Genomic DNA, 57,671 nt, shown 5'->3' on the forward strand with positions numbered 1-57,671 from the left:
CCTGAGATTGAGAATACATCTTCGATTGGCATTAGGAATGCTTTGTCGATGTCACGCTCTGGCTCTGGGATGTAGGTGTCTAGTACGTTTAGTAGCTCTACAACAGCTGGTTGGCCGTATTTTTCTTCTGAGCCTTTTAGGGCTTCAGTAGCAGAACCTTTAACGATAGGAGTGTCGTCGCCTGGGAAGTCATAGTCGTTCAATAATTCACGAACTTCCATTTCTACTAGCTCTAACAATTCTTCGTCATCTACCATGTCACATTTGTTCATGAATACGATGATGTACGGTACGCCAACCTGACGTGAAAGCAAGATGTGCTCACGAGTCTGTGGCATTGGGCCGTCAGTTGCAGATACGACTAGGATTGCGCCGTCCATCTGGGCAGCACCAGTGATCATGTTTTTAACATAATCGGCGTGACCTGGGCAATCTACGTGTGCGTAGTGACGGCTGTCTGTGTCATATTCTACGTGTGAGGTGTTGATGGTGATACCACGTGCTTTTTCTTCTGGTGCTGAGTCAATAGACGCGTAGTCTTTGGCTTCGCCACCAGAGGTGATTGCAGCTACGGTTGCGATTGCAGCGGTAAGGGTTGTTTTACCATGGTCAACGTGTCCGATTGTACCGACGTTGACGTGTGGCTTGTTACGTTCAAACTTGGCCTTTGCCATGGGTATTTCCTCTTTTTTTGGGGTTCAATACTTAACTCATATAAATATGATTATTAAGACGATTTTGACCACATTAAGATAATTGTTAAAAGGTTGCACATACTAATGTGCAGATATTATAAGAAAATCGCGGCCAATAACAAGTCTTTTAACAAGTTATTGGCGTATTCTTTAGTGACAATACACAGACGTACTCTATATTGTCACTTTCAGTAAGTTTTATTTACTCGTCATCATCTTTAGAGTTGAACTTAGAGATGATTTCAGCAGCAACTGATTTTGGAATTTCAGCGTACTTTTGGAATTCCATTGAGTAAGTTGCACGGCCTTGTGACATAGAGCGCATTTGAGTGGCATAACCAAACATTTCCGCTAATGGTACTTCAGCACGAATCTGTTTAGTACCGCCAGGTAGATCTTCCATACCCTGTACCAAACCACGACGACGGTTAAGATCGCCCATGATGTCGCCCATGTAGTCTTCAGGTGTTTCAACTTCTACTTTCATTACTGGCTCAAGTAGCGCTGGATCAGCTGCTAAGAAACCTTTTCTGAAGGCCATAGAACCAGCCATCTTAAATGACAATTCATCAGAGTCAACGTCATGATAAGAACCATCATACAAGGTCGCTTTCACGCCAACTACTGGGTAGCCTGCAAGTACGCCGTTTTTCATGCGCTCTTGGATACCTTTGTCAACAGCACCGTGGAATTCTTTTGGTACAGTACCACCAACAACTTCTTCAGCAAATTCATACTCAGTGTCGCCAGCTGGATCAAGTGGCTCAAGACGTAACCAAACGTGACCAAACTTACCACGACCACCTGTTTGACGTACGAATTTGCCTTCTTGTTCAACAGTGTTACGAATCGTCTCACGATAAGCAACCTGAGGTGCACCGATGTTTGCTTCAACGTTGAATTCACGTTTCATACGGTCAACAAGAATCTCTAGGTGTAGCTCACCCATACCACTGATGATCGTCTGGCCAGATTCTTCGTCAGTGTGTACACGGAACGATGGATCTTCTTTTGCCAAACGGCCAAGAGCGATTGACATTTTTTCTTGGTCAGCTTTGGTCTTTGGCTCAACAGCTAGAGAGATAACTGGATCTGGGAATTCCATACGCTCAAGAGTAATCACGTTGTCTTCATCACATAGCGTATCACCAGTAGTCACATCTTTCATGCCGACTAGAGCTGCGATATCACCAGTACGAATCTCTGCAAGCTCTTCTTGAGAGTTTGCCATCATCTGTACGATACGGCCAACACGCTCACGCTTCATCTTAACTGGGTTATAAACACTGCTACCCTGCTTCATTACACCAGAATAAACACGTACGAAGGTTAAGTTACCAACGAATTTGTCATTCATGATTTTGAACGCTAGTGCTGAGAAAGGTGCTTCATCTGATGCTTCACGGCTGCCTTCGCTTTCGTCTTTGTCATCAAGAATACCTTTAATAGCAGGTACGTCGATTGGTGCAGGTAGATACTGAATAACGGCATCTAGCATCTTCTGTACACCTTTGTTCTTAAAGGCAGTACCACAAAGAAGCGGGATGATTTCGTTATCGATAGTTAACTGACGAATAGCACCGTGAATTTGTTCTACAGTCAATTCACCGTTTTCCAGGTATTCGTTCATCAACTCTTCGTTGGCTTCAGCAGCACTTTCTACAAGGTGCTCGCGGTATTCTGCTGCTTTTTCTTGTAGTTCGGTTGGGATTTCGCGCTCATCATATTGCATACCTTGAGACGCTTCGTCCCAATAGATAGCTTTCATGGTTACTAGATCAACAACGCCTTCGAAGTCATCTTCTTTACCAATTGGAATAACCAATGGTACAGGGTTACCACCCAAACGAGTTTTGATCTGTTCGATAACACGATAGAAATCAGCACCAACACGATCCATTTTGTTTACAAATGCAAGACGTGGTACTTTATATTTGTTCGCCTGACGCCATACGGTCTCAGACTGTGGCTGAACGCCGCCTACTGCACAGTAAACCATGCAAGCGCCATCAAGTACACGCATAGAACGTTCAACTTCGATCGTGAAGTCAACGTGACCTGGGGTATCGATGATGTTGATACGGTGTTCGTCAAACTGTTTAGCCATACCTGACCAAAAACAAGTTGTTGCCGCTGAGGTAATAGTAATACCACGCTCTTGTTCTTGCTCCATCCAGTCCATAGTGGCTGCGCCATCATGTACTTCGCCAATTTTGTGGCTAACACCGGTATAGAATAAAACACGCTCTGTAGTGGTTGTCTTACCAGCATCGATGTGCGCTGAGATACCAATATTGCGATAGCGTTTTAGGGGAGTTTTACGAGCCATAGTGTTTTCCTAGGAAAAGTCGTGTATATAATAATGTATTGTGTCTCTACCTCATACTCTATGACAAAGCGTTCAGCTTCGTAATATTACTTACTGATTATTGAGCCTAATACGGACAAAAAAAGAGCAAATACTAAGAATAGTGCGGCATCAAATTTGGGATGCTCTCCAGCAAAAACTGTATTTGTTAAGAGAGACATCTGGATAGATGTCCGCCACCTCAGTCATCAATAAATAACATTTATATATGACCGAATGATGATGGCGGCAATCAATAGAATAAACAACAATGTAAGATTAAATGGCATGAGCCTCTAATCTCAAGCTACTATTAAAAAGTAGCTTAGAAACGGTAATGAGAGAATGCTTTGTTAGCATCTGCCATGCGGTGAACTTCGTCACGCTTTTTCATAGCAGCGCCTTTGCCATCAGCAGCATCGTTCAATTCGCCAGCTAAACGCAAAGCCATTGATTTTTCAGAACGCTTAGCAGCAGCTTCAGCTAACCAACGCATAGCCAATGCAGTACGACGGGAGGGGCGTACTTCCATTGGTACTTGATAGGTTGCACCACCAACGCGGCGAGCTTTTACTTCTACCATTGGGCGTACATTTTCTAGCACTTCTTCGAAGAAAGATACTGGATCTTCAACTTTACGCTTCTCACTTACTGTCTCAAGTGCACCGTAAACGATACGCTCAGCAGTAGATTTCTTACCATCACTCATTACATGGTTGATGAATTTTGCAACAGTTTGGCTACCAAACTTAGGATCCGGTAGGATCTCACGGGCAGCAACGACGCGACGTCTTGGCATAATAAATTTCCTTATCTTCAGGAGTGTCTAACATTCACAACATCGACTACTTACCATTAGGATATAGCAGTGAGTTATCAGTTAGCCTTACTGCATGGTGGTATGTTTTAATAGCAAATCACAGATATATATTTATATAAAAGCGATACTACTGACACCAAACCCATGCACAGTTATTGGGTAGTGCAAAAAGCTTATCTAATAACGTTTAGTTATTAAACTTTAGGCTTCTTAGCACCGTACTTAGAGCGACCTTGCTTACGGTCTTTAACGCCTGCGCAATCTAATGCACCGCGAACAGTGTGATAACGTACACCTGGTAGATCTTTTACACGACCACCACGGATTAGAACAACACTGTGCTCTTGTAGGTTATGACCTTCGCCGCCGATGTAGCTTGATACTTCATAGCCTGAAGTCAAACGTACACGACATACTTTACGCATGGCAGAGTTAGGTTTTTTTGGCGTGGTAGTATATACACGAGTACATACACCGCGACGCTGTGGGCACGCTTCCAACGCAGGAACTTTTGACTTTTCCTTGATGGTTTTACGACCTTTACGAATCAATTGGTTAGTTGTTGCCATAAGGCATCCTTCTCCCGTTTGGTATAAAACAAAAAAATGGGCCAATGCACCATCTATCTGACAATAATTGCAGATTTCGGGGCACCCATTTTTAGGACAGTGTATTATAAAGAGTTGTTGCTGCTATTTCAACCACTTATGAATGGTTTCGCTTTACAACATTTGATAGATATGCATTCAGCCTCTCATTGTATCACTTTATAGATTTTTCGCCGAAAAATAGCATAAGAAATAAAGTAAACAAAGTGAGCTCAAGCATCATTAAGAAAAGATGTTTAACATTGAAATGGTACTTGATAGTAACTAAGTGGTGGTATTTATCCTAATTTTCAAGTCATGTTGCTCAATCAAACTAAGATAAATACCATCGTACTTATAAATATATAACCCAACTAGCAAATAATATGTCTATTACTTGGCTTTTTTATCAGACGTTTGCTTGTCTGAATCTTTTTTACTGCTAGTTTCTTCTGCTGAATCATTGCTTTTTTCTTTGCGCTCTGTGTCTTTTTTCGCCTCATCAGTATCAGCCTTTTCTACTTTAGCCTCACTACTGCTGTCATCAGTAATAGCACGATTGGCTAATTTTGCTTCTGGTGCAAAAGTCGCTTGAGCAACACCAATCACTTCGTCAATCAACTGGCTGTTATAGTGCATACCGATCGCTACTGCGGTGACAGGAATAAAACGACGAACCCATGATAAGTTGATCTGATCTAAATCAATACCTACTTGACTGGCGACTTTGTCTATTTGCTCAGCATAGAAATTTACATTTTTATTCTTCAAACCGAGATTTTTAAGTTCACTATGTAGTCCATTGCTTTGAGCATTATCAAGCAAACCTTTGCCAATACCTAGACCAGCTAGTAGGGCTTGTTTTTCTTGCATTTTGCTCAGATCAGCGTTTGATAGTAGTTCGTACGCCATCTTGACGCCTTGCTTACCTGTCAGCGGCTTATTGTATACAGCAGCAATCTGATAAACCGTACGTAATGAAACCAGTAATAGCCATAATGTATCAGCGAGCAGACCTGGTAGACCTGCCAGACCCGTCAAACCACCCATCATTGCAAGCGCGCGGTTTTGATTAGCAATATCAGTGGCTAGCGCATAACGCTCTTCGTCATCTAAAGTAGCAATATTGGCAAAACGATGCTCATTAGGTAAGTCTAGTTGACTCCAGTTCGCAGCGAGGTTGGCAACTTGGGCAAATGCGCCGTCAACTGTCGATTGAAAGAAGCTATTTGGCACGACTTTTTTGGCGTATTTACCATAAGTAGCAAAGCGTGGTCCTAAAAGTTGCTGCGTAGCCTTTAATGTTTGCTCACGAAACAAATCTTGTTGGTAGTCTTCATCGCCTAGGTCTACGGCTTTATATTGACGCGGTTTGCCTGTTTTGGCGTTTACGCTATCAATCATAGCCCCTACGCGCTCTAAATTGTTTCGAGTGAAAGAGCCAATGGTATTGATGCTTTTAGAAAGAGTACTACGCTTTGCCATCGTGATGTCCTTAATATGATGAGTTGTTTTTTAATGTAATTGTATTTTAATATAATAGTTAATTATTAATAATAATGAATCTATTATTTTAGCCAGTTATCGTAACTGGTGTCAGTGCGAACAATGTTATTAGAATCACAAATTTTGTATCTAAAGTATAATTCCGTCCATAGTCAGTAGCTAGTCTTACTTCTCATCTCTTTACTCAAAACTCAGTCATAAGTGTTATTTTGTCGTTATTTTACACTTGTCCAAAGATTTTCAGTGCTTGATACGTTATCATGTGCCGTAACTGAGAGCATAATTGTACACTGAGTTTATATTGCCTCTGATAGACCGTTAACAGAATTTCGTTACCTAAATTCATGCTATCGTTATCTACATAGACTATTTTTTCATTATAATGCTCGAATTAACTCATAGTTAAACATCATATATAGATTTACCACGATTATTGCAACCAACTGCTAGCAAGTCGTTACTTATAAGGAATAGCATATGCGCCGCGTCGTTATTACTGGAGCAGGGATTGTCTCTTGTATTGGACATGATTTAGATACTGTCACCACTGCCTTAAAAGAAGGTCAGTCTGGCATCACATTTAATGATTCTTATGCTGAGCACGAGTTTAAATCACACGTGAGCGGTAGTATCAATCAATCAGAACTTGATACCAGTGGTATCGATCGTAAGCTGAAACGGTTCTTTAGTGACGCCAGTCTCTATGCTTATGTTAGTGCGCTAAATGCGATTGAGCACTCAGGCCTGTCACTTGATACTATCAATAACAACCCACGAGTGGGTGTAGTGGCAAGTTCGGGCGGCGCATCAACAGAAAACATCGTTAATGCTATCGACGCTATGCGCGAAAAAGGTCTACGCGGTGTCGGCGCAATGGCAGTACCAAAGACAATGGGTAGCTCGGTATCAGCCGCTTTAGCAACCGGTCTCAAAATCCAAGGCGTCTCCTACTCGCTCGCCTCCGCTTGTGCGACTTCGACACACTGTATCGGTCATGCTGCTGAGCTTATCCAATTGGGTAAAGCCGATGTGATATTGGCTGGTGGTAGTGAAGCTGAACACTGGACACAGTCTTGTATGTTTGATGCCATGGGTGCAGTCAGTACTCAGTATAACGACACACCAAAACTTGCCTCAAGAGCCTATGACAAAGACCGTGACGGTTTTGTAATTGCTGCTGGTGGCGCGATGGTTGTTGTAGAGAGTCTGGAGCATGCTCAAGCACGCGGTGCCAATATTTTGGCTGAAATCGTTGGCTACGGTGCCAGCTCTGATGGTGCAGAAATGGTTGCGCCAAGCGGTGAAGGTGCAGTTCGCTGTATGCAACAAGCCTTGGCTGAAGCGGGGCTAGAAAGTGTCGATTACATCAACAGCCATGGTACTAGTACACCACTGGGCGATATTACTGAGCTTAAAGCGATCGCTAAAGTATTTGATAATGACGTCAGTAAAGTACCTGCTATCAGCTCAACCAAATCAATGACAGGCCATAGCTTAGGTGCTGTTGGTGCACAAGAGCTGATTTATTGTCTGCTGATGCTACAGGACGGCTTTATCGCTCCAAGTATCAATGTTGACAACTTAGATCCTGCTGCTGAAGGTTTCGATATCGTCACTGAAATGCGTGAAGCAAATCTTGAGACCTTGATGAGTAATAGCTTTGGCTTTGGTGGTACTAACGCTACGCTAATTATCAAAAAGTTTGACGCTTAACCCATGCTTGTATCAAATCACAATACAACTGAGCAGACAGATTCTGCGCCATCGCCAGCTAGCAAACCTAGCTGGCGTTTTGGTGATTTGTCTGCTGCAGAGCTGATGCCTGAACTACAGCGTCATTTGCTCGCTCAAGATATTAAAGCAAACTGGCAACTTGTTTGGCTTAATAACGATGGTCGACCCGTGATTGGTTTACTCCCAAAAGTCAGCTGGTCTGTATATTCCAATGATAAGCAAGCTCTTAATAGTTCACCCAATATTTATAAGGTGATTAAAAATTGTCGCAGTACTGACGTGCGCCGCGATACTGATGTAAATAGCGCTGATAATAGTTATGCTAGCACGACAGCTTATATGAGCTATCTAGAGTGGCAAGAGGAGCTAATCGCTTATAGCAATGCTCAAGAAGTCAATCACGACACCTCGTATATCAATAACGAAGAAAGCCCAAAACCCAGTTATCATCATGGGCTAATCGGTTTTATTGGTTATGATATTACAGCTCTCGAACTAAGTCCTGCCGATAGAATTGAATTGGCAATGCAGCCGTGTGCTTCGTTGGCACATTATGATATTTATCTAACACCTACGGCACATGCTGATATAGGTTGGACGTTAAAAACTCATCTAACTAACGATGATGCTTCTGAGAATACCGATCATGAGACAAACGATATTCTTATAAATACTCTTACCTCTTACCTAGATGAACTGGATCAAAAACTGTCTGATAAACATCTCAATCAACCACAGTTTAAAGATGTATCAAACATCACTCCTCTAGTTTTAAGTCCGCGATGGAGTAAGCTTGATTATCAACAAGCATTTAATCGCACACAAGACTATCTACAGCAAGGTGACTGCTATCAGATAAACCTGACACAGAAATGGTCTGGCAGTTTAGCGTGTAAAAATAACGATGTTCAATCAATTTTTTCGCTTATTGACTATTTGCCTGCGCTATATCGCAATACAAAAGCGCCTTTTGCAGGATATATGAGCGTTGATAGCAATGATGGTGATTACCTAAATAGAAGCAGCAGCTTTAACGCAGATAGCAATCATTTTGAATTGTTAAGCTGCTCACCTGAGTTGTTTTTTACATTCACTAGAGAAATTGATACTGGCAGACATTCTATTCGCACCAAGCCTATCAAGGGAACCATGCCGCGAGGTGGTACTAACGAGCAAGATGAGCACTATAAACAGCAATTGGTCAATAGCGAAAAAGACCGTGCCGAAAATGTCATGATTGTAGATTTACTGCGTAATGATTTGGGCAAATACGCCAAAATTGGTAGTGTAAAAGTACCACAATTATTTGCGATTGAGAGCTTTAGCAACGTGCATCACATGGTCAGTACTATTACCGCTGAGCTAAAAGCTAATACTCATCCATTAGCTGTATTGTTTGGTAGTCTGCCTGCTGGTTCTATCACTGGCACACCAAAAAAACGTGCCGTTGAGATCATTGCTGAACTGGAATCTACGCCACGCGGTGCTTATTGCGGCACTATGGGTTATATGAACTTTGATGGTAGTGGTCAATGGAACGTGCTCATTCGTACATTGCAAGCCAATGCTTCGTCAGATAACAGCCTTGATAAAGAAAGACACATCAACCTGTGGGCAGGTGGTGGTATTACGGTCGCGTCTGATTGTGATGCTGAATACCAAGAATGCTTAGATAAAGTAGGTAACTTGTTATCAGTCTTGGCTCAAAAAACCTAAGATAGCGAACTCAAATATTATTGCTAATTTGAAATTAAAAAAGCCTGCCAACATAACGTTAGCAGGCTTTTTTTAAGACTTATTGATAGTGGTGCGTGTTGTGAATAAAGAGACTCACCTATCAATATTCTATATTAAGCTATCAATCTAATACTATTCAGCAGCAACGCTAGCATCCACTTGCAGTGCTTTTAGAGCATCAATCAAGCGGTTATTCTGCTCTGCTGTACCGATAGTAATACGCAAGTACTCTGCAATACGCGGCTTATCAAAATGGCGAACGATAATGCCTTGCTCGCGTAATGCACTCGCGACAGCACTTGCATTGCCATCTTTTGGACGAGCGAATACGAAGTTGGCATGTGACGGTAGGACCTTATAGCCCAATGTCGTCAACTCTGCTGTTAGCGACGTACGTAAATCAATGACTTGCTGACGGATGTGCTCAAAATACTCAGTGTCTAACACACTCGCAGTCGCCCCAGCTTGAGCCAACTTATCCAGCGGATAGCTGTTAAAGCTGTTTTTCATCCGTGTCAGTGCTTCAATCAACGATGCATTGCCAAAGGCCATACCAACCCGCAATCCAGCAAGCGAACGTGATTTTGAGAAGGTCTGGGTCACGATAACGTTATCACATTCATTGATTAGGCTAACTGCTGAGACTGGAGCGTCTGCATTGCTTTCATCTATCTGAGCAAAATCGATATACGCTTCGTCAATAACAATGACCGCATTAGAATGCTCACTCGCAAGTTTACGAATATCAGCAAGTGATAATAGCAAGCCCGTTGGCGCATTAGGGTTGGCGATGATAATACCGCTACAAGGCTGACGATAAGCATCAGGGTCAATGCTAAAGTCTTCCTCTAGAGGAATCTGTACGAGCTCTACACCAAACGTCTGTGCATATACAGGATAAAAACTGTAACCAATATCAGGTGATAGCAGCGGACGCTCTTTTAAAAAGAAACTCGCAAAGACTAAAGCCAAGACTTCATCTGAACCATTACCGACAAATACTTGATTCATATCGAGGTTGTATGACTGTGCCAATGCAGCACGCAAGTCATTAGATTCAGGAGCAGGATACAAACGTAACTCATCAGCTTGCTGCTCTAAAACCTTAGCAATAGCCTCCCCTACTTTTGGCGAGGGTGGAAATGGGTTTTCATTGGTATTTAGTTTGCATAGATTGTCGTGTTGCGGCTGCTCACCTGGAATATAAGGTGACAAGTTGCGCGCTTTAGACGACCACAGTCTGGTGTCTATCTTTGACTCACTCATAAATTATCCTACTATTAGCCACAAAGACTATTAAAAATAAATATCAAAAGTAAAAGCTAAAAATTCAAAATCAATTACTGATAACGATAACGAGCTGAACGCGCATGGGCTTCTAAGTCCTCACGCTGCGCTAAAATATCAGCTGTCTCAGCCAAAGGCTTACTGCCGGATTCACTACAATAAATGATGGATGATTTCTTTTGAAAATCGTAAACACCTAACGGAGAAGAGAATCGCGCCGTACCTGATGTTGGCAGTACATGGTTCGGTCCTGCACAGTAATCCCCAATAGCTTCAGGCGTATGACGACCCATAAAGATAGCGCCCGCATGACGAATATCGTTTAACAGTGCGTCAGGATTATCAACAGATAACTCTAAATGCTCAGGAGCAATACGATTGATAAGTGCCATACCTTCGCTACGATCTTTTACCAAAATCAGTGCGCCGCGGTTCTGCAGTGAGTCACGCGCGATATCTGCTTTTGGCAGCTCAATCAGTGCTTTTTCTATCTCAAGTGCTACTTCGTTGAGCTGCTCTTCGCTAGTCGTCACAAAGATAGCTTGTGCAATACGGTCATGCTCAGCTTGAGACAATAGATCCATCGCGAGCCAGTCCGCTCTATCTTGTGCTTCGCCTTCTGCATACACCAATACTTCTGAAGGTCCGGCAATCATATCGATACCAACTTGACCAAATACCGCGCGTTTGGCTGCAGCGACATATTTATTGCCTGGTCCTGTGATTTTGTCCACGGCTGGAATCGTCTCAGTACCGTAAGCTAAAGCTGCTACTGCTTGAGCGCCACCAATGGTAAAAACGCGATCGACTTGGGCCAGATGGGCCGCTGCTAATACTAACGGATTGAGCACGCCTTTAGGCGCTGGTACGACCATGATAACTTCAGTGACGCCAGCTACCTTAGCAGGAATAGCATTCATCAATACTGACGATGGATAAGAAGCCAAACCGCCTGGTACATAAATCCCAACGCGATCAAGTGGCGTGACTTTCTGACCCAATCGGTTGCCTAGCTCATCCTCATACTGCCAGGTTTCTTGTACTTGGCGCTCATGGAATGTCTGTACCCGAGTCGCTGCTGTGGTCAACGCTGTCTTCACTTTTTCATCAAGATTGGCAAACGCTTCAGCAAGCGCTTCTTTAGACAACTCTAACTCTTGCATCGACGTTGCTGGATGCTGGTCAAACTGCTGAGTCAATGCCAATACAACGCTATCACCATCAGCACGTACTTGGGCGATGATATTATCGACGGTATGTAATAGTTCAGCATCATTGACTGTTTCAAAGGCAAGCAACTGTGTCAATTGACTATCAAAATCGGCATCTTGGGTACTTAACTGGCGCATGACCTAATCCTATATCTGAGCATAAAGTAGTGCTAAAAATGAACGGTTTGGAACTAAGTAAAGTAGGTTTATCTTTCAAAGTATTGCGACTTATTCAATGTCTTCTTGTCTGAATTTTACGGTGATTTTATGTTTTCTCAAGCTAAGACAACAAAACCAGTTTAGCACGCTACGTCACTCATAGCCTGCTAAACTGGTTTAAAAATTTGTATAACCATGCTTTATATTACCAATGACTTGCACTGGATAATTAGCTATTGGCGATACTATTTTTAAAGCTATCTAAGATTGGTTCTAGTAGTGCAAATTTGCGCTTATAGCTGACTTGATTGACGATCAGACGTGATGAAACATCACAAATGTGATCGCGGGCTTCAAGTCCATTGGCGCGTAATGTATTACCTGTGTCGACCACATCGACAATTAAATCACCTAGACCGACCAATGGCGCAAGCTCCATCGAACCGTAAAGCTTGATGACATCAACCTGCTGACCTTGACTTGCAAAATAAGCACGAGCGACATTGACATATTTGGTCGCGATACGCAGACGACGATTTGGCAGCGGTGCATCTTTCACACCCGCAGTCATCAGTTTGCACTGGGCAATCTGCAAATCGAGCAATTCATAAACATGATTGGCACCATGCTCAAGCAGCACATCTTTACCCGCCACCCCAAAGTCAGCAGCGCCATGTTCGACATAGGTCGGCACATCGCTGGCACGCAAAATCAATACACGCACATTTGGATTTGAGGTTGGAAAAATAAGTTTACGTGAGGCTTCAGGATCTTCTAAAAGATCAACGCCAGCTGCACGTAGCAGTGGCATGGTCTCTTCTAGAATGCGGCCTTTTGATAAAGCCAAGGTTAGACCTGAAAACTCATCGTTTACTTCGTTTAATAAACCGCTGGCTGGTAAAGATTTGCTTGTCTCAGTCATAATGACATCGTGTCCATGTGCAGTCCCCTATTGAAAGGGGAGTTTTTAATTTATAACGTAATATGGGTAACAGTCGATATTGAGTCAATCAATACTAAGCGTTGGTATTAATACGCTCGATGTTCACGCCTAAGCTACGCAGCTTGTCTTCAACATGCTCATAACCACGGTCAATGTGGTAAATACGGTCGATTAAGCTCTCGCCTTCAGCGGTCGCCGCTGCCATTACCAATGACATAGACGCGCGTAAATCCGTCGCCATCACTGGTGCTGCAGTAAAGTTTTCGACACCTCGTACTACGGCAGTGTGACCATCGACCTGAATAGAAGCACCTAATCGATTGAGCTCTGGTACATGCATATAGCGGTTTTCGAAAATATTTTCAATAAAAGTACTTGTACCGTCCGCTAAGCAAGCAATCGCCATTAGCTGAGCTTGCATATCCGTTGGGAAACCAGGATGTGGCTGAGTACGGATATCAACCGCCTTTGGACGGCCTTTCATTTGCGCGCGAATCCAGTCATCACCTGTAGTAATAACCGCACCCATGTCTTCGAACTTCTCTAGCACTGGCGTCAATAATAGAGCAGATGTTTTTTTGGTCAATACATCGCCGCGTGTCATCAAGGCACCAGCTAGGTATGAGCCTGTTTCAATACGATCAGGGACAACTGAGTACTCACAGCCATGTAGACGCTCTACCCCTTCGATGGTCATCGTTGATGTACCGATACCGCTTATTTTGGCACCCATTGCAACCAACATATTGGCCAAATCAACCACTTCTGGCTCTAACGCACAGTTGCCTAAGACAGTTGTGCCTTTGGCCAATGCTGCTGCCATGATGACGTTTTCAGTACCGCCAACGGTAATCATATCAAATGAGAAATTACAGCCTAATAGCTTGCCACCTTTTGGTGCTTGGGCTTTTACATAGCCATTCTCTACACTGATTTCGGCACCCATCGCTTCAAACGCTTTTAGATGCTGATCAACAGGACGTGAACCAATCGCACAACCACCTGGCAATGAGACTTCGGCTTCACCAAAACGTGCCAGTAACGGCCCTAGCACCAATATTGACGCGCGCATGGTTTTTACCAAATCATACGGGGCATAAAAGTTATCGATACTCTTGGTATCGCAAGTGACCGTATCATCTTGCTTTTGGATTTTGATACCCATGCCACCGATCAATTCAATCAACGTTCGCACGTCTTGTAGTGACGGCACGTTATGCAGTGTCGTTGGAGTCTCAGCCAATATCATAGCTGCGAGTAACGGCAAAGCGGCATTTTTGGCGCCTGAGATGGTGACTTCCCCTGCGATACGACTACTACCAGTGATTAAAAATTGATCCATAAAGGTGACAACCTAGCGATGAGTATAGAAAATTATGAAAACCAGAACTACAACTCTCAACCATGCATATGGCCGATTCAGTAATATCTAGTCATATAGACAGCTATTTGATTAGCCTTTTGATTGAGCGTCCCACTCAGCAGGCGTCAGCGCTTGGATATTGAGTGCGTGAATATCGCCACTCGCAATCTTGTCATTGACTAACGCATATACTGCTTGCTGACGTTGAACCGCGCGTTTGCCTTCAAAGCTGGCATCGACCACGCGTACGTCAAACTTATTACCTTGGTTGGCAGCTTGAATAAAAGCGTCTGGGAAGTGAGTCTGTAAAAATGCGATCAAATCGTCAGCGTTCATGCTCATAGAATAGTCTGCCTTAAAGTTTAGAATAGGGTATAGATTTAAAGTGATGACATTATAACAAGAGTTTGCATATCTTACAGTACTGTCTTACTCAAGTGTGTTTAAGCATTAAGACAGTGCTATCAATTAAACAGTCAAAAATCGTTGATATACATAGTAATAAGCTATTTGAGCGTTTTATCCAAGTAGGTCAACACTTGCGCACGTACATCATTGACCCAGCGTAGCGGCGGTGCCATCGCACCAATACTGGTTGCGTGACTGGCCCCTTCTATTTCGCCCGTTTCAACGGTGACGCCTGCTTTTTTAAACGCTTCTGTCATTTTGATTGTATTCGTCACATGTACAATTTTGTCTTTTTCTGCGGTTAATAATAAATACGGTGGCTGCGCGCCTTTAATCTGGCGATCTGGCATCACCTGATCGGGCGTAGCATTAGGACCAAACGCTGTTGCACTACTGAACTTACGGAAATCATAGCTATAAGGACCTGCAATCCCTATAACGGCTGCAATATCTGTTGGCTTAATACCATAAGGTGCCAAAAAGTCTTCGTTGGCAACGGCTGCTACTGCATTAAACGCGCCAGCAGAATGCCCCATCACCGCTAGGCGTGACGGGTCAGCATGGAGACTGGACGCATTTTCAATACTCCAAGCAATTGCCTGAGCTGCATCTTTGACATAATCAGGATAGACGTGTTCAGGCGCTTTACGGTAATTAATTACTGCGGTGACATACCCTGCTTTGGCTAAGCTCTGACCGACAAAGGCGTATTGTTCTTTATTGCCGCTCTCCCATGAACCACCATGGACAAATACCACCATAGGATAGCTAGTATTAATAGCACTTTGAGATTTCATTGCTTGTGCTAGCGGTTTTGGATAATAGATATCTAAGTCTTGTGAAGGCTGATCACCGTATAAGATATCCTTACTCACCCCAACGCCACCACTAGAAGTAATTCCATTGACGATAGCCAGCGGTGATAATGCCTGTGCGTTTTGCGTGGCTAACGCGATACTGCCCAATGCCAATATTGCCGCACCACCAAATCTCAATGTGCGTGTTTTCTTATGAGCAGGCTTGTTATGTAGTCTTACATTACCAATGGCACTCGTCTCTTCATTTGGTTGTATATTTGCCTGTAAATCCTTCATGACCAGTATCCTATTATATTTATTTATCAATCAGTAGTAACAGACTCACAGCGATAATGGTTCATCCATTAGCCAATGATGTGTTTGATATTAGTATCGTTGGCTAATGCGCTGACTCTGCTACCTTTTACTATTGATATAGTACTCACTGGCTGAAGATTTCTCGTGCCTTTACTGTTATCACTATTTAGGCTTATTGTGATTAACGTCATTTATCGCTTGGCGAACTAAAAGTTCTTACTGGTTCTGATAAAGATCAATATAAGGGCTTGAAGACGGCTGCGTAGTAGTGGCCTCTTCTTCCGTTATGACGATAGGCGTTGCCGTGCTGATAGTATTATCTTGAGCAGTTGGCGCTACTGCAGGATTGGCCAAATTATTCTCATACATGATGTCATCATTATTTATTTTCACCCCTCTATCGTCAACGACAGTTGTCAGCAATACTAACTCAGTGACCCCAACGGTGCCATTAGCGATATCAATCAGATGACTCTGCTGAGTGGGTGTCATACGGCCCATAATGTAGACCACGCCATTATTAGTAACGGCTTTAATTTGTGACGCACTCACACCATCGCTAGCGGCTATTTTCGCCAGTAGCTTTGAAGTGATATAACCATCATGAACCGTTGAGCTATACCCTTTTGACGCACTCACTTCCATCTCATTGTAGACACGGCGTACATCTGGCATAGAGCTAACGACTTTTTCCACTTCTGCTTTGAGCGTTTCAGTTGGCACTTCACCTGTGAGCAGCACTTCGCTATTGAAGCTATCGATACCCATACGACTGGTTTGCTGCAAGTCTTCTTTTAGCCCGTATATATTGATTTTGGCAGTATGTTCAATACTACGATCGAGCAGACGCTGCGGAATCGTGCGCTCAGTCATTGGTACACCATAAGTCCCTTCTGTACTGTTGGTCAGATAATTGGTGGCACAACCTGTACTGACAACGCAGGCAGCAATCATAATGCCAGTCGTAATACGGCGTGATGAATCAAAAATAGCAGTGCGCAAATGCATCCGTGTCATTATTTACCTCTTAGAACATGGTTGTGACAATTTTATAAATTGAACAAATCTTAATCTAGGTCGTGTCTTTATTTTGAAGAAAATACGCTCTAGTAGTGACGAGCTAGAAATAGCTATAAGCTAATACTTTATCTGATTTATAGGAAGTTGACTATAACCGCTACTTTACTTAATTTTGGCCATCAGCGGTTAGCTTTTTAGTAACGAACCTTACTTATCAGATGTGGTTAGATGCTTCACTTGGCAGAGTCTATTTTATTTACTCTATTACCATGCACTGGCTATAAAAGCATTTTGAATCCATTCTGGTTGATTGTCTAACTGCTCATCTTTTAGATTCGACTCATTCATCGTGTTGTAAGCAATGACATCAAACCGACAATCATAATGAGCATACTCAGGATACTGCTGCAAAAAGGATTGCGCTGCTTTAATCACTTTACGCTGTTTGCTTGCTGTCACGCTGAGTGCTGCATCGCCATAATTCGAGGACTTGCGCTGGCGAACTTCAACAAATACTAATGTTGACCATGCTGAACCTGTCTCAATCATGACCAGATCCAACTCACCTACTTTTGGCTGTTGCCAATTTTGCGCAACCAGCCTCAACCCTTGCGCTTGTAAATACTCACACGCCTGCTGCTCAAACCGACTACCTTGGCGTTGTTTTGGTGAGGTTAAGATTAAGGGCTTATGATTAGGCATAAGGTTAATTGGTCTGATTAACATTTGAGAATTATCATAGCACAACATGCTAAACTAGCCACTTCTGCGCCTTCTACTCTCGCAATCTATCGATTTCTTCACTCATTATTTGATTGAAAAACCATAGACAACGACTGTACATACTAGCGCACTATTATTTTCTAACGTCTTTTTAACGACCCGAGGTTTTCATGTCTACCCCTACTGCGATGCCAGCTTGTCTCTATATCGTTGCCACGCCGATTGGCAATATGTCCGACATGACAACGCATGCAATTGATGTCTTAAAGCAGGTCGCCATTATTGCCTGCGAAGACACCCGCACCTCAGGTAAACTACTGTCACATTTTGGCATCGATACCAAAGGCAGTAAGGCTGACGAGACAAAAGACTCAGAGACTCGTCCTGCCAAAAGCAGTATCGAAAATGATGACACGACCACAAAGCAAAAAGGTCACAATAAGCTATGGGCCTATCATGAACACAATAGCGCCATTCAAACGCCCAAAATTATTGAAATGATTGAGCAAGGTCATTCGGTTGCCTTGATTAGTGATGCAGGTACACCTCTAGTCAGCGATCCAGGTTATCAACTGGTGCAAGCCGCGCATGAAGCTGGCGTGACCGTATCACCTATCGTTGGGGCTTCTGCTGCAATTGGCGCATTGTCAGTAGCAGGGTTACCATCTGATCGATTTAGCTTTATTGGGTTTTTGCCAGCCAAAACACATGGTCGTCAAAAACAGCTGAGCGATCTAATCGCACGTACCGAAACTTTAATCTTTTATGAAGCGCCGCATCGTATCGTAGCTAGTCTAGAAGACATGGCAACGATATTTGGTGCAGACCGCGCGGTGACTTTTTGCCGTGAATTAACCAAAACTTTTGAAACAGTACACAAGAGCACCCTTGGCGAGTTGGTCGAGTTTGTCAAAGCAGATGACAATCAGCAACGCGGCGAGATAGTCGTGGTCGTCGCTGGCGTCGGTGTGGCAAAAGATACTGACGACATCAGTACGCATGACAAATTGCTACAGCGTTTGTTAGAGGATTTGTCAGTCAAAAAAGCAGCCGCGCTGGCCTCTGATATCACTGGTGTGAAGAAAAATGCGCTTTATCAGCGTCTACTAGAGTTGCAAGCAGACTAGTTTTTAATAATAAAAAGATAACCATTTATAAATGAATTGAGGAGAGATAAGCAATGTACGATGTAATGGCAATAGGTAATGCGTTGGTTGATCACGAATATGTGCTGTCAGATGCGGCACTAGAAGAGACCGAGTTGACCAAAGGTAATATGACGCTGGCTGGTATTGAAGAGCAGCAGCAACTACTGGCTTACTTCAAGCTAGCTGAGATTGAGCCATCAAAACAAGCAGGCGGTGGATCTGCAGCCAATACTATGTTTACCTTTGCAAGCTTAGGCGGTAAGCCTTTTTATGCTTGCCGCGTTGGTGATGATGATCAAGGGGCGTTTTATCTCAGAGACTTGCACGAAGCAGGTGTCGCGACTTCAGACAAATCTATTCATGCAGGCGGCGTGACCGGCTCATGTGTGGTTGCCGTTACCGAAGATGGCGAGCGTACCATGCAGACCTATCTTGGCACCTCAAGTGAGATTGCCGCTGACAATGTTGATTTTGACGCGTTGACACAAGCAGATTGGCTATATATAGAAGGCTATCTGGCGATGTCTGAGAGCATCCAACCAGCGATGACTCAATTACGTCAACAAGCCGGTATCCATAATGCAAAAATCGCGGTGAGCTTTGCTGACCCTGCGGTAGTAAAATTTGCCAAAGATGGCTTGCTTAATATGCTCGGCAACAAAGTCGCAGTGATATTCTGTAATAGCGAAGAAGCCAAGCTATTTACGGACAAAAAACAAGTCAAAGCAGCAGCACGTGCCCTGCTTGAATACTGCCAAACAGCAGTTGTCACTGATGGTGCCAATGGTGCGGTCATCGCTCACCAGCCTAATGACGAGTCAGAAGTTGAAGTCTATGACGTTGCAACGCCAGCAGTGGCCAACGTCATCGATACCAACGGTGCAGGCGATAACTACGCTGGTGCTTTCTTATATGCATTATCGCAGCAGTATAGTCTGCCAGAATGCGGTCGTCTTGCCAGCGAAATATCAGCACAAGTTATTCAACAGTTTGGACCGCGTCTTGTTTCGCAGGATTATCGAGATATCGCGCAGCGTGTACTGTCTGCTTAATGGTTAAACACATCTGTTGGACGCAAAACAAAAAGCCCATATCAAATCGATATGGGCTTTTTTTATATTGGACTTGCTCAAACAGTTTGCTCAACTTAATAAGCGCTCTTTATATTAAGCAGAAGCTAATGCTTGCGCGAGATCGGCTTTGATATCTTCGATATGTTCGATACCAATCGATAGTCGTACCATATCCGTACTAACGCCTGCATTTTCTAGCTCTTGCTCATTTAACTGACGATGGGTCGTCGTCGCTGGATGACAGGCCAATGATTTCGCATCACCGATGTTTACCAGACGAGTAATCAGTTGCAGCGCATCGATAAAGCGCGCACCAGCTTCTAGTCCACCTTTGACGCCAAAGGTCAAGATAGCAGAAGGCGTGCCTTTCATATATTTTTTGGCAAGCTCGTGCTCAGGATGGTCAGACAGACCTGCGTATTTCACCCAAGCAACTTTATCATGGTCACGCAGGTATTCTGCAACGGCTTGTGCATTTTGCACGTGACGCTCCATACGCAGACTTAGCGTCTCCATACCTTGCAAGATACCAAAGGCATTTAGCGGGCTAAGTGCTGCGCCAGTGTTACGTAGTGGCGCAACGCGGGCACGGGCAATAAAGGCTGGCGCGCCTACGTCTTTTACGAAATTTACCCCATGATAGCTATGATCTGGCGTATTCAACAGTGGGAAACGCTCAGGGTAATCACCCCAAGCAAACTTGCCACTATCGACAATCGCACCACCGATTGAAGTACCCGTTCCGCTCATATACTTGGTCAATGAGTGAACTACGATATCTGCACCGAACTCAAATGGACGACATATCGCAGGCGTCGCCACCGTATTATCAATCACGACAGGTACGCCGTATTCATGAGCGACATCACTGAGCGCTTGAATATCGACGATATTACCTAGCGGGTTACCGATACTCTCTGCAAACACCATTTTGGTCTTGTCATCAATCAAGTCACGAATGGCTTCTGGGTCTTTATGATCGAAGAAGCGCACTTCGATACCTTGACGCGGCAATGCATGAGCAAATAAATTGTAAGTACCGCCATATAGCGTTGATACAGCGACGATATTGTCGCCTGCTTCGCAAATAGTCTGAATCGCATAAGTAATGGCAGCCATACCAGAGGCTACGGCAAGCGCCCCAATACCGCCCTCTAGTGCTGCGACTCGCTCTTCTAGCACCGCGTTGGTCGGATTCATGATACGAGTATAGATGTTGCCTGCGACTTTTAAATCAAACAGATCTGCACCATGCTGAGTATTATCAAACGCATATGAACTGGTATGATAAATAGGCACGGCGACTGCTTTGGTCGTTGGCTCTACACTATAGCCGGCATGAATCGCTAAGGTCTCAAGACGTTGAGGGGTTTCTGGCTGTTGGGCTGCTTGCTGGTCTGCTGATCCGTCACTCATAGTACATTCCTTTATTTTGATAAAAGATGATTTGTTGACGACGTATCGCCTAAAGTCACCTTAAAAAACTGTCTGCTAAATCATAGCAATAAAAAAAGCTGAGTTCATCATAACTCAGCTTCTTTATTAAAAGAATAGCAAAATACTCATCTCTTCATGACAAATATTCATAAGCAGCAAACCAAACAGGCATATCTATACTAGAGATATGGCCACCTTTATAGCAGCCAATTGCTTTTAACTATTTTTCATTTTATTTGTAGTAAGCATTCTCTGTACGAGTATGATCAGTCTCGTCAACCACTTGGGTCAATTCTGGAATTTGCTGTTTCAGCTGCACTTCAACGCCTTGGCGTAAAGTCATATCAACCGCTGAACACCCTTGGCAACCACCGCCGAATTTCAATACAGCGGTTAAACCAATACCTTCTTCATCAATCAGTTCAAGCAACTGTACGTCACCACCATGCGCTGCCAAGCCAGGGTTAATCTCTGACTGCAATACATAGTTGATGCGCTCTTCGACACTGGCATCAGCGCCTACTTTAGGCACTTTAGAGTTTGGTGCGCGGAAAGTCAGCTGACCACCGAAACGATCTTTATTATAATCAATGACCGCGTCTTCTAGATAAGGTACTGACGCCGCTTCAATAAAGGCAGAGAAGTTTTCATACGTAAAACGCAAATCAGCGCTGTCTTCTTCGCCCGGCTGGTTATAAGCCATGCAGCACTCTGCACGCGGCGTACCAGGATGCTCAACGAAGATACGCACACCGATACCATCGGTATCTTGCTTAGACAACAAATCTGCCAAGTAGCCCTGAGCTGACTCAGTGATAGTGATGTTGCTTTTTGCTTCAACTTGCTCGGTATCTAGGGCTGATTCATAGCCAGCAGTTTGGTCTAGTTGGTTATCAGCTTGGTTTTGCTCACTCATAATGTTTCCTATGCGTTATGACACAAACGCTATATCTATTATGGCTACTGTGTCGTGAATTTGGATTTTTAAAATGTTTACGATTTATGTAAGACATGCAGACTGGCAATGATTGATATTTATTATTGTATGCCATTGGCCGACATGAGTATAAAGTTTAATCGGTCTATAGCAGTCATTATACCTGAATCAAGCATCAATTCCGACCACGCTACTGTGAATTGAACCGTGGCTGTTGCAAATGGTCGTCATTGGTTTTTTTAATGATGCTGACAGTTGCCAAAGTAACTTTATATTTAGATGAGAAACCACAAACACACTAAATTATTAAGTCGGCTGACAAGTTATTCTCTATATAAAGACAGCTGTGCCATTTATCAAGCGCGCTCAGCATTTTCGATATGCCATACCGTTCACATCTAGTCCGAGCAAGTCATCTGGTTTTGACGTAGTATTGATAATTTGAATGATTTTATGCATTAGTGTTATGAGCATGGTAGCTTTTAATTGTCTTGTATAAATATCAGCTTGTATAAAGATTATGTGTTTTTTGGATAGGATCATTTTATGATGACACGGACGTTGCACCTAGTAACTACCAAGGACGATGAGAAAATTGCCGTTTGGAAAGTAGTTGATAATTCAGAAGAAGATACGATAGCTAACACATCAGAAAACAGCCTGCCTAACACTACACCGCAAAACATATTTTTGACACATGGTACGTTTTCTGACAAGCAAACTTGCCTCAAAATCGCCGAATATTTTGCAGGGCTTGGTCATCATTGCTACATCATGGAATGGCGTGGACATGGTGATAGCTCACTACCAAAAGAAAAATTCAACTTTGAGACTGTCGCCACTTACGACTATGAAGCGACTTTTCGCTATTTCTTTAAAGAATTAAAACTCGATAACCTGCACTGCGTTACTCATAGTGGTGGCGGTGTTGGCTTGACCATGTTTCTCGTCCAAAACCCAAGCTATATCGATAAGGTCAATAGTATAAGTATGTTTGCCTGCCAAGCTTTTGGCGCGGCGCAAGACTCGACCAGCTACACGAAAATCCTTACCGCCAAGATAGTCACTCGGTTGATCGGCTTTATACCAGCTAAGCAGTTAAAGGTAGGCCCTTTTAACGAAAGCTACTATACGATGACCCAGTGGTACGATTGGAATTTGGGTAAAAACTTTAAAAGTAGTTTTTTGAATAAGGCTAATTTCGATAAAGGTAGAGCGAATATAGACGAAGTGAACGAAGGCATTAATCAGCAGAAAAGTACTGGCGATGACTTTATCGACTATCGTCATCATATGTCACAGATTACCATTCCTGTTTATTCTATTAGCGCAAAAGGCGATAAGTTTATCTCCCCTACTTGTGGCTGTCGTTTGTTTTTTGAAGGCTTTAATAACTCGTCCAATATCTTTCGAGAGTATTCGCTTAGTAATGGCGATTTAGATGATTATACGCACAGTCGCATTATGGTTAGCCGCAATGCTGCTACAGAGATTTGGCCAACAGTAACGGCATGGATAGAGAAGCATGCCAGTTAAAGCAGAGGTGTCGTTTGGACGGTTTCGATAATGACACACCCCTAAACATCTTTATACTTGTCAGAAAGTCATGGGCTGTGTCAGTATTAGCGTCATTAATTTTTAATCAATAAAAATAAGTCGTAGGAAGTTGGCGTCTATGAGTGAATTATCAGAGCAACAGTCAGATAAGCAAAACCTAGATCAAAAAAGCAGTAAGCACTATCGTTATCTAGTCTTTATCGGACGCTTTCAGCCGTTTCATGCTGGTCACAAAGCCGTCATCGATGAGGCATTAAAACGCTCAGACGAAGTGATTATGCTCATTGGCTCAGCCAACTTGCCACGGAGCTTACGCAATCCATTTAGCGTCGCTGAGCGTGCCGCAATGATCAAAGGTGCCTACTCTGAAGAAGAAGCCGCACGCATTCACTGTGTTGGCTTAGATGACGCACTCTACAATGACACCCGCTGGCTACAGTATGTGCAGGCAGGTGTGAAATCTGTCACTGGTGACTTGCAGACGGATATTGGCTTGATTGGTCATTCAAAAGACAGCTCATCGTACTATCTGTCACTGTTCCCCAACTGGGACTCTGTGTCAGTGCCCAATTATCATAACTTATCAGCCACGCCGATTCGCGACAGCTATCTGATGGGTGCCACGCCAACACCTGAGCGTACGCCAGAGTCGACGCGTAACGTCCTCGATGCATTCAAACAAACTGACGATTATCATCAGCTGCATGAAGAAGCAGACTTTATCGATAAATATAAAAGACAGTGGGAATCAGCACCCTATCCACCGACCTTTATGACTGCCGATGCATTAATTGTACAGTCAGGACACATCCTACTGGTTGAGCGACGCAGTATGCCAGGACGCGGACTGTGGGCGCTGCCTGGTGGATTTTTGAATCCAAAAGAGACACTGTTTGATGCTTGTATCCGTGAGCTGCGCGAAGAAACTCGCCTCAAAGTGCCCGAGCCAGTATTGCGCGGCTCCTGCCATAGCCAGCATACCTTTGACGATCCATATCGCTCAGCGCGTGGTCGCACCATTACTCAAGCGTTTTATTTTCAGCTCAAAAACGATCCAAAAGGTCTGCCAAAAGTAAAAGGTGGCGATGATGCGACCAAAGCATTTTGGCTACCCTTAGCTGAGCTCGATGCGAAGATGATGTTTGAAGATCACTATGCAATTATTACTAAGATGGTTGGGTTGTAGTTCGCTGCTAATCATTTTTTCTAGTAGCTTTCTTTGGTAGTCTTTTTTAGTAGCTTTTTCTAATAGCGACTTGAGCAAATTATCATCAATAACAACTATCACTAAATATCTCACTAATAACCTGATTCCAACGCCGATAGACGGCAATCAACTGCCGCCACTGTTCTTTTATTAAGACAGCTGCGGCAATTCAAAGCAGAGGAGTTCTGTGATGTACACCAGTAATCTAAACAATTTAATTTTAAATAGCGACAGCTATAAGACCTCACATTGGGTGCAATACCCAAGCGGTAGTGAGTATCTGTCAAGCTACATTGAGGCGCGCAAAGGTGATTACGATGTGGTGTTCTTTGGCTTGCAGGCCTTTATCAAAGAATATCTAAGTACTCCTATCACTCATCAAGATATCGATGAAGCCGAAAAGGTCATTCAAGCACATGGCCTAACCTTTAATCGTGCTGGCTGGGAGCATTTGATCGAAAAACACGACGGCTACTTGCCATTGCGTATCCAAGCCGTGCCCGAAGGCAGTATAGTGCCAGTGTCCAATGTAGTCTGCCAAGTAATCAATACCGATCCTGAGTTTTACTGGCTACCCAGCTATATCGAAACAGCATTATTGCGTGCGATTTGGTATCCATCCACGGTCGCTAGCGTTTCTCACTATTGCAAAGACATTATCCGTCAAGCGTTAGAAAAATCAGCGGACAATACAGAGTCCCTACCTTTTCGCTTGCATGACTTTGGTGCGCGTGGGGCATCGAGCCAAGAAACGGTTGCACTGGGTAGCTTAGCGCATTTGGTCAACTTTGCTGGTACTGACTCGATGACAGCGCTTATTGCTGCTAGTCGCTGGTATCAAATGGGTGATGATATGCCTGCATTCTCTATTCCAGCAGCCGAGCACAGTACGATGACAGCTTGGGGACGTGATGGCGAGACTGCTGCTTTTCACAATATGATCGAGCAGTTTGGCGGCGAAGACAAAGCCTTTTCAGTCGTTTCAGATAGTTATGATTTATGGAATGCCATCGACAATATCTGGGGCGACGCCTTGAAAGACGAAGTCAAAAATATGGGCGGCACTTTGGTCATTCGACCAGACAGCGGCGAACCTACCAAAGTCGTCCGTGAAGCGTTGGAGCGTTTGGCAGTGAAGTTCGGTACGACGGTAAACAGCAAGGGCTATAAAGTGCTGCCCGACTACGTACGCATCATCCAAGGTGATGGCATCAGCTCGCAAAGCTTAAGTAAAATTATTGATGTGGTCATCAAAGCAGGCTTTAGCATAGAAAACGTGACGTTTGGTATGGGCGGTGGTCTATTGCAGCAAGTCAACCGCGACACCATGAGTTGGGCGATGAAATCTAGCGCTATCTCTATCGATGGTGCATGGAAGGATATTTATAAAGATCCTGTTACCAGCCGCTCAAAACGCTCGAAAAAAGGGCGATTGGCACTGGTAAAAGACGACAGCGGGCAGCTAACAACTGTCAAAGAAAATGAGATAGGCGACCAAAATGACAATCTATTACGCGATGTCTACGTCGATGGTAAATTGTTAATTGAAGACAGTCTCACGACTATCAGGGAACGTGCAGGATGGTAGACACTAATAAGCTGACATCGGTCGCAAGAGACGTCTTACTTGCCCCTGTCTACCTCTATCAAGGTCGAAAAATCAAGCGTGATACAGTCCGCTTGCCTGAACCACATGGCGAAAGGCACGGCATGATTGAGCTGCCTCAAGTGAATGATGAAGCATCAACGCAAGACGCTAAGACATTTAACCTCATGGTTGTTGGCGATTCAGCAGCAGCAGGTGTAGGTAGCCAAACGCAGCAGGAAGCGTTGGTCGGTAAGCTCATACCGATACTGGAACAAAACGAAGCTATCCAAGCAAACTTTGCTCGACTCAATTGGTCATTGCAAGCGACAACAGGTCATACCAGCTTTGATATTCTACGCAGGTTATATGTCTTACCTGCTCCTGAACAGCCTATTGATGTGATGTTGCTAAGCGTAGGGGTCAATGACACGACGTCCAATGTCTCTACACATAAATGGCAACAGCAAATTGAAGACATTATCAATATTGCACAGCGCAAATTTGGCGTACGAGAATTGGTTTTCTTAAGTTTGCCGCCGATGGCACAAATGCCTGCAATCCCTGCCCCGCTCAATAACTTTGTAGGTGCAAAAGCATCGGTACTGGATGGAATATTGCAGCAGGTCTGTGCGGCTCATGCTGGTGTCACCTATATGGCAACCGACTTTACACGGATGCTAGAAGAGCATGCAAATGGCTCGGCTATCGATATCAATGTGATGTTTGCCAGTGATGGATTTCATCCTAGCAGTCTGATGTACGGCTATTGGGCGCAGCAGATCGTAGAGACTATTATTCAGTTACTAGATTCTGTTCAGTTATTAGACTCATCTACCACTGAGTTTGAGCGCTAAAAAGCTGGATAGATTATTATTTAGATTATAAAAAATTAAACCAAAAAAAACCGCTGAATAATCAGCGGTTTTTTATTGCTTAGCGAAATATATTTACACCATAAGTGCAAATTATTCAGCAGCGTCTGCAGCTTTCTTGCTACGGCCACCAAATGCGCCAAAGCGTTTGTTGAAGCTTGCAACACGACCTTCAGTAGAAGTTTTACGTTGCTCACCAGTATAGAACGGATGCGACGCACTTGAGATATCAAGTGGGTAGTATGGGTATTCTTTACCTTCGTATTCACGAGTCGCTTTAGTCTTAGCAGTTGAGCGAGTCAAAAAGAACACGTCAGCGTTAGTGTCGTGGAATAAAACTTCTTGGTAATTAGGATGGATATCTTTACGCATAATATACTCTCTAGGTCCGATGTATGTACAACGTCTAAATACAGCATCATCGATGATGTATCAAACAAATAATGACATACGTAACTGAGGCACTAAGGACATTACAAGTATGGCAACTGCGTCACTGGCTTATTCCAGCACCCAACACCACCCTTCTGTTCGCTTAGCCTTTCCCCAGCGGGAAAATTAAACCGCGATTTTAACGGTTTTTGACGTAAGACGCAAGGAGCAGTTGTGATAGAGATATGTGATAAGTTGTCACTGAAAGGTCGAGAGTGTTGAGATAGATGATTGATTTTAGTACAGTAATAAAGTTAGTTAAATTAATCAATGATATCCACTATTGTAGATAATCTAACTAAATACAACCTTAGCTATTAATTATACATAGTATGCTTAAAGGGTACAGCTACGCGATACAAACTCCATTTAAACATCGCTACTAGCAACTCATTTACTTCTCAATCACCCATAACTTAATTAGATTAAATAAGGATCATTTAATGATAAATACTAAAATAAGCACGGCTACCAAAGCACTATTTATTGGCTCAGCATTAGCAGTTACTACCATGGCAAGCGCTGCACTACCAACTCAGTGGGAATTAGACGACTCACATACTCGCGTCGGATTTTCTGTGAGTCATATGGGATTCTCAACCACCATGGGCCACTTCAATGATGTCGAGGGTATGGTGAATTATGATATGAAAGCCCCAAATCAAACCAGCATGAACTTTACCATTGCGACTGACAGTATCGATACCAATTGGGATGCTCGTGACAAACACTTAAAGACAGATGAGTTTTTTAATGTTGTAAAATATCCAACCATGACTTTCAAATCTACTCAGGTCAAATTCATCAATCCGCAGCAGGCTAAAGTAACGGGTGACTTTACTTTGCTTGGTCAAACCAAACCACTAACCTTAGATGTCACGTTAAACAAAATCGCTAATAGCCCTCTTACCAAAGAGCCAGTCGTTGGTTTCCGTGCCACTGGTACACTTGATCGCGCTGCTTATGGTATGACCGCTTACGCTGACGGTATCACGACCAACGTTCCTATCCAAATCGATGGCGAGCTAGTAGAAAAAAAATCAAAGTAAGCTTATAGCTCTCTAATAGCTTTCGACAAAAACGAGAAAAGCAGCCTACCCTCATTTATAGAGGCAGGCTGCTTTTTTATTTTCTATAGATTCTTCTACGCTCTAATTATATATTCATTATTTTACATAAAAGGTTTTTATATACTTGAAGGCTTCATACTTTGTTGTTATATTCGTATATACGGATTTACGAATATATAACGCAACACTGAGGGAGCAGCAACGTGGATACAGTACAAGTTGATTACATAGCGATAGATGCTGAGTGGGATAAGAAGGTATCAAATCATCATTTTGATATATATCACTTATCTGGTTGGATTGCGGCCTCAGCTGTTATCGACAAGGGCAAACCTCAAGGCGTCATCGCTCATTATAAAAATAAAGAAGTATTGTTACCCATTATAATTAGAGACATTGACTCAGAGCACTGGGATGCTACTTCCACTTATGGCTACGGTGGCCCGTTGATGGACAAAACCCTCACTGATGCCGAGTTAGACGTCGTACTAGATGAGATAAGAGCTTTTCTTTGCGAGAGAGGCTGCGTGTCTTTATTTATGCGGTTACACCCGATTATTAATAAAGAATGGATACCTACAGTTGGCAAAGCACTGACTCACGGGCTGACCTTGATGTCTGATTTGAGTAAGTCAGAAGAAGAGCATTGGAGCGAAACACAAAATCGACATCGCCGCGGTATCAAAAAAGCCATAAAGATGGATGTCGTGACAAAAACAGAATTCTTGACTAGGCAGAATGCGATGGTGTTCTCAGACATTTATAAAGAGACAATGCGACACGTCAAGGCCAGTGATTATTACTTCTTTGATGATGATTATTTCTTTAATTTGCTTGAAAACCTTCAAGAAAAGATACTGTTGATAACCGCCTATCAAGACGATAAACCAATTGGGTCTTCTATATATACGCTCTGCCAAGAGTCTGGCATTATGCAGTTCCACCTTGGCGGCACGCTGAACGCCTATACGCATCTGCAACCTTCTAAACTTATCACTCATGTCGCTCGCAATTGGGGACGAGAGAACCGTTATGAAGTGCTACATCTTGGCGGCGGCGTTGGCTCCAACTTAGATTCTTTATATGAGTATAAGAAAGGCTTTAGCTCGCAAGAGTTACTATTCAAGACTTATAGACTCATTGTCAACGCAACGAAATATACAGAATTAGTAGCTGATATCTGGCTCACGGAAAGTGATCTGCTTTCAGACTTTTTTCCTTTATATAGAAAAGAGCCTAGCAAAGAAGAAGTGCTAGAGACCATTTAGATTGAGCCTTTAGCAAATGTAACATAGTACAGGTCACATCTATTATTAGAGAATATATGAACGCTACTGTTAATACAGTAAAGGGCAACCCTAAGCAAATAAAAAGCAGCTTGCCTCTATACTTTAGGATAGGCTGCTTTTTTATCTTAACGTTTTCGATTCAGTTTATATCTAGTGCATACTATTTACTTGGGATAACATGCCAAACGCCAAGTTTATCATCACCGTCTTTGTCACCAACTTTTGTGTCATTAGCATAGAAGTATAAAGGCTTACCGTTCATTGCCCACTGATATTTTCCATCTTCACGCTTAAATGCAGCGAACTGACCTGAGGCTTTAGCATCACTAGGCGCTTTGAAAATTGGCCACACAACTTGGCAGGCTGCACCACAATCTGACTGGTTCATAGCGTCTTTATCAAACGTATATAACGTCATATGGTTGGTAGCATCCACCAACACCCCATTCTTGCTAGTGACTGGCACTGTATTATTGCTCGTTGCCTGTACTTCATGCGTACCTGACATATCGTTACCGACTACGTTTTTTAAAGTAGTACAGCCAGTTAGTGCCAATACACCTGTTAAGGCTGATAGCATCATTATATTTTTCATCATAACTTCCTTGTAATTTTAGTCGTATTTTTTATAGCAATAAGCTTGTGGTCGTTTACTTTATCGACTGTCCCTTTTGTTAATTCTGATATTTGTAGTTTTAAACAGTCATCAAAACAGAACCTATGCTTCTTGTTAAGCAAAATAAATATAGCATATGGCTTTATATTATCTTGGTAATCAATATACACGCTTACAAAAGTGGTCGAATTTTACAAAACAATAAAACGAGCTTATTTTCGATTTCACAAGTTTGCCACTTCTCTCGTTTACTCTATTTTTAGACAGACTCGTTCATCTGAAAAACTTCACACATATAGCGCTTCGTTGACAAAACTCATGCATCTTCTTACGTATTTCCCATCATATTGTCTGTAGTTCTTCGTAAAATAAACCTATAGAGATGAAGAATGGCTAAACAATAGAAAAGATGACTATTGAAGTTCAGATTTGTGTGTTGAACTTAATTACCTTCGCACGCATATCAAGAAATATGGAACATTGAATAAATATACCGAGCACGGCCTAATACAGATGCTATTAAGGATACAACGACGACAATGACTCAGTCTTTTGATAAAAACTACGCTCAATCCTTTAATCGTGACGCTCATTCTGAGGTGTTATCTTACGGGACAAAAAACACTCAACCTAAAAAGCGTGTTGGCATTTTGGGCGGCGGTACTGCGGGATCAACGATTGCGATTCGACTTGCTGCATTAGGGTTAGAGACCTACCTATTTGAGAAGAAAAAATCACTCATTGATGGACCACCTATGTGTCATTTGCATGCAGGTGGTAATTTGTACCGTGAAATACCGGACGAGGATTGCGTAGCCTTGCTCAAGCAATGTATCGATATTTTGCGTTTGTATCCGCACACTATTGACGTTCGTCCTACGGTGTTTGCCGTACCGACACGTGACGAAGGACTGCCTGAAGACTTACTGCCGCGTTTAGATATTTTGACCGATGCTTATCAAGAGCTGATCGAGCAAGATGCTAATAATAAAGTATTGGGTGAGCCTGAAGATTACTATCAACTCTACAGCCATGAGCAATTGATTGAGCTGGCTGAACGTGAGCAAGTCGCTGTACCAAGTACGGTTGATGAATGGATGATTCCAGTCGCTAGATACTTGGATTTGAACAAAGTTAAATTTCCGTTAATTGTTGTTCAAGAATATGGCTGGAATATTTTTCGTTTAGCCGCTTCTGCTAAGCTTGCGCTCGAAGAATACGACAATGCGCATGTATTTACTGAAACTGCTGTGCAAAAAGTCGTGCCGGTAGATTGTGAGAACTGTACCAACGCTGACCATCATGTCACCAAATGGCGTATCGACTATCAACAGATTCATAGTCAAGAACTTGCCTCTCAGCCTGAGTCTATCGAAGTTGATTACCTAGTCAATGCTTGCGGATTCCGTACGGGTGTCATCGACGATATGGTTGGTGTCGAAGTTACGCGTATGGTTGAGTTCAAATCGTCTTATGTGACTCATTGGGGCGATGCTGGTGGACAGATACCAGAGATTATCGTCTATGGTCAACGAGGTACGCCAGAAGGCATGGCGCAGCTTACTCCCTACCCTGGTGGATATTTTCAGATTCATGGTATGAGTAAAGCCATTACTTTGTTTGATGATGGTCTTGTTGCATCGAGTGAAGACAGTGCGCAGCCCAAACTGCCACAGCAATATGTGCACTATATTGAAGATGGTTGGGATAAAGCACCCCTACAGGCACGTAGTCAGCAAGCGATTGAGTATGTGGCGGAGTTTGTACCGACATTTAACAGCGCACGTACTGTTGGTAACGCGCTATACGGTGGACAGCAGATTCCTGGACAGGATGATACGCTGCGAGTCGCTGATGTGAGTTTATACTCTAATATACGCTATGCCCGTGCAGAAAACGTCAAAGCATCTTCGACCTTGATTGCCGCTGATCAAATCGTTAATGAGCTGACAGATCTAGGCTTGATAGAGAACGATACACCTCTGAATCGTAGTCGCTATGCTCATGAATGGTCGTACCTTGTCCATAACGATAGCCTCGCTGTCGATGAGGTTGCACGTGAGCTCGCTGAACAGCGTGGATTCCCAATCGCGATGGCTCATGTTAATCATAGTATTCGTGAAGTAGCATTGGACGATCTCACGCCTGCTGATGCCTAATAGACATGATTCGCTGATAGGTTTGTAATACATATAACAAAGGAGCAGATAACCGAGATTTGGTTATCTGCTCCTTTTTTCATCGTAGCTTTTAATATTTAAGCATTTGCTGTGTATTAATAGCTATACGGCTTAACTATTACTACCAGCCATTTTCTCCGTATCCACAGAATCATCTATGGTCACTACTGTTTGTAGCATATCGATCGCTTCACTGATGGTATTGCACACCACTAGACGATCTAAATCTTCCTGCTTCATAAAGCCTTGCTCAGTGGTATATTTCAAATGCTCAATCATACGGTCATAAAAACCATTGATGTTCAAAATAATCATTGGTTTTACGTGTTGGTACAATTGACGCCACGTGGCGATTTCCATAATCTCTTCTAACGTTCCTAGCCCTCCTGGTAGCGTGATAAAGGCATCGGCATACTCTGCCATAACGGTCTTACGCGTGTGCATAGTGTCAGTCAAATGCAAGCGAGTCAGATGCTCATGAGCGATTTCATGCTTGAGCATAAAGGTTGGAATCACGCCCACTGCTTGCGCGCCGCCATTGATTACTTCATCCGCAACTGCGCCCATCAGACCGATACTAGCACCACCATATACTAGCCCCATGCCATTATTTGCTAATGCACTGCCGAGCTCGCGTGCTGCCTGTTCATATACGTCACCATTGCCCAAGCGTGAACCGCAATACACAGCCACGAGCGGCATTGATAAGGTAGACTTATCGACTGCTTTTTCGATATTGGTAATGTCTTTGCTTGTGATTAAGTCATAAGTATCATCGTTGATTTTCATTTGCATATAGCTTCCTTAATTACCTGTCAGTTTTTATTGAGTGCTTGTTATTAGTGAAGGCTGCATACCGACACCTATCATTTATATTGTCATGCACATGATTCATAAGACAAACTCAGCCAAGCTATATAAAACTTGGAAGTCATATTTGCGCAACTGTCTTGCCAGCATTTATCTTAACATAAGCAATGCTACCACATAGTCACAACGATTTATCACTACGCAACGACTACACTTTCAAGATGCGCATTTATTGTTCATCATAGTTCAATATTCATTATCTACTAATAAAAATGCTAAGGTATACCCATGGATAATCACAACGCCTCTCCTACTGCCGAGCCATCAAGCTCTGTGATTAATAGCAATCTCACTAATAAAAGTAATGTGCCTGATGCGAGCAATATTGATATTTACTCATTAAGCATCATGACCGATCGCAACCAAGCATTGGCGGCCACTGTCTATCGCCCTAAAGACGCAATAAAAAAAGCCATCATGATGGCACCTGCCACAGGTATTAAGCGTCACTTTTATCATAATTTTGCGACCTACCTAGCAGAAAGCGGCTTTGGGGTGCTAACCTTTGATAACGAAGGAATCGGTGAGTCACTATCGACCGATTTAGCAAAATGTAGCGCTTCCTTGATCAGTTGGGGGCGCCATGACATGCCAGCTGTACTTGATGCCTTACAAGATGAGTTTCCTGGGGCTTCTTATCATCTTATCGGTCATAGCGCAGGTGGTCAGCTCATCGGCTTGATGCCTAACTATCAGGCGATTGGGTCAGTGTTCAATGTCGCTTGCTCGTCAGGGCGTATCAAAAATATGGGCATGCCCTATAAGCTCAAAGCCATGGGTTTTATGGATGCGTTTATTCCACTCACTAATTTAACACTGGGCTATACGCCGTCAGACAAAATCGGTATGGGTGAGCCACTGCCACGCGGCGTGGCTCGTCAATGGCGTGAATGGTGCAATGGCGCGGGCTATATCAAAACCGCATTTGGCAAAAGCATACATACGCATTTCTATGATGAGCTCAGCATGCCAGCACTATGGCTTGGCTTTAGCGATGATGATATCGCCAACAGTGAAAATATGGACGATATGATAAGGGTATTTACAAAAATGCCCGTCGAAAAGCGATTCTTAGACCCTGAAGATTTTGGACTAAATCATATCGGTCATATGCGCTATTTTAGCAGTAAGACCAATATCAAAGCACCGCAGCTATGGCAGATGGCGGTGACATGGTTGCACGAACAGCCATAAGCTTATCGTCATGTAGCCCCTTATATATTAGCTACGTAACAACTCAGATTACTTTTCTGCGTTTTCTGCTTCATCTAGTTTTAAGCGTTTAGTCAGTGCCGAATACAGGGATGGCTGCATATTATGAATATTGCCTATCATCCATTTAACATAGCTGATAGGCACGTCCTTGATCGGCTTGCCTTTATGCTTACCAAACGGCATTTTGCTCACAGGAGTCGCTTTATTGGAGATAGCATGTGCTGCTGCAAAATCTGTCGGCGCAATTTCTAGACGCTCGCAGCATGCTTGATACAGCAGATAGCACATTCGAGCATCGCCAAGCGCGTCATGAGCGGCAATTGTCATTGCACTCGCCTCACCTTTGCCCAATAACTTCTCGATACACTTGGACTGACCGTAAGCACGCCATTCTGGAAAGGCTGCCCGCGCAAGTCTCACCGTACAAATCAGCTTAGCAGAAGGACTGCCAATCACTCGCCAATCAAAACGTACGTTATGACCAATCAAGTACTCCGGTAATTCAAACTGCTCCAACTCAAAACGCTCAAGTCCAGCCACATCATCATCGGTAATACCATGCACCTTTATGACAATGGGTGAAATAGATCGACCACTGTTAAAGTATTTCATCCACTCAAAACCAGTTGCTACATTGATAGTTGCAACTTGGATAGGTCTGGGGTCACTACCCTGATCTGTTTCGGTATCGATAACCAACGCCGTTTCGCGCGTGGCAGAAATATCAGCAGGCTTAAAAGCATCATTCATAAAGTATTAACCATCAGTAGCAACTGTCTATGCTCAGCAGAAATGTTAAGTAGATAAAACTGTATTTGCTGTCTACATCCTTAACCATAAGAATATCTATGGGGGTAAAAACGATAGATAACAATGCGATACATACGTTATCAGACGAAGCTTTTATAATAAAAACTCAAATGACATAAAATATATATGAGACATCAATGCTAGCAGATGGAAATAACCAACCTCCCAGACCTTCTTTTTTCAGTCGTCTAATAAGCCTATTGATTAAGGCTGTCGTATTGCTAGCACTGTTATTTGTCTTCGATAAGCTACTACCCAGTATTAGCCAACAGACGCAGTCATTTGTGGTTGCCAAATGGCAACAATTAAGTCTATTGCAACAAGAGCTGCCGACCGAAAACAGCTTGCCCAATCCACTACCAGAACGAGACCTGACAGACACTTGGGGCGCGGCACGTAGCCAAGGCCGCTCCCACGAAGGCATCGATATCTTTGCACCGCGCAATACTCCCGTGCAGTCGACTACGCAAGGTGTGGTAAGCAAGGTTGGTGAAAACACATTGGGTGGGCGCGTGGTCGTGGTGGTAGGGCCTGGTGGTGCAGGACATTACTATGCTCATCTAGAAGACTATGCTGACATCTCTCCCAATGACTGGGTCAATCAGGGCGATGTAATAGGTTATGTGGGTGATAGCGGTAATGCAAAAGGGACACCGACACACGTACATTATGGTATCTATATTAATGGCAGTGCGGTCAATCCTTATCCGCTTTTGCAAAAGGATTAACGAATACAGAAAAGTATGTCGTTAACCTAATTTGAAATAATGATAGGTTTAGATTAATCAAAAAACTTAAGCCGAAAAAACAACGCTAATATAAGCCAGAAATTGTATTAATTGGCTGTGACAGATCTGACATAATTTGAAGGGAATACCACACTAAATGTCGACCCTTCCCCTTCTACTGAATCGATTTGCAATTGCGCTTCGTGTTGGTGCAGTACGTGTTTTACAATCGCTAACCCCAATCCTGTACCACCTGTTGCACGGCTACGACCTTTGTCGATACGATAGAAACGCTCTGTCAAACGGGCGATATGCTCTGACGCAATACCGATCCCATCATCTTCGACCGCGAAACGGCAGCCATCAGACGTCCTTGTCCAACTGATAGTGATATTGCCACCCTTTGGCGTATATTTGATCGCATTGATTACTAGATTGGATAGCGCACTATTCAAGTACATCTCTGACCCATACAGCCCATCATACGTATCTATATGCAAATGAATGATATGTTTGTACGCTTGGTTGTAGGCCTGTGCATCGTCATAGATATTGGTCAGTAGCTTAGTCATATCTATATAATGCAGCTCGTGTGACTCTTCGATTTCAATCTTAGAGAGTAGCAGTAAGTCGTTCACGATTCTGTTCATACGGGCTGTTTGCTGCGTCATCAGCTCAAAACCGCGACGCCATTGCGGCGGCATATCTGGCTGATCGGAGAAATTTTCCAGATAGCCCATCATCACAGTTAACGGTGTTCTAAGCTCATGCGAGACATTCGCCACAAAATCCTGACGCATTTGCTCTAAGTGCCGCAGGCGAGTCACGTCATATACAAACAGCAATTTTTCATCGCCAAAAGGGGTCAATTCGCACTTTAAGTAGCGACTAGGATCTCGCCATGATTCTATATGGACGCCATCGTTAGGTATCGTTGTACCTTCATAGTACTGGCGGAACTCAGGTACAGTAATAAAGTCAAAAATGTTCTGACCTTTATCTTCTGGCTGTAGCAGCAATAAGTCTTGTGCCGCCTGATTCCACCATTCTAGACCATCATTGTTGTTGAGCAAAATCACTGCATCGCGCAGGGCTCGTAGTGCACTGCCGATTTTTTTGAGTTGCTCTGCTGTACTTTGAGTAGATATTTGCTCTAGTAGAGCTGATTGCTCACGTTGTGCTGGCGCTATCTTGTCCATTTTTTATCCTTACCACTATCCGCGGCCTTTATATCGCTGCGGCATTATTTGTACAAGATTAACTTGGCTCAATCAGGCTAGAAAAACGGTAGCCTGTTCCACGTACCGTCTGTATCAATGTATCACAGTCATAAGGTCGCAGTAATTTACGTAGACGTTTGATATGCACATCGATGGTTCGGTCTTCGATATATACATTGCCGCCCCATACCTGATCGAGCAGCTGCGTTCGTGTATAGGCGCGCTCAGGGTGACTCATAAAAAATGCTAATAGGCGATACTCTGTGGGCCCAACATCAACGATTTTACCTGCAGCTGTCACGCGCTGACTCTTAGTATCTAGACTTAACTGTCCAATTTCGATAGGTTTATCGCTACTCATAGCACTACTGCGGCGTAGTACGGCTTTGATTCTGGAGATCAATTCACGAGTCGAAAAAGGCTTGGTCATATAATCATCTGCACCTGCATCAAGACCATGCACCTTACTGTCCTCTTCACTTTTTGCCGTTAGCATAATGACTGGTATTTCAGAGAGCAGCTCATCATTTTTTAGCATGCGACAAAAATCCACACCGCTCTTGTCACCCGGCAACATCCAGTCTAACAGTATCAGTGATGGTCTATGATCGACCACCTGCTGATGCGCCTCTGATACGTCAGCCGCTTGTAAGCTATCAAACCCAGCCATCTCTAGCGTCATGACAACCATTTCACGAATCGCAGGCTCATCTTCAACAATCAAAATTTGCTCATTATACATAGGACATTCTCGGTGTTAGAGGACAAAATCTAGCATGTAAAAAGGCGATATATACTCACCAGTCTCTACCTATTAAACGGATTAATTATGACAGCTTGATGACACTCTAAAATCAGATTTCTAGTAAAAAATTGAGCGGCCCATCATTGACGCTCGACACTTGCATATCAGCACCAAACTGACCAGTTGCCACGTTCGGGTGCTTAGTTTTGGCATAGTCGACCAGTTGTTCAAATAATGCTTGTGCCGCAGCTGGTGCCATCGCACCACCAAAGTCTGGTCGGCGACCTTTGTCTGTTTTTGCCATCAAGGTAAATTGTGAAACTAATAATAGCCCACCAGCAACCTGCTGAACGTTTTTATCCAGTTTACCAAATTTGGCCGGATCATCGTCATTTTCAAAAATGCGATAGGTCAATATTTTGTCAATCATACGCTGGGCAGCGGCGAAATCGTCTTCATGCCCTAAGCCAATATATGCCAACACCCCATGTTCAATCTCGCCAATACACTGCTGATCGACGACCACACTAGCGTGCTTCACCCGTTGTATGAGTGCTTTCATTTACTAATTCCTTAACAGATTATGGCCATACAATAATATGCTGTCCATGATAAAATACCGTCATTAACTTAACTATTATTAGGGCGTGTTTGATATTCACAAATAGGCACTGCGGATCGCTAAAGCTGTTCCAGACAAGGCGTAAAACGACGATAATGCTCATGCCTTATCTAGATTTACAACGTAGTATGGCGCAATTTTAGCCACTGTCAGTGCCATGGTCGAATTTCCAACACGCCCCTATTACATTACACCTTATTTTGGTAGCCTTATTATGAATGTATTTACCACCTTACAACAGCTTGTGCCACAGCAAAAGCTCAGTAAAGTCGCTGGACGTTTGGCCGCCAGTAGACATCCCTATGTCAAACGCACCTTTATTCGTAGCTTTGCCAAAGCTTATAATATCAGCTTAGATGAGTACGAACGCCAAAGCCTCAACGCCTATGAGAGTTTTAATGACTTTTTTACCCGTGAGTTAAAAGAAGACGCTCGTACTATCGACGCCACGCCAAACGGTATCGTGAGTCCTGCAGACGGTATTATCTCTCAGCTAGGACAAATCGAAGACCATAAACTACTACAAGCCAAAGGGCGTCACTATGATATCGGCCAACTGCTTGCTGATAGTGAAGATGGCGGTTATTTCGCTGATGGCAGTTTTGCGACTATCTACTTAGCACCTAGTAATTATCATCGTGTACATATGCCATTTACTGGCACATTAACCAAGACTCGCTATGTACCTGGCACCCTGTTTTCGGTCAACAATACTACGGCGGCTAACGTGCCAGACTTGTTTGCGCGTAATGAGCGTCTGGTCTGTATGTTTGATACCAAGTACGGCAAAGCAGCTGTCGTGATGGTTGGTGCTATGATCGTCGCTGGTATTGAAACCGTCGCGACAGGCAAAATTACCCGCACGGATGATATACAGGAAGCGGATCACGATATGCAGTTTGCAGCAGGCGAAGAGCTTGGACGCTTTTATTTGGGCTCAACGGCTATCGTAGTATTACCAAAAGCAGCAAAGGCTGACTGGCTAGATAGTATGCAAGCCAACAGCGTCGTGCAAATGGGTCAATTGCTAGGAATGGTAAACGCTCAATAGCACGCCTGTATAAGAGTACTGAAAATATCAGCCCAGTTAAGCGTAAATCATCATGCTTAATTGGGCTTTTTCATACCTGCTATATGTGTAGATTTACGCGTCAATCAGCCAGCCTTGCTGAGTTGCATATGCAATATTACGTGAGAGCCAATCATGAATAGGAGGAAAGCTGTCTTTGATAAATGCATGAGCCCCCGCCACCTGCGAGCGCGTAACACCAAGCTCAATCCACGTTTTACCGTTGGTATTTAGATTGAGTAAAAACGGCAATAAGCGATCGACCACTCTGAGTAACTGGCTCTCTTTGCTACTTCCTGTTTCTTGCGCTTCCCAAACCTCACCCAAATCACTAATGCCATTGCCTCGCTCACGTTGCAATCTAGCAATGCCTGCACGCTCTTCGACGTGTGCATCAGTACGCGTATCAGCATACAAAAAAGTATCGCCCGCATCAATCTCACCCAAATCATGAACCAGTGCCATCTTCAGCAACTTTTCATGATTGACATCTAACGCAAATAATTCAGCAATTGACCAACAGGCCATCGCTAAATGCCAAGAATGTTCGGCAGAGTTTTCTTTACGAGTGGTCTGTGTCACATAGCTGCGGCGGTTCACGCGTTTGAGCGCATCTAACTCCAACAAGAAATGAGTGACATCGTCAATGTCGATATGTGAAGTAGATTCGGAATGAGTGAGTGATATAGAGCTGGCTTGCGACATTATTTTTTCTCTGGTTTTCTCTAGTTATTGGTTTTCAATGTTGATAAGTTCTAGCGATTTTAAGTTTCATTGCTCAAGGTATTATAGTTAGTTTGATATCTAGCAATGGTCAAAAGACTATCATAGTTATCAAAAAAATAGCGCTTATTTTACCAAGCGCTATCTATTATAAATTAGAAGATAAATGGTTAAATTGAGTCCCTATTTATCCAAGTCTTTAAGCACCTAAACCTTAACCACCTACTTGATCAAATTAATAATGGTTTTAAATGCAGGATCTTCGCTGCTACGGCACAGTTCAAATAAGATTGATTCGACAGTGCTAATTACACCGCCCGCACGGCGAATACGGCGAATTGCTTGCTTTTTATCATAAGGAAAACGAGAACCCACCGCATCCCCAATAATGACAGGCTGCATACCATTGTCCAATAAATCTAGTGCTGTCTGCATAATACAAACATGAGCTTCAGCACCAAAAAGCAATACGGTACTACGGTTTTGCTGCGCTAAATGGTGCCATGAATCATTGTTGTCGCAGGCACTAAAGGTAACCTTTTCAAAGCTCTTGGCATTGTCTCCTTCGAGTACGGCGCGCAGCTCTGGTAAGGTATCGCCCAATCCTTTTTTATATTGTTCATTGAGCATGACTGGAATATTGAGCGCTTGCAACCCTTTGATCAAGGTAACGGTTTTTTTGACGATATTTTCGTGATCGTAGATATGCGGCGTTAAGCGCTCTTGCACATCAACAATCATTGCTTGGGTATTCTCACGAGCGATTCGATAAGTGCGATCATTAATCATAGTAGACATAGTACACTCCTTGTACGGCTGACAGTTGCAACTAAAAACTATTTTAGAATTATCATAAACAGTGCCATGGTTCATCTTTCTCTTATTTAGTCATAGTTTCGTGAATGCGTCAATGGAGATAATTTTTAATCGCCGTAATACTGTGTTTTTCGACTCTATGATTTACTAACTGGCTAACTATTAATTTGAACATAAAAAAACCTCCAGCCGTTATGACTAGAGGTTTTTTATTAGCGAGTAGCTACTTATTGAGTGTTCAAATAATCTTGTTTATATAAATAAGATTAAACACGCTCAATAATAGTAGCGATACCTTGGCCAAGACCAATACACATTGTCGCTAGACCGATTTCAGTATCTGACTGCTCCATCGCGTTTAGCAATGTCACTGTGATACGAGCACCTGAACATCCTAGTGGATGACCTAGAGCAATGGCACCACCGTTGATGTTAACGATGTCTTGCTTATCAGATAGGTTTAGACCTTTTAATACTGATAGACCTTGAGCAGCAAATGCTTCGTTTAGCTCGATGGTTTGCATGTCATCGATGCTCATGCCAGCACGCTTCAATGCTTTTTGTGTAGCAGGTACAGGACCATAACCCATGATAGCAGCATCACAACCAGCAACAGCCATACTACGGATACGGGCACGTGGCTTTAGACCTAGATCTTTGGCTTTTTGTGCGCTCATTACTAGCATCGCTGACGCACCGTCAGATAATGCAGATGAGGTTGCCGCTGTTACTGTACCGCCTTTTGGATCAAACGCTGGACGTAGCTTTTGCATTTGCTCCATCGTTGCATCTGGACGAATCACTTCATCAACCGTACATAGTTGCAGACGACCAGCAGCATCATGACCTTCGATACCGATGATTTCATTGTCAAAACGACCTTCAGTGGTTGCAGCCCATGCACGGCGATGTGATTCAAGACCAAACGCGTCTTGCTCTTCGCGCGTGATATTGTTCATACGACCTAGCATTTCAGCAGTCAAGCCCATCATGTTTGACGCTTTTGCATAATGCTTAGAAGCAGCAGGGTTTAAATCAACACCGTGCATCATGCCGACGTGACCCATGTGCTCAACACCACCGATGATGAATACATCACCTTGGTTGGTCATGATTTGTGCAGCAGCAGTATGTAGCGCCTGCATAGAAGAACCACATAGACGGTTAACCGTTTGGCCACCAGCAGTCTTTGGGATATCAGCTAGCAAACCGATGTTACGACCGATGTTCAAGCCTTGCTCTAGCGTCTGGTTTACACAGCCCCAGATAATGTCTTCGATATCATTGGTGTCAAAGTCATTACGCTCTACTAGCGCACGTACTAGTTCCGCTGACATGCTGTCAGCACGTACATGACGGAACATACCGTTTTTGGTTTTGCCCATTGCCGAGCGTACGCCATCTACGATGACCACATCTTTTGGACTTAAAGTTGTCATACCATATTCCTTTTCAATTTTTATTGTCAGTGTAGTCAGCCCAATTTACGACTATTACCTTGTTAATCTTGCTCAAAGTACAATAGGTACATTTGCGCTTGATTTCCTCGTACTAGCATTAAACTGAACCAACTATAATCGTACGTTCGCTATTGGAGACGATTCATGTCTCAATTGCTTTCATGCAAAATAGCAAACGTACTGCACTTCATCCTAGTAATGACTGACTATTACGCTGTTGCGTAAAAAGTCTCGCCTGCGGCTGCCATGTCGCGAATCTTTTGTGGCGCTTCATAAGCTTTGCCAAGATGTGCGTATTTTTCACATAGTGCCAAGTAGTTATCTAGACCCATTTGGTCGACATAACGGCAAGGGCCACCACGGAATGGAGGGAAACCTACACCCATGATCATCGCCATATCGGCCTCGCTTGGCGTGCTCACGATGTTGTCTTCTAGGCAGCGAACGGTTTCGTTGCAGAAGGCAATCATAGTGCGATCAATGATTGCTTGATCGTCAAACGTTTGCTTTTCGCTATCGGTCGTGTCTTTTAGCAGCTCGTAAGTGGCTTCGTCAGCAACTTTCTTTGGCTTGCCGCGCTTGTCCATTTCGTACTTATAGAAACCGATACCGTTTTTCTGACCCAGACGCTCATTGTCATATAGATGCTGGATAGCACCTTTATAATCAGGCTTCATACGATCAGGGAAACCGTCAGCCATCACTGCTGCACCATGTACACCAGTATCTAGACCAACCACGTCGATTAGGTAAGCAGGACCCATCGGCCAGCCGAATTTTTCCATAACTTTATCGACATGAGCAAAATCAGCACCTTGCTTCAGTAGCAAGTCAAACGCGCCAAAGTATGGGAACAATACACGGTTTACGAGGAAACCTGGGCAGTCATTCACAACTACTGGCACTTTACCCATTTTAGAAGCAAGGGCAACAGTAGTTGCGATGGCTTCTTCAGATGATTTCTCACCGCGGATAACTTCTACCAATGGCATACGGTGTACTGGGTTGAAGAAATGCATACCAACGAAGTTTTCTGGACGCTCAAGCGCTTCTGCTAGGAACGTAATAGAGATAGTCGAAGTGTTTGACGCTAGGATACAGTCGTCTTTTACCAAGCCTTCTACTTCTTTTAGTACCGCACGCTTCACGTTTGGATTTTCTACGACCGCTTCGATAACGATATCAGTCTCAGCAAAATCACCGTAGTTCAAAGTAGGACGGATACGGCTTAAGGTTTCACCCATTTTTGCTGGGGTCATCTTGCCGCGTTCTACCATTTTGCCAAGCAGTTTGCTCGCTTCACCCATACCAAGGTCTAATTGCTCAGACTTGATATCTTTCATGATGATTGGCAAACCTTTGCTGGCTGCTTGATAAGCGATACCGCCACCCATGATACCAGCGCCTAGTACCGCAGCTTCACTGATGTCATGTGCTTGTTTGCTGTGTTTTTTGGCCAGTTTTTTGACTAGCTGATCGTTTAAGAATAGACCAACCAAGCTTTCTGCTTGTGGCGTCTTAGCGGCTTTTGCAAAACCAGCAGCTTCTACTTCGATTGCTTTGTCACGTGATAAATTAACGTGCTTTTCAATCGTTTCGATAGCGATTGCTGGTGCTGGGTATTGCTTAGGATTGGCTTTAGCGAAAATAGCACCTTTAGCACTGTTGAACGCCATCGCTTGCTCAAGCTGGTTTAGCTTAACTGGAGCCAGTTTTTCTTCACGTTTTGCTTTCCAATCAAGCTCACCTGAGATACATTTTTTGACTAGGTCAATTGCTGCATCTTGCAAATCATCAGCAGGTACAGTCGCATCAACCAAGCCTAGCTTCAATGCTGCCAATGCTTTCTTTGGGCTACCAGTCGCGATCAGCTCAAGTGCGTTATCGATACCGATGATACGCGTACTACGAACTGTACCGCCAAAACCTGGGAAGATACCTAGCTGAGTTTCTGGCAAACCGATGATGGCTTTGTCACTCATGACACGGTATTCACAAACCAAAGTCATTTCACAACCGCCGCCCATCGCCGCGCCATTGATAGCCGCAACTTTCGGGAATGGTAGGTCTTCAAAACGATTGAAAGCGTCATTAACATGAACGACCCAATCTTTGATCTCGCTTTCTGATTTTTTGAAAGAACCGACGAATTCTGTGATGTCAGCACCAGCGATAAACACGCCTTTGGCTGAAGTAACGATAAGACCTTTTACGTTGTCGGCTTTTTCTAACGCACTAACTGCTTCACCAAACTGTTTGTTGGTTTCGGCATCAAATTTGTTCACGCTCTCATTTTCGGCGTTGTACTGCATGTTGGCGATGCCATCCTCTAGCATTGTCACCGTGATGCGATTTCCTTGGTATACCATTTGAAACTCCTTTCTATATAACGAAAGCTACGTTTTGAATTAAAATAAATAGCCAGTTACTGTTAGTAAAATGGGTAATAGCACTGTGCGCTTGTCATGTTATAAAGACAAACATATAACCAGCTCACAAGTGAAGATGTCTTTATTATCCAGCGTTCATCATGATGCACGTATTTTGCGTCTCTTACATGACATCATATGACGCTTCATTTATATACTGCTGTTGCAGGTACTGATGTTCAAAATATTGACTGAGACTTGGTCTAACACTCGGTATCGACGATTGAACATCCTGAGAAAAAACCCAGTAGGGTCACCATCAGACCATTTTCACGTCAATTAGTGTAGGGGATTATGCCCCTAACTGTCACAAGCTAATACCATACTCGCAAGTCACTCTTAAATCACTTGCAGGCATTTACCTTGCGATAAAAGTGTTTTAGTGAATAAATGTATACTGAATTGTTAATTTAGATTTATTTCGTGTCGTTGACTTCATGCATGCCGTCTTTGGAACGACTGTCCGTTAGCGCTACTAAATAAATGCTATTTGGTTAGTGATGGCTATTAAGTACCATTTTTCTACGGTAATAAAATTAACGTGTCAGCCTAGCTTGCTCTTTTATCAGAACATATTCAACCAGAGAGTGACATCATCCATCGGTAACGAAATCTTGTCGTTATATTGCAGCTAAGATTGCTCTACTTTCGAATAGCCTTCGGTAGAAAAATGCAAAAAACAATCAATTGATACCGTGTGACACATAAGCAATATGACCTATCATGCTACACTAATAGCGTTTTTATCTTATCCCTAATAAGTTTTACTGTATCCCTGATAAATGGTTGGATTATGACTGTTTCCCTTACTTCTAGTACTACCTCTACTGGCGTTATCCCTTCTAACCTTGTCTCTTTTCAAAGCACTGAGCAGTTTCATGGTGCTGTGCGCGAGCAATTGGCGCAAGATATCGAGGTCTTGTTCGCTTATGCCAAGCTCCCTAGCCCGCTAGTAGATGCTTGCCGTTATGTGATGACGGGTCAAGGCAAACTGGTACGTCCACTGATGGTTGCCAGCGCTTTTGCCAGTATTAATAGCAGTAATAATGAACGTACAGACGAGCTTAATGATGATATCGATACTCTCGATGCTGATCTGGACACTCTACTAGAAAACGACTCAGACTATGATATGTCGCGCCGTGCTGCATTGGCCGTAGAGCTACTACATACCTACTCACTGGTACATGACGACCTGCCGTGTATGGACGATGATGAGCTTCGCCGTGGTCAGCCGACTGCGCATATCGCTTTTGATGAAGCGACGGCTCTGCTGGCAGGAGATGTATTGCAGACACTAGCGTTTGAAGTACTAACTGCAGAGATGCCAACTTTTGCGCCATTCGATGCAACTATCGCAAGTCAGCTCATGGCAATATTTGCTCCGCGCGCCAGACGCATGGTGTCAGGTCAAATGCTAGACCTCAATGCCGAAGCCAGTGCCAATATCGCGCAGGATAATTTGGAAGCCATTCACCGTGATAAGACAGGGGCGTTGATTGAAGCGGCAATGCTCATGGGCGGCGTCTGTGCTGGTGCAACGGCCCCACAGCGCATGGCATTACAAGAGTGCGCGCAACATATCGGTCTGGCCTTTCAAGTCCAAGACGATGTGCTAGACGTCACCATGACGACTTATACGCTTGGTAAGCCTGCGGGTAGCGATGAAAAACTAGACAAATCTACCTATGTAAAACTAATGGGTGTCGATAATGCCACCAGCTATGCGCAATCGCTATTTAATGACGGACGCGCAGCCATTTCTCATGAACTACATAGTCGTGAGTTTAGCGACAATGAATATGCCGTTGGCACAGATAATGATGCGCTACTGGCACTGATTGAATGGCTATGGTCTCGTAAAAAGTAGCTTGTCGAATAGCAGCTGAAAGCAGATATCTTAGTAAATTTCATTACCCAAAACGGCAGTGAGTGGTCAACATGGATAGTTCCCCTACCCCGCGCATTTACCTTGGCACTGGTGGCTATAGCGATACCGACCTACTCGGTACGCTGTATCCCACCGGCACCAAAAAAAACGATTTCTTACGTGAATATGCCAAACAATACGGCGCAGTAGAAATCAACAGCACCTTTTATGCGCCCATCGGACAAAAAGCCTTTGCTGGGATGGTTGATAAAGCTTATGTACAAGCCGACAGCCAGTTGAAGTTCGCCGTCAAATTGCATCAAGACTTTACTCATGCACGTAAAGGCACTGCCGAACATGCACAGGCATTTCTAAACGCCTTATCACCGCTTATCGAAGCAAATGCTTTGGCACCTTTATTACTTCAGTTCCCACATGGCTTTGACCGTACTCGTGAGCATCGCCTTTATCTGGCAGAGCTTGTCAGTTGGTTTCAAGACTATCCACTGACCATTGAGTTTCGTCATAACGGCTGGCACACGCCGCAAGTGGTCGATAGTTTTGTACAACAAGGTCTCATTTGGTGTAGTGTTGATTACCCCAAAGTCAGCGGGTTGCCACCGTCACGATTGATATTTACTGAGCGCACTGGCTATCTGCGCATGCACGGCAATAATACGGGCTGGTGGGATGCGATGAGTGCGGCTGATCGTCATGATTATCGCTATAGCGAAGCTGAGATGCAGGACTGGGCACAAGCGATTGCTAATCAGCGTCAGCATTTCGATACGCTATATATCTTCTTTCAAAATACCGTCAATGCACATGCTTATTATAATATTGCGATGCTGCGTGAAGCGTTGGGCAAGTTTGGGTTTGAGGTGTTGTAGACTACATTTATTAGAACACAACTTATCATTTAAGGTCGCGTAAATACGTGAATCAAACTGTTATTAGAGGAATACTTATCAGATGATGCTAATGGATATATCATTCTTATGTGAATGTGGTGAGCAAATAGAAGAAACCATTGATGTTCCGATGCCTAATTTTACAGCGGAAAAAAATAAAGATAGTGGCGTAGAAAATTTTGACCAGATTTGCTGTAAATCATGTAACACACAACATGAAGTGTATGTGGTGAACACATTTGACAGAGCAGATTGTTCTGTGAATTACGGAGGTACTGATGTAAATTATGACATGCCCTATTTTTCAGAGTCAGATGAAGATGAATTGGCATGGTTGATTCAAAACGAAACTCAAATTGATATTTTTCAGAATCATATAAAAAGTGTTGAGAAAATTCTTGAAGCTGATATTGATGAAGAAGCTTATTTTAGCTTATTAGTTATGCTGTATGGTCATGTAGTTGCTGCGGTAGAAGCCTATTTATCTTCTACTTTTATACAGAAGGTAACCAACTCTGAAGAGTTAACTAGAAAACTTATTGAAACTGATCCTAGCTTTTCAAAAACAAAATTTACTCTTAAAGAGATTTTTGAAGAACAAGAAAAATTAAAGCTTACCGTTGCTACTTACTTAGAAAATTTAATATTCCATGATCTTGAAAAAGTAAAACCAATGTATAGGGATGTTTTAAATTGCGAGTTTGGCGATATTGGCTGGCTATTTAAAGCTGTTGCAATTAGACACCATTGTGTACATCGAGCAGGTTATGACAAAGAAAATATTAGAGTTGAGTTATCAGTAGATATATTGAAAGAGTTGGTTGTTAAAGCAAAAGGTTTGACGTCACTAATTGAAAATAAAGTAAGCCCAGTCACTATGCTCGAAACCGAAATCCCTCCGTTTTAAACGGTATACAAACAAAAAAATAATACCTCGCCATATCCTTTTTCTCATCCAAACTCTCAATAGCTAGAGACTAACTTTCCACGCCAACCTCTTAAACTCTATGCTTTACATCCGCATAGACACAATAGATAAATTTATCCAAAACAAGCATACAGAATCGCTCTACTTATTGGTCTGGCACACTGTTAACTTATATCCTACTAATCAAGAGACATCAGTCAAAACGCCGTATAAGCGTACTGATATTCACTTATACTATTGGAGAAAGTATCGATGACAACACTAAATAATAAAGTCGCGATTGTAACCGGTTCATCAAAAGGCATCGGCGCACAGATAGCCTTATCACTTGCAGAATCAGGGGCTAAAACCGTCATTAATTATGCAAATGATGATTCAGCAGCCAATGATATCGTAAGTCAGATTAAATCCGCAGGCGGTGAAGCCATCGCTGTGCAAGCAGATGTCAGTAATGCCAAACAAGTCGAAGCAATGTTTGATGCCACTATCAGCGCGTTTGGTCAGCCAGATATCTTAATAAATAGCGCAGGCATAATGATTAATAAACCCATTGCCGAGACTACCGATGAAGACTTTGACCGTATATTTGCTATTAATGTAAAAGGCACGTTTAATACATTGCGTGAGGCAGCGACTAAACTTAATGACGGCGGCCGTATCGTCAATCTCTCAAGTACAACCACTCGTATGCTGCTACCTAGTTACGGCACTTACTGTGCGACCAAAGGCGCGGTAGATCAGCTGACCAGAATCTTCTCTAAAGAGGTTGGCACGCGAGGAATTACAGTTAATGCAGTGTCACCCGGCCCTACCGATACTGAGCTGTTCCATGAAGGAAAAGCAGATGACACGGTAGAAAGCCTCGCTAGCATGTCACCGTTTAACCGTATCGGTGAGCCAGTCGATATCGCCCGTGTGGTGGCATTTTTGGTGAGTGAAGAAGCGGCTTGGGTTACTGGACAAAATATCGGCGCAAACGGCGGTATCGCCTAATATCGTAATGGCAATGCTCTATCAAAAATATGTTTTAATCAAATATCGAAATAGAAAGTTATTATAGAAAGTTATCACAAAAAAAGGACACCTCGCGGTGTCCTTTTTTTCAATCAAATACTTAGTTGTTAAAGATTACTCTTCAACGCCAGCATCTTGACCTTTGTATTTTGCATTTGCGTAGTCCCAGTTCACTAGCTTGTCTAGGAACGTATCAACATAGTCAGGACGACGGTTACGGTAATCTACATAGTACGCGTGTTCCCATACATCACAAGTCAATACCGCTACTTGGTCATGTGCAAGTGGGGTGTCAGCGTTAGCTGTTTTAGCGATTGACAGTTTGCCACCGACTTTATCAGCGACTAGCCATGCCCAACCTGAACCAAACTGAGTCAATGCTGCGTTTTTGAACTCTTCACGGAACTTGTCGTAGCTACCGAAATCTTCTTCGATTTTTGCTTTTAGATCACCAGTAGGTTCGCCGCCGCCGTTCGTTGGCGTCATGCAGTTCCAATAGAACGTGTGGTTCCATACTTGCGCTGCTTGGTTGAACATACCTTGCTTGCTGTCATCTTTAGCAGTCGCTACGATGATTTCTGGCAAAGTTTTGTCTTCTAGACCAGAACCTGGCAGCATGTCTTTTAGCTTGTTTACATAAGCAGCATGATGCTTGTCATGATGATACTCTAGCGTTTCGGCACTGATATGTGGCTCTAGTGCATCTTTTGCATATGGTAGGTCTGGTAAAGTAATGTTTGACATAATTATTTTATCCTTGCTGTTTAGCCGTTAGTTTATAAAAACTTGCTTATAGAAACTGAATTTTACGCTATTTTTACACCGCAAAAAACACTATAAAATAGCGGACTAAATTGGCTGAGTTTATTGTTTGAAATGAACTTTATCGCTTGATACACGGTACTGCTCAATACAGTATCACGTATCATTATGAATCCAAAATTAACCTAGCGGTTACTTATTGCTATTATTCTTCGCCAAAAAGCCAAGTCTCTGACTTTATAGACTTTTATTAACTTAATATTCACAAGCTATAAGATATAATTCACTGTAGCTTGGTATCTATTATAGCAATAGTGACCGATAATATCAGTTACCAAATGTTATAGCCCGTACAATCTGTATAGCGATTGGTTATTTATTAAGCGGTAACTGCATCCACTCTAAACTCATGCGTTATCATTGTTAGTGTAACTACTTCAATCGACAAATAATTTACCGATTAGCACTGCAGAAGATAAATAAAACTTACTCGAATAATAGTTTTTCATCATTTTCATATAACGGACTGACTCTATGAGCACAACTGATACCTCGTTAACTGCTACTCATCCGACATCTGGCAACCAATGGGTACTGGCCAGTAACAATAAAGGCAAATTGGCTGAGTTTAAACGGCTATTTGCCGAAGCGAACTTGGACGTGACGATTGTCCCGCAAGGTCAGCTTGATATTGAAGACGCCATCGAGGATGGTCTAAGCTTTGTAGAAAACGCTATTATCAAAGCCCGTCATGCGAGCCGTATCAGTGGACTGCCTGCTATTGCTGATGATTCAGGACTGTGCGTGCCTTTACTAGGTAATGCACCGGGTATCTACTCTGCTCGCTATGCTGGTGAGCACGGCAACGATAGTAAAAACAATGCCAAGCTCATCGCTGACTTGCAGCCTATCCGCGCAGCAAATCCAGATACTCTGATCAAAGGTATGTTCGTTTGCGTACTGGCAATGGTGCGTCATGCTGATGATCCGCTACCGATTGTCGCCCAAGGATTATGGCATGGCGAGATTTTGGATACGTTACATGGTGACGGCGGTTTTGGCTATGATCCACTGTTTTGGTTACCTGATTTGCAAGCCAGTGCGGCTAGTCTGAGCGCGGCTGATAAAAACAGCATCAGTCATCGTGGTCAGGCAATCCAGCAGCTATTGGCACAGCTGCCTTTATAAGTACTTTATAGCTGTTCTATTCATAACTATCCGTAAGCGCGCTCAATGCTCATAATGCGCTTACAACCTTATCGCTGTTTCTTATCCGTTATCTTATTTATTGATTATGAATATGGCTAACTCTTTATATAAAATTAAGCTATACAAGAGCAAGCAACATAAGGAAACATGCCATCAAAGAGATAATTTTTACTTTAATAAACAGATAGATTATACTGTTCTACTTTTAAAATTTTGTTGAAATCCGTTATTTGGCTGTATAATTCACCAAAAAGCGTTATTATGCGGTGCATTAACGGTTTATTATCGATATTTGATAGCATGGACAACATCAGCAGATTCACCTTTTGGTATCAGCGGCGATTGCTACTGGCACTGAATTTGACGTTGTGCGCTATCGCTATCCCCTATTTATTTCAACGGCAGCCCGTCGTACATGCCCGTAATTTGAGGCGCGGTCTGTCTATTACAATTTAACCCTAAGTACTATTTCATTAATCAAACGTACTACTTAATCCTAAAGGTGTAATTAACATGGCTACAGATTTACAAGTCACAACCAACAAGCTATCTAATAAAGAAACCCAGCTAACGGTTAAAGTGCCCGTTGAAAAAATTCAAAACAAAGTTGAAGGCCGTATTCGCCAAGTTGCGAAAACTGCCAAGATTGACGGTTTCCGTAAAGGTAACGTCCCTATGTCACACATCCGCTCTCAGTACGGTGCTGGCATTCAACAAGAAGTTATCAACGATGTAATCCGTGATACTGTATTTGAAGCGATCAAATCTGAAGACATCCGTGCTGTTGGCATGCCTAACATCGACGACGTAAAACTTGAAGACGATTTCTTGGTATATCAAGCCACTGTTGAAATCTTCCCAGAAGTAGACGTACAAGGTATCGATGAGATCGAAGTTGAGCGTCACACTGCACAAGTGAGTGAAGAAGACGTTGACACTATGATCGAAAACCTACAAAAGCAACGTGAAGAATTCGTTGAGAAAAAGGGCATGGCTGCGAAAGACAACCAAGTGACTTTTGACTTTGAAGGCTCTATCGATGGCGAAAAATTCGAAGGCGGCTCTGCTGAAGACTTCAAACTAGTTATCGGTAGCAACCAAATGATTCCAGGTTTTGAAGCTGGTATCAAAGGCATGAAAGCTGGCGAAGAAAAAACTATCGACGTAACTTTCCCAGAAGATTACCAAGCTGAGAACTTAGCTGGTAAAGAAGCTCAGTTCAAAATCAACGTAAAATTGGTTGAAAAATCTAAGCTACCTGAAATCAACGAAGAGTTCCTTGAGCTATTCGGCGTAAAAGAAGGCGGCGTTGAGAAGTTGAAAGAAGACGTACGCAAAAACATGGAACGCGAAATCAAAAACGCTGCGCGTAGCCAAGTTAAGCAAGCGACTTTTGACGCATTGTTAGAAAAGAACGAGTTTGATGTACCGAACGCTATGCTAGAGCAAGAAATCGAGCGTCAACGCAACATGATGATGCAACGTTTTTCTCAGCAGTTCGGTGCGAATGCTGATAGCTTCGATAAAGACATGCTGCCAAATGAGCTATTTGAAGAGCAAGCGCTACGTGCTGCCCGTCTTGGCATCATCGTTGCCCGTGTTATCGATACTAAAGGCTTAGAAGTAGATCAAGAGCGTGTAGAAACCTTCATCAAAGAAGCCGCTGAAAACTACGAAGATCCAGCAGAAGTTATCGAGTACTACACCAATGACAAGCAGCAGCGCGCTAACATTGAGTCTGTTGTACTAGAAGACCAAGTAGTAGATTACTTGATCGCTCAAGGTAAAGTAACTGACAAAGAAGTTAGCTATCAAGACTTGCTAGCCGCTCAGCAACAACAGCAGCAAGCAATGTAGTTGATACGACAAGCTGTCTTTTTAGATATGCTGTAGTCGGTTATCAAAACTAAAATGCGCCCCCGACCTTTTGATCGGGGGCGCATTTTTTATGGCGTTCGATAGCTAGATAAAATCAGCCACAACTATCTAACTTACAAGCATCGTACTTGTACTATAAAGCGCGCTTTACACCAACACAGGCGCAAATATGGCGCTCAATCCTAGCAGTACTAGCCCGCGCTGTAACCACAGGCTATCGCTAAAGCGTTGCTGCAACTGCTGACTAACCAGCGTACCAACTGCATATAGCGCTAGCATCGTGACCATCATCCCTGCATAAAAACCTAGCTGACCGCCTACACCGACATTCGCTGGTACTTCCATCGCGTGTGCCATGCCATGAAAAACCGCCAGACCACCAAAGCCAAACAATGATAACTGCTGAATACTTGGCGTGCGTGCTGTATGAGTCTGCACAGAGAATGCTTCTTGTCTGCTTTTTTGGCTCATCAAGACCATAGCCAATACGACTACCGACAGTGATATTGCCACTTCAATTAGCCCAGATGATGCAGCAAATGCCATACCGCCAATCAGCACGCCAGCCGTGCCCAATATTGCACCCAATGACAATCCTGCCGTCAACGACATCATGCCTAAGCGCTGCTTTTGCAGGCCATAAAACAACATGCCCATGCCTACTGCCAAAAACAGATGATCAAAGCCAGTTACTGGATGCATCAGTCCTGCTTGCAACGTGCCTAAAAACGATGCCGCTTGCGTGGTAGTGGAGTGAATATGACCTGAATGCGCCTGCGCCAATGACGGCAGCATTAGTGAGGTCATCATCACAGCCGAACCAGACATGATGTGACGAGCTGAGAACACTTGTGGGAAGCGAGAGTTTTTTAAAGTCTTTATCATGCGATTTTTCCTTATTATTACTATTCTAATTGTCGGTGTGGGCGACTAGCTAAGCAAGCATGCCATGTTCTTTAATAAAGGCGATAATCTCATTTAGCCCATCGCCTGTTTTCATGTTGCTAAAGACAAAAGGTTTGTCGCCACGCATTTTTTTGGCATCGCGTTCCATCACTTCAAGCGAAGCACCAACCATTGGTGCAAGGTCGGTCTTATTGATAATCAATAAATCAGACTTGGTAATGCCAGGGCCACCTTTACGAGGTATCTTATCGCCTGCAGAAACATCAATAACGTACAAGGTCAAATCAGACAACTCTGGGCTAAACGTTGCAGCTAGATTGTCGCCACCTGACTCAATGATAATCAACTCTAACCCTTCAAAAGTGGCTTGTAACTCAGCAATCGCAGTCAGATTAATAGAAGCATCTTCGCGAATAGCTGTATGCGGACAGCCGCCTGTCTCTACACCGCGGATACGCTCAGCAGGCATGGCATCGTTACGGGTCAAAAACTCTGAATCTTCTTTGGTATAGATATCATTGGTCACCACTGCCATATTGACCGTATCACGCAGGTTTTGGCATAGCCTTAAAGTCAAAGCAGTTTTACCACTACCAACTGGACCACCAATACCAAGGCGTAAGCACGATAAAGTAGAAGACGGTTTCTGGCTATCGCTATCAGTCTGTACGTCTAATGCAGCGTGAGAGTTTTTTGATTTGAGCGGAGTTAGAGACATATTGATTTCCTAAAACAGTTTGTATATTAATAAGTATAAATAGAAATAAAGGTACAGTTATGATCGGAACAACCGACTGTATTGCTCCTCATGCATACTCGAGAGGATAGCCAAATTGGGCAAGTTATTAGAAATATTAAGCGATTCGTAGAGGTCTTGGCATAGCTGCTGACAGTCCGACTCTTCACTATTACCTACAGTATTGGCCGTGTTTGTCGACATAACTAGAGCATCAAAGACATGCTGTACATCATCGCTTAAAGCATCAACCTGAGCACCCAAATCGCTTTGTAATTGCCACAGAATACGCTGACCTGCCATCTGTCCTAGCGGCACTGTCTTCACAGCAGCGAGCACCATATTCTCTAATTGCGCAAATCCATAGGTAGTCATTGACTGCGCTAATGGCAGCTGCCAATGCTGAGCAATATGAGCAAATAGCGGCAAAAATCCATCTTCAGGTATTTCGGGCGGTATACCAAGACTCAACACTTCGTTGAGCCAAGATACCATTGCTTGAGCCAGTTGCTGAGACTCAAGTACAAACTCTTTACTCTCTAAGCTCGCATGATAATCATGTGCCAGATTTGCGGCTAGCACATCATTACCTTGACCAAGCGCTAGCATTATTAGCCCTAATACAGGCAACTCGTAGCCGATAACAGCAAGCGCTAAATAGTCCTGCATAAATACCAGCGTGCTGGCTTCATCAGAGATTAAGCCTGACTCAATCGCTGACTCAACACCTTGCGAATAGGTATAGCTACCGATGGGTAAGTTGCTCGATGCGAGCATCAGCAGCTGTCCAAGTTGGTCCGGCTGAGCAGACGGCGCACTGGTATAAACCATCACTTTGGTTGCCCTACAGTCTCATCATGATGGCTGTGTTCGTGGCTATGGCTTTCATCATGACTATGGTCATGACTTTCCTGATGACTATGAGAGTCACTATGCGGATGTGCATGGGAGTGAGCGTGGCTATGCGAATGCCCTTGGCCCGTTTGATAAGCGCCCGTCTCAGGCTCAAATGGCACTGAGGTAGACTCGATATGTAAACCAAGATTTTCTAGCATTTGTGCAAGTACATGATCGTTTTCAAAATATAGCGCATAGCCTCCATCACCCTGATCAAAACTGTGGTCAAACATCAATGGCACATGACGATTGCCCAAATGATAAGCGCCTTTCATTAGTAGAAAGTCATTGTCAGCAGTCACTTTGGTCACAGCTTGTGGCTTAGCGATCACTTGCATCAGCTCACCTGCTGCGTTGATAAGGACATCATCGCCTTTTAAGACGCCTGTACGAGGTAGATCCACACCCACTGCCTCACCTGAAACAGTAATGGCTCTAAAGCGAGAATGCTGACGAGTATCAAAGTCTAACAGCAGATAATCATCGGCTTGATACTGTTCTGCCAATTGCGCTTTTTGGACATCGCTAAGCGTACTTAAACGGGTATTAAATATTTTCATTATTCTTCTCTGGCTGTTGTTGCTCAAACTATTGGTCAATAGTATTGATGGTAAAAGTGTTGGGAATAAAGATACGATCTCATTCAAGAAACCAACTGACTATTGGTATACATGGTTTATGGCTCACTGTCCTAGAGATCCTATAAACGTGCATCATAAGCTCTAAAATAAAAAGTAACGCTGTGCCATGGGTAGTACATCAGCTGGCTCACAGGTGAGTGTTTTACCATCA

The 57,671-nt window shown here is 43.3% G+C and carries 52 protein-coding genes (1 of these 52 running past the window's edge); 20 read left to right on the top strand and 32 right to left on the bottom strand.

Annotated elements, in window-relative coordinates; genetic code table 11:
- The 5 genes from ACI2IW_RS11660 to ACI2IW_RS11680 form a co-directional block, all read right to left on the bottom strand.
- Positions 1–674, bottom strand: a 674-nt coding sequence (locus ACI2IW_RS11660) for a GTP-binding protein (protein WP_404693739.1), incomplete at its 3' end; no start/stop codon positions are given.
- A gap of 223 nt (positions 675–897) precedes the next feature.
- The gene (gene fusA / locus ACI2IW_RS11665; protein ID WP_057761733.1) at positions 898–3,024 is read right to left on the bottom strand and encodes an elongation factor G; all 2,127 of its coding nucleotides are present in this window, start codon (positions 3,022–3,024) and stop codon (positions 898–900) included.
- Positions 3,025–3,367: 343 nt separating this feature from the next.
- Positions 3,368–3,841 (bottom strand): 30S ribosomal protein S7, encoded by a 474-nt coding sequence (rpsG, locus tag ACI2IW_RS11670; RefSeq protein WP_057761735.1) that lies wholly within the window; start codon positions 3,839–3,841, stop codon positions 3,368–3,370.
- A gap of 215 nt (positions 3,842–4,056) precedes the next feature.
- Positions 4,057–4,431, bottom strand: coding sequence for a 30S ribosomal protein S12 (gene rpsL / locus ACI2IW_RS11675; protein WP_011281154.1), 375 nt, complete (start codon positions 4,429–4,431; stop codon positions 4,057–4,059).
- A 411-nt stretch (positions 4,432–4,842) separates the two neighbouring features.
- Positions 4,843–5,934 carry an EcsC family protein gene (locus tag ACI2IW_RS11680; protein ID WP_404693740.1) on the bottom strand — a complete coding sequence of 364 codons (1,092 nt, stop codon included), beginning with the start codon at positions 5,932–5,934 and terminating at the stop codon, positions 4,843–4,845.
- A 498-nt stretch (positions 5,935–6,432) separates the two neighbouring features.
- On the opposite strand from ACI2IW_RS11680, the gene ACI2IW_RS11685 reads away from it, so the two are divergent.
- The gene (locus ACI2IW_RS11685; protein WP_102091614.1) at positions 6,433–7,668 is read left to right on the top strand and encodes a beta-ketoacyl-ACP synthase II; all 1,236 of its coding nucleotides are present in this window, start codon (positions 6,433–6,435) and stop codon (positions 7,666–7,668) included.
- Positions 7,669–7,671: 3 nt separating this feature from the next.
- Positions 7,672–9,405 (top strand): anthranilate synthase component I family protein, encoded by a 1,734-nt coding sequence (locus tag ACI2IW_RS11690; RefSeq protein ID WP_404693741.1) that lies wholly within the window; start codon positions 7,672–7,674, stop codon positions 9,403–9,405.
- 153 nt (positions 9,406–9,558) lie between these two features.
- Here the strand turns inward: ACI2IW_RS11690 and hisC are convergent, their stop codons facing one another.
- The 8 genes from hisC to ACI2IW_RS11730 all read right to left on the bottom strand — a co-directional run bounded on the left by hisC (position 9,559) and on the right by ACI2IW_RS11730 (position 17,682).
- Entirely contained in the window at positions 9,559–10,692 is a 1,134-nt protein-coding gene (gene hisC / locus ACI2IW_RS11695) for a histidinol-phosphate transaminase (RefSeq protein ID WP_404693742.1), read from the bottom strand.
- A 74-nt stretch (positions 10,693–10,766) separates the two neighbouring features.
- Positions 10,767–12,062 carry a histidinol dehydrogenase gene (gene hisD / locus ACI2IW_RS11700; RefSeq protein WP_404693743.1) on the bottom strand — a complete coding sequence of 432 codons (1,296 nt, stop codon included), beginning with the start codon at positions 12,060–12,062 and terminating at the stop codon, positions 10,767–10,769.
- Between the two features lie 250 nt (positions 12,063–12,312).
- Positions 12,313–13,005 carry an ATP phosphoribosyltransferase gene (hisG, locus tag ACI2IW_RS11705; protein WP_101205353.1) on the bottom strand — a complete coding sequence of 231 codons (693 nt, stop codon included), beginning with the start codon at positions 13,003–13,005 and terminating at the stop codon, positions 12,313–12,315.
- A 94-nt stretch (positions 13,006–13,099) separates the two neighbouring features.
- Positions 13,100–14,368: a UDP-N-acetylglucosamine 1-carboxyvinyltransferase gene (gene murA / locus ACI2IW_RS11710; RefSeq protein ID WP_101205352.1), complete on the bottom strand. Its 1,269-nt coding sequence runs from the start codon at positions 14,366–14,368 to the stop codon at positions 13,100–13,102.
- A gap of 111 nt (positions 14,369–14,479) precedes the next feature.
- On the bottom strand, positions 14,480–14,731 hold the full coding sequence (locus ACI2IW_RS11715) for a BolA family protein (protein ID WP_057761749.1): 252 nt from the start codon (positions 14,729–14,731) through the stop codon (positions 14,480–14,482).
- Positions 14,732–14,895: 164 nt separating this feature from the next.
- Entirely contained in the window at positions 14,896–15,891 is a 996-nt protein-coding gene (locus tag ACI2IW_RS11720) for an alpha/beta hydrolase (RefSeq protein WP_404693744.1), read from the bottom strand.
- Positions 15,892–16,128: 237 nt separating this feature from the next.
- Positions 16,129–16,929, bottom strand: a complete 801-nt coding sequence (locus ACI2IW_RS11725) for a BON domain-containing protein (RefSeq protein ID WP_404693745.1) — start codon at positions 16,927–16,929, stop codon at positions 16,129–16,131.
- Between the two features lie 267 nt (positions 16,930–17,196).
- Positions 17,197–17,682, bottom strand: a complete 486-nt coding sequence (locus ACI2IW_RS11730) for a YraN family protein (RefSeq protein ID WP_404693746.1) — start codon at positions 17,680–17,682, stop codon at positions 17,197–17,199.
- Positions 17,683–17,825: 143 nt separating this feature from the next.
- On the opposite strand from ACI2IW_RS11730, the gene rsmI reads away from it, so the two are divergent.
- Together rsmI and ACI2IW_RS11740 are read left to right on the top strand one after the other, a co-directional pair.
- Complete coding sequence (gene rsmI, locus ACI2IW_RS11735; protein WP_257020053.1) at positions 17,826–18,782, top strand: 16S rRNA (cytidine(1402)-2'-O)-methyltransferase; 957 nt, start codon at positions 17,826–17,828, stop codon at positions 18,780–18,782.
- 53 nt (positions 18,783–18,835) lie between these two features.
- Positions 18,836–19,855: an adenosine kinase gene (locus ACI2IW_RS11740; protein ID WP_404693747.1), complete on the top strand. Its 1,020-nt coding sequence runs from the start codon at positions 18,836–18,838 to the stop codon at positions 19,853–19,855.
- 114 nt (positions 19,856–19,969) lie between these two features.
- Here the strand turns inward: ACI2IW_RS11740 and ACI2IW_RS11745 are convergent, their stop codons facing one another.
- Both ACI2IW_RS11745 and nfuA read right to left on the bottom strand, forming a co-directional pair.
- Positions 19,970–21,292 (bottom strand): O-acetylhomoserine aminocarboxypropyltransferase/cysteine synthase family protein, encoded by a 1,323-nt coding sequence (locus ACI2IW_RS11745; protein ID WP_404693748.1) that lies wholly within the window; start codon positions 21,290–21,292, stop codon positions 19,970–19,972.
- A 253-nt stretch (positions 21,293–21,545) separates the two neighbouring features.
- Positions 21,546–22,229 (bottom strand): Fe-S biogenesis protein NfuA, encoded by a 684-nt coding sequence (nfuA, locus tag ACI2IW_RS11750; protein WP_057761762.1) that lies wholly within the window; start codon positions 22,227–22,229, stop codon positions 21,546–21,548.
- 567 nt (positions 22,230–22,796) lie between these two features.
- Between nfuA and ACI2IW_RS11755 the strand changes: the two genes are divergently transcribed.
- The 4 genes from ACI2IW_RS11755 to ACI2IW_RS11770 all read left to right on the top strand — a co-directional run bounded on the left by ACI2IW_RS11755 (position 22,797) and on the right by ACI2IW_RS11770 (position 27,456).
- A complete protein-coding gene (locus ACI2IW_RS11755; RefSeq protein WP_404693749.1) occupies positions 22,797–23,786 on the top strand; it encodes an alpha/beta fold hydrolase in 990 nt (329 codons plus the stop codon).
- A gap of 139 nt (positions 23,787–23,925) precedes the next feature.
- On the top strand, positions 23,926–24,993 hold the full coding sequence (locus tag ACI2IW_RS11760) for a bifunctional nicotinamide-nucleotide adenylyltransferase/Nudix hydroxylase (RefSeq protein ID WP_057761766.1): 1,068 nt from the start codon (positions 23,926–23,928) through the stop codon (positions 24,991–24,993).
- Between the two features lie 211 nt (positions 24,994–25,204).
- Positions 25,205–26,602 carry a nicotinate phosphoribosyltransferase gene (locus ACI2IW_RS11765; protein ID WP_404693750.1) on the top strand — a complete coding sequence of 466 codons (1,398 nt, stop codon included), beginning with the start codon at positions 25,205–25,207 and terminating at the stop codon, positions 26,600–26,602.
- A complete protein-coding gene (locus tag ACI2IW_RS11770) occupies positions 26,596–27,456 on the top strand; it encodes an SGNH/GDSL hydrolase family protein (protein WP_404693751.1) in 861 nt (286 codons plus the stop codon). The genes ACI2IW_RS11765 and ACI2IW_RS11770 overlap by 7 nt, the downstream gene beginning before the upstream one ends.
- A gap of 111 nt (positions 27,457–27,567) precedes the next feature.
- On the opposite strand, the gene ACI2IW_RS11775 is transcribed toward ACI2IW_RS11770, so the two are convergent.
- Positions 27,568–27,846: a type B 50S ribosomal protein L31 gene (locus ACI2IW_RS11775; protein WP_057761772.1), complete on the bottom strand. Its 279-nt coding sequence runs from the start codon at positions 27,844–27,846 to the stop codon at positions 27,568–27,570.
- A 503-nt stretch (positions 27,847–28,349) separates the two neighbouring features.
- Between ACI2IW_RS11775 and ACI2IW_RS11780 the strand changes: the two genes are divergently transcribed.
- Together ACI2IW_RS11780 and ACI2IW_RS11785 are read left to right on the top strand one after the other, a co-directional pair.
- The gene (locus ACI2IW_RS11780; protein ID WP_397477820.1) at positions 28,350–28,955 is read left to right on the top strand and encodes a YceI family protein; all 606 of its coding nucleotides are present in this window, start codon (positions 28,350–28,352) and stop codon (positions 28,953–28,955) included.
- A 224-nt stretch (positions 28,956–29,179) separates the two neighbouring features.
- A complete protein-coding gene (locus ACI2IW_RS11785) occupies positions 29,180–30,244 on the top strand; it encodes a GNAT family N-acetyltransferase (RefSeq protein ID WP_404693752.1) in 1,065 nt (354 codons plus the stop codon).
- 181 nt (positions 30,245–30,425) lie between these two features.
- Here ACI2IW_RS11785 and ACI2IW_RS11790 read toward each other — a convergent pair whose 3' ends face one another.
- Complete coding sequence (locus ACI2IW_RS11790; protein WP_404693753.1) at positions 30,426–30,863, bottom strand: hypothetical protein; 438 nt, start codon at positions 30,861–30,863, stop codon at positions 30,426–30,428.
- Between the two features lie 557 nt (positions 30,864–31,420).
- Between ACI2IW_RS11790 and ACI2IW_RS11795 the strand changes: the two genes are divergently transcribed.
- Positions 31,421–33,040, top strand: coding sequence for an FAD-dependent oxidoreductase (locus ACI2IW_RS11795; RefSeq protein ID WP_404693754.1), 1,620 nt, complete (start codon positions 31,421–31,423; stop codon positions 33,038–33,040).
- Between the two features lie 132 nt (positions 33,041–33,172).
- On the opposite strand, the gene ACI2IW_RS11800 is transcribed toward ACI2IW_RS11795, so the two are convergent.
- On the bottom strand, positions 33,173–33,856 hold the full coding sequence (locus ACI2IW_RS11800; RefSeq protein WP_404693755.1) for a TIGR00730 family Rossman fold protein: 684 nt from the start codon (positions 33,854–33,856) through the stop codon (positions 33,173–33,175).
- 423 nt (positions 33,857–34,279) lie between these two features.
- On the opposite strand from ACI2IW_RS11800, the gene ACI2IW_RS11805 reads away from it, so the two are divergent.
- Positions 34,280–35,125, top strand: coding sequence for an alpha/beta fold hydrolase (locus ACI2IW_RS11805; RefSeq protein ID WP_404693794.1), 846 nt, complete (start codon positions 34,280–34,282; stop codon positions 35,123–35,125).
- Positions 35,126–35,173: 48 nt separating this feature from the next.
- On the opposite strand, the gene ACI2IW_RS11810 is transcribed toward ACI2IW_RS11805, so the two are convergent.
- Complete coding sequence (locus tag ACI2IW_RS11810) at positions 35,174–35,896, bottom strand: putative quorum-sensing-regulated virulence factor (RefSeq protein WP_404693756.1); 723 nt, start codon at positions 35,894–35,896, stop codon at positions 35,174–35,176.
- A 197-nt stretch (positions 35,897–36,093) separates the two neighbouring features.
- Between ACI2IW_RS11810 and ACI2IW_RS11815 the strand changes: the two genes are divergently transcribed.
- Entirely contained in the window at positions 36,094–36,684 is a 591-nt protein-coding gene (locus ACI2IW_RS11815) for a M23 family metallopeptidase (RefSeq protein WP_404693757.1), read from the top strand.
- A 107-nt stretch (positions 36,685–36,791) separates the two neighbouring features.
- Here the strand turns inward: ACI2IW_RS11815 and phoR are convergent, their stop codons facing one another.
- The 3 genes from phoR to dtd all read right to left on the bottom strand — a co-directional run bounded on the left by phoR (position 36,792) and on the right by dtd (position 39,211).
- Positions 36,792–37,883: a phosphate regulon sensor histidine kinase PhoR gene (gene phoR, locus ACI2IW_RS11820; protein WP_101205334.1), complete on the bottom strand. Its 1,092-nt coding sequence runs from the start codon at positions 37,881–37,883 to the stop codon at positions 36,792–36,794.
- A 58-nt stretch (positions 37,884–37,941) separates the two neighbouring features.
- On the bottom strand, positions 37,942–38,646 hold the full coding sequence (gene phoB, locus ACI2IW_RS11825; protein ID WP_057761786.1) for a phosphate regulon transcriptional regulator PhoB: 705 nt from the start codon (positions 38,644–38,646) through the stop codon (positions 37,942–37,944).
- Between the two features lie 112 nt (positions 38,647–38,758).
- Positions 38,759–39,211, bottom strand: a complete 453-nt coding sequence (gene dtd, locus ACI2IW_RS11830; protein WP_404693758.1) for a D-aminoacyl-tRNA deacylase — start codon at positions 39,209–39,211, stop codon at positions 38,759–38,761.
- Between the two features lie 274 nt (positions 39,212–39,485).
- Here dtd and asd point away from each other — a divergent pair, with 274 nt between their 5' ends.
- Positions 39,486–40,322, top strand: a complete 837-nt coding sequence (asd, locus tag ACI2IW_RS11835) for an archaetidylserine decarboxylase (RefSeq protein ID WP_404693759.1) — start codon at positions 39,486–39,488, stop codon at positions 40,320–40,322.
- Between the two features lie 93 nt (positions 40,323–40,415).
- Here asd and ACI2IW_RS11840 read toward each other — a convergent pair whose 3' ends face one another.
- The 4 genes from ACI2IW_RS11840 to fadB all read right to left on the bottom strand — a co-directional run bounded on the left by ACI2IW_RS11840 (position 40,416) and on the right by fadB (position 45,708).
- Positions 40,416–41,045 (bottom strand): HD family hydrolase, encoded by a 630-nt coding sequence (locus ACI2IW_RS11840; protein WP_404693760.1) that lies wholly within the window; start codon positions 41,043–41,045, stop codon positions 40,416–40,418.
- A gap of 240 nt (positions 41,046–41,285) precedes the next feature.
- Positions 41,286–41,861 carry an isochorismatase family protein gene (locus ACI2IW_RS11845; RefSeq protein WP_404693761.1) on the bottom strand — a complete coding sequence of 192 codons (576 nt, stop codon included), beginning with the start codon at positions 41,859–41,861 and terminating at the stop codon, positions 41,286–41,288.
- Positions 41,862–42,145: 284 nt separating this feature from the next.
- Positions 42,146–43,318: an acetyl-CoA C-acyltransferase FadA gene (gene fadA, locus ACI2IW_RS11850; RefSeq protein WP_404693762.1), complete on the bottom strand. Its 1,173-nt coding sequence runs from the start codon at positions 43,316–43,318 to the stop codon at positions 42,146–42,148.
- A gap of 230 nt (positions 43,319–43,548) precedes the next feature.
- Positions 43,549–45,708 carry a fatty acid oxidation complex subunit alpha FadB gene (fadB, locus tag ACI2IW_RS11855; protein WP_404693763.1) on the bottom strand — a complete coding sequence of 720 codons (2,160 nt, stop codon included), beginning with the start codon at positions 45,706–45,708 and terminating at the stop codon, positions 43,549–43,551.
- Between the two features lie 853 nt (positions 45,709–46,561).
- Here fadB and ACI2IW_RS11860 point away from each other — a divergent pair.
- From ACI2IW_RS11860 to ACI2IW_RS11875, 4 genes are all read left to right on the top strand, one after another.
- Positions 46,562–47,638 (top strand): polyprenyl synthetase family protein, encoded by a 1,077-nt coding sequence (locus ACI2IW_RS11860; protein WP_404693764.1) that lies wholly within the window; start codon positions 46,562–46,564, stop codon positions 47,636–47,638.
- A 71-nt stretch (positions 47,639–47,709) separates the two neighbouring features.
- Positions 47,710–48,528 carry a DUF72 domain-containing protein gene (locus ACI2IW_RS11865; RefSeq protein WP_404693765.1) on the top strand — a complete coding sequence of 273 codons (819 nt, stop codon included), beginning with the start codon at positions 47,710–47,712 and terminating at the stop codon, positions 48,526–48,528.
- Positions 48,529–48,610: 82 nt separating this feature from the next.
- The gene (locus ACI2IW_RS11870) at positions 48,611–49,456 is read left to right on the top strand and encodes a hypothetical protein (RefSeq protein ID WP_404693766.1); all 846 of its coding nucleotides are present in this window, start codon (positions 48,611–48,613) and stop codon (positions 49,454–49,456) included.
- 273 nt (positions 49,457–49,729) lie between these two features.
- Positions 49,730–50,470, top strand: a complete 741-nt coding sequence (locus ACI2IW_RS11875; RefSeq protein ID WP_404693767.1) for an SDR family oxidoreductase — start codon at positions 49,730–49,732, stop codon at positions 50,468–50,470.
- 135 nt (positions 50,471–50,605) lie between these two features.
- On the opposite strand, the gene ACI2IW_RS11880 is transcribed toward ACI2IW_RS11875, so the two are convergent.
- A complete protein-coding gene (locus ACI2IW_RS11880; RefSeq protein WP_101205324.1) occupies positions 50,606–51,235 on the bottom strand; it encodes a superoxide dismutase in 630 nt (209 codons plus the stop codon).
- A gap of 552 nt (positions 51,236–51,787) precedes the next feature.
- Between ACI2IW_RS11880 and rdgB the strand changes: the two genes are divergently transcribed.
- Both rdgB and tig read left to right on the top strand, forming a co-directional pair.
- On the top strand, positions 51,788–52,441 hold the full coding sequence (gene rdgB, locus ACI2IW_RS11885; protein ID WP_404693768.1) for an RdgB/HAM1 family non-canonical purine NTP pyrophosphatase: 654 nt from the start codon (positions 51,788–51,790) through the stop codon (positions 52,439–52,441).
- Between the two features lie 534 nt (positions 52,442–52,975).
- On the top strand, positions 52,976–54,319 hold the full coding sequence (gene tig, locus ACI2IW_RS11890; protein WP_102091742.1) for a trigger factor: 1,344 nt from the start codon (positions 52,976–52,978) through the stop codon (positions 54,317–54,319).
- Between the two features lie 168 nt (positions 54,320–54,487).
- Here the strand turns inward: tig and ACI2IW_RS11895 are convergent, their stop codons facing one another.
- From ACI2IW_RS11895 to ureC, 5 genes are all read right to left on the bottom strand, one after another.
- Positions 54,488–55,225, bottom strand: a complete 738-nt coding sequence (locus tag ACI2IW_RS11895) for a HupE/UreJ family protein (protein WP_404693769.1) — start codon at positions 55,223–55,225, stop codon at positions 54,488–54,490.
- A gap of 49 nt (positions 55,226–55,274) precedes the next feature.
- A complete protein-coding gene (gene ureG, locus ACI2IW_RS11900) occupies positions 55,275–55,964 on the bottom strand; it encodes an urease accessory protein UreG (RefSeq protein WP_404693770.1) in 690 nt (229 codons plus the stop codon).
- Between the two features lie 57 nt (positions 55,965–56,021).
- Entirely contained in the window at positions 56,022–56,813 is a 792-nt protein-coding gene (locus ACI2IW_RS11905) for an urease accessory protein UreF (RefSeq protein WP_404693795.1), read from the bottom strand.
- Positions 56,813–57,439 carry an urease accessory protein UreE gene (gene ureE, locus ACI2IW_RS11910; RefSeq protein ID WP_404693771.1) on the bottom strand — a complete coding sequence of 209 codons (627 nt, stop codon included), beginning with the start codon at positions 57,437–57,439 and terminating at the stop codon, positions 56,813–56,815. The genes ACI2IW_RS11905 and ureE overlap by 1 nt, the downstream gene beginning before the upstream one ends.
- Positions 57,440–57,601: 162 nt before the next feature.
- On the bottom strand, positions 57,602–57,671 hold the 3' end of the coding sequence (gene ureC / locus ACI2IW_RS11915; RefSeq protein WP_404693772.1) for an urease subunit alpha. It continues 2,120 nt past the right edge of the window; only the last 70 of its 2,190 coding nucleotides appear in the window; the start codon falls outside the window, past its right edge — the gene reads right to left on this strand; the stop codon is at positions 57,602–57,604.

This window comes from Psychrobacter sp. NPDC078501 (assembly GCF_044900935.1).
Taxonomy (GTDB): Bacteria; Pseudomonadota; Gammaproteobacteria; order Pseudomonadales; family Moraxellaceae; genus Psychrobacter.

Bases quoted from the DNA above. Each gene is read 5' to 3' on its own strand.
- fusA (WP_057761733.1), bottom strand. From the start codon at position 3,024: ATGGCTCGTAAAACTCCCCTAAAACGCTATCGCAATATTGGTATCTCA.
- rpsG (WP_057761735.1), bottom strand. From the start codon at position 3,841: ATGCCAAGACGTCGCGTCGTTGCTGCCCGTGAGATCCTACCGGATCCT.
- rpsL (WP_011281154.1), bottom strand. From the start codon at position 4,431: ATGGCAACAACTAACCAATTGATTCGTAAAGGTCGTAAAACCATCAAG.
- ACI2IW_RS11680 (WP_404693740.1), bottom strand. From the start codon at position 5,934: ATGGCAAAGCGTAGTACTCTTTCTAAAAGCATCAATACCATTGGCTCT.
- ACI2IW_RS11685 (WP_102091614.1), top strand. From the start codon at position 6,433: ATGCGCCGCGTCGTTATTACTGGAGCAGGGATTGTCTCTTGTATTGGA.
- ACI2IW_RS11690 (WP_404693741.1), top strand. From the start codon at position 7,672: ATGCTTGTATCAAATCACAATACAACTGAGCAGACAGATTCTGCGCCA.
- hisC (WP_404693742.1), bottom strand. From the start codon at position 10,692: ATGAGTGAGTCAAAGATAGACACCAGACTGTGGTCGTCTAAAGCGCGC.
- hisD (WP_404693743.1), bottom strand. From the start codon at position 12,062: ATGCGCCAGTTAAGTACCCAAGATGCCGATTTTGATAGTCAATTGACA.
- hisG (WP_101205353.1), bottom strand. From the start codon at position 13,005: ATGACTGAGACAAGCAAATCTTTACCAGCCAGCGGTTTATTAAACGAA.
- murA (WP_101205352.1), bottom strand. From the start codon at position 14,368: ATGGATCAATTTTTAATCACTGGTAGTAGTCGTATCGCAGGGGAAGTC.
- ACI2IW_RS11715 (WP_057761749.1), bottom strand. From the start codon at position 14,731: ATGAGCATGAACGCTGACGATTTGATCGCATTTTTACAGACTCACTTC.
- ACI2IW_RS11720 (WP_404693744.1), bottom strand. From the start codon at position 15,891: ATGAAGGATTTACAGGCAAATATACAACCAAATGAAGAGACGAGTGCC.
- ACI2IW_RS11725 (WP_404693745.1), bottom strand. From the start codon at position 16,929: ATGACACGGATGCATTTGCGCACTGCTATTTTTGATTCATCACGCCGT.
- ACI2IW_RS11730 (WP_404693746.1), bottom strand. From the start codon at position 17,682: ATGTTGTGCTATGATAATTCTCAAATGTTAATCAGACCAATTAACCTT.
- rsmI (WP_257020053.1), top strand. From the start codon at position 17,826: ATGTCTACCCCTACTGCGATGCCAGCTTGTCTCTATATCGTTGCCACG.
- ACI2IW_RS11740 (WP_404693747.1), top strand. From the start codon at position 18,836: ATGTACGATGTAATGGCAATAGGTAATGCGTTGGTTGATCACGAATAT.
- ACI2IW_RS11745 (WP_404693748.1), bottom strand. From the start codon at position 21,292: ATGAGTGACGGATCAGCAGACCAGCAAGCAGCCCAACAGCCAGAAACC.
- nfuA (WP_057761762.1), bottom strand. From the start codon at position 22,229: ATGAGTGAGCAAAACCAAGCTGATAACCAACTAGACCAAACTGCTGGC.
- ACI2IW_RS11755 (WP_404693749.1), top strand. From the start codon at position 22,797: ATGATGACACGGACGTTGCACCTAGTAACTACCAAGGACGATGAGAAA.
- ACI2IW_RS11760 (WP_057761766.1), top strand. From the start codon at position 23,926: ATGAGTGAATTATCAGAGCAACAGTCAGATAAGCAAAACCTAGATCAA.
- ACI2IW_RS11765 (WP_404693750.1), top strand. From the start codon at position 25,205: ATGTACACCAGTAATCTAAACAATTTAATTTTAAATAGCGACAGCTAT.
- ACI2IW_RS11770 (WP_404693751.1), top strand. From the start codon at position 26,596: ATGGTAGACACTAATAAGCTGACATCGGTCGCAAGAGACGTCTTACTT.
- ACI2IW_RS11775 (WP_057761772.1), bottom strand. From the start codon at position 27,846: ATGCGTAAAGATATCCATCCTAATTACCAAGAAGTTTTATTCCACGAC.
- ACI2IW_RS11780 (WP_397477820.1), top strand. From the start codon at position 28,350: ATGATAAATACTAAAATAAGCACGGCTACCAAAGCACTATTTATTGGC.
- ACI2IW_RS11790 (WP_404693753.1), bottom strand. From the start codon at position 30,863: ATGATGAAAAATATAATGATGCTATCAGCCTTAACAGGTGTATTGGCA.
- ACI2IW_RS11795 (WP_404693754.1), top strand. From the start codon at position 31,421: ATGACTCAGTCTTTTGATAAAAACTACGCTCAATCCTTTAATCGTGAC.
- ACI2IW_RS11800 (WP_404693755.1), bottom strand. From the start codon at position 33,856: ATGCAAATGAAAATCAACGATGATACTTATGACTTAATCACAAGCAAA.
- ACI2IW_RS11805 (WP_404693794.1), top strand. From the start codon at position 34,280: ATGACCGATCGCAACCAAGCATTGGCGGCCACTGTCTATCGCCCTAAA.
- ACI2IW_RS11810 (WP_404693756.1), bottom strand. From the start codon at position 35,896: ATGAATGATGCTTTTAAGCCTGCTGATATTTCTGCCACGCGCGAAACG.
- ACI2IW_RS11815 (WP_404693757.1), top strand. From the start codon at position 36,094: ATGCTAGCAGATGGAAATAACCAACCTCCCAGACCTTCTTTTTTCAGT.
- phoR (WP_101205334.1), bottom strand. From the start codon at position 37,883: ATGGACAAGATAGCGCCAGCACAACGTGAGCAATCAGCTCTACTAGAG.
- phoB (WP_057761786.1), bottom strand. From the start codon at position 38,646: ATGTATAATGAGCAAATTTTGATTGTTGAAGATGAGCCTGCGATTCGT.
- dtd (WP_404693758.1), bottom strand. From the start codon at position 39,211: ATGAAAGCACTCATACAACGGGTGAAGCACGCTAGTGTGGTCGTCGAT.
- asd (WP_404693759.1), top strand. From the start codon at position 39,486: ATGAATGTATTTACCACCTTACAACAGCTTGTGCCACAGCAAAAGCTC.
- ACI2IW_RS11840 (WP_404693760.1), bottom strand. From the start codon at position 41,045: ATGTCGCAAGCCAGCTCTATATCACTCACTCATTCCGAATCTACTTCA.
- ACI2IW_RS11845 (WP_404693761.1), bottom strand. From the start codon at position 41,861: ATGTCTACTATGATTAATGATCGCACTTATCGAATCGCTCGTGAGAAT.
- fadA (WP_404693762.1), bottom strand. From the start codon at position 43,318: ATGACAACTTTAAGTCCAAAAGATGTGGTCATCGTAGATGGCGTACGC.
- fadB (WP_404693763.1), bottom strand. From the start codon at position 45,708: ATGGTATACCAAGGAAATCGCATCACGGTGACAATGCTAGAGGATGGC.
- ACI2IW_RS11860 (WP_404693764.1), top strand. From the start codon at position 46,562: ATGACTGTTTCCCTTACTTCTAGTACTACCTCTACTGGCGTTATCCCT.
- ACI2IW_RS11865 (WP_404693765.1), top strand. From the start codon at position 47,710: ATGGATAGTTCCCCTACCCCGCGCATTTACCTTGGCACTGGTGGCTAT.
- ACI2IW_RS11870 (WP_404693766.1), top strand. From the start codon at position 48,611: ATGATGCTAATGGATATATCATTCTTATGTGAATGTGGTGAGCAAATA.
- ACI2IW_RS11875 (WP_404693767.1), top strand. From the start codon at position 49,730: ATGACAACACTAAATAATAAAGTCGCGATTGTAACCGGTTCATCAAAA.
- ACI2IW_RS11880 (WP_101205324.1), bottom strand. From the start codon at position 51,235: ATGTCAAACATTACTTTACCAGACCTACCATATGCAAAAGATGCACTA.
- rdgB (WP_404693768.1), top strand. From the start codon at position 51,788: ATGAGCACAACTGATACCTCGTTAACTGCTACTCATCCGACATCTGGC.
- tig (WP_102091742.1), top strand. From the start codon at position 52,976: ATGGCTACAGATTTACAAGTCACAACCAACAAGCTATCTAATAAAGAA.
- ACI2IW_RS11895 (WP_404693769.1), bottom strand. From the start codon at position 55,225: ATGATAAAGACTTTAAAAAACTCTCGCTTCCCACAAGTGTTCTCAGCT.
- ureG (WP_404693770.1), bottom strand. From the start codon at position 55,964: ATGTCTCTAACTCCGCTCAAATCAAAAAACTCTCACGCTGCATTAGAC.
- ACI2IW_RS11905 (WP_404693795.1), bottom strand. From the start codon at position 56,813: ATGGTTTATACCAGTGCGCCGTCTGCTCAGCCGGACCAACTTGGACAG.
- ureE (WP_404693771.1), bottom strand. From the start codon at position 57,439: ATGAAAATATTTAATACCCGTTTAAGTACGCTTAGCGATGTCCAAAAA.